This is a genomic window from Candidatus Limousia pullorum (assembly GCF_057405065.1).
Genome location: NZ_CM171614.1, coordinates 1 through 57671, shown reverse-complemented (window position 1 = coordinate 57671; position 57671 = coordinate 1). Strand labels below are relative to the sequence as shown.

Here is a 57671-nt window from a genome sequence, read left to right as displayed (position 1 = left end):
TGAACGATATGCACAGCGGCGAAAACCAGCTCCTTTACAGCATAAGCGGCGACGGCGAGGAAAGCTGGATAAACGCAGGAACTGTAACAGAAGTACAGCTTACAGAAGAACAGATTGCACAGGTAAATGATAATGACAACATACTTGTGAGATTGCAGGGTACAACAAATTATTACACAATAGATATCACACAGGGCGAATTGCCTAATACAGCATATCTCAACGATAACGAAAACAAGATTTATGGTGTTGACGAGCCTATGGAGTATCACACGGGCGACGGTATCTGGAAAGATTTGACCGAGGATATAAGATTTGACGGAGATATAACTGTAACAGTCAGAATAAAAGCCCACGATACAACCACTCAGAGTGCGGAAAAAACTTTTAGCTTCTCCGACAATACAAGCACAGACAGAAAATATATAACCGTTGACAGAATTACCGTTGAAGATGTTTCAAGCGAAGAAACATCACATGAGAATATGGCGCAAAATGCTATTGACGGCGATATAAATACTATATGGCATACTCTCTGGGACGGTTCTGACACAGAAAGATATATAACACTTAAATTTGATGAGGCTGTAAAGCTTTCGGCCTTTGAGTACACACCAAGACAGGATTCAGGAAACGGAAGAGTTTTGTCATATGAAGTATATACAAGCCTTGACGGAAAAGACTGGAAACTTTCCGCTTCCGGCGAGGGCTGGGAAAATAACGTTGCAAAGAAAACAATAGAGTTTGAAGCTCCGGTTGAAGCTCAGTATGTGAAATTTGTGGCAACAGAAGGCGTTGGAGGCTTTATGTCTGCGGCTATGCTGGAATTCTACGAGGACGCTTCCTCAGAAGAAACATTTGAAATGGGTGATGTAAACCACGACAGACTTTTGAACGTACAGGATGTTACATTGATACAGCAGTATATCACCAAGATGGATTTTACAGGCGAAATCTTTGATGAAAAGCTTGCCGATGTAGACGGAAACAATATAATTTCCATTGCAGATGCCACAGCAGTTCAAATAATGATTGCTTCTTCCAAAAACTGATACCCATTGAGCAAAACTCAATAATTAAAGAAAATAGACTGCGGTATTTTTGCCGCAGTCTTGTTTTTTATAAGGTAATAAACATATAGTTCCCTGAATATCAATTATTGATATATTTTGTATGGGAGTGAAAATCTATGAAAAAAATCCTTTCTCTGGTGTTGGCTTTTGTTTTTTTACTGCCACTTAATATAGTTTCGGTTTCAGCTTTGTCAGACGACGAGGTGACAGCGCCCAGCGCAGTTTTAATTGAACCTGAAACTATGAAGGTGCTTTATGAGAAAAACGCTCACGAACAGCGAGCCTGTGCCTCGGTTACAAAGGTTATGACACTTATTTTGGTAATGGAGGCAATAGATGCAGGTAAGCTTAACTGGGACCAAATGATAACCGCTTCAGCCCACGCCGCCTCAATGGGAGGTTCTGATATATGGCTGGAAGAGGGGGAACAGATGTCGGTAACTGACATGGTAAAAGCTACGGTTGTGGCTTCTGCTAATGATGCCGCTGTAGCTTTGGCGGAGGCGGTAAGCGGTACAGAGGATGAATTTGTAATACAGATGAACGAAAAGGCAAAGGCTTTGGGAATGGAAAACACGGTTTTCAAAAACTGCAACGGACTTGACGAAGAGGGACACCTTACAACCGCTTACGATGTTGCCCTTATGTCCTGCGAACTTATAAAGCACGAGGAAATCTTTGAGTTTACATCAATTTGGATGGACGAACTCCGTGGCGGAAAAACCCAGATAGTGAACACCAACAAGCTTTTAAAATCCTACAACGGCATAACCGGACTGAAAACCGGAACAACCTCCCAGGCTGGAAGCTGTATCAGCGCAACAGCGGAAAGGGACGGACTGTCTTTGGTGGCGGTGGTGCTGGGAAGCGAAACAGGTACTGACAGATTTAAGGCGGCGGCAACCCTTTTGGATTACGGATTTGCAAACTATAAAAAGACAAAATTGACCTTGCCTGAGGATGCGCCAATGGAAATCAAAGTGAAAAACGGAATGGAAAACAGCGTACAGCTTAAATATGAAATTCCAAAAGATATAATCACCGAAAGCGCAAAGTCACAGCTTGAAGCAAAGGTAGAGCTTCCGGAAGAGATAGAAGCGCCGGTTACAGAAAATCAGTCATTAGGAACTGTGAGCTTTTATTCCGGTGAAGAAAAAATAGCAGAATATCCCATTTTGTCCGGTGGGTCATCAAAAGAGGTGAATTTTCAAGACATATTCGCATTTATGATAAAAAATCTGTTTACTACATAAAACACTTACAATGAATATAATGTGACAGAATATGATGACAGCTTAAATATCTGATATAATATAAATGAAAACAACAAAAATTTCTTGCATTGCCGCCCGAAATATTGTATAATGTTTTCAATAAGAACTATCGGACAACGTTTGACCGATAAAATAAGGGAGGAAGTTACAATGGCAACTAAGCTTACTGACAAATATGTAAAAGGTTTTATTTCCGACAAAGAGTATGAGGCTATGGCTCCTTACGTGAAAACAGCTCATGAAATGCTGCACGCAGGAACAGGTCTGGGAAATGATTTTATAGGCTGGCTTCACCTTCCCACTGATTACGACAAGGAAGAGTTTGCACGCATTAAGGCTGCCGCTGAAAAAATCAAGAAGAATACCGATGTTTTTGTGGTAATCGGAATCGGAGGTTCTTACCTTGGCGCAAGAGCGGCTATAGAATTTCTTAAATCACCAAACTACAATGCGCTTGCAAAGGATGTTCCTCAGGTTTATTTCACAGGAAACAGCATCAGCTCCAATGCTCTCTCAGAGCTTATAGAGATTTGCGAGGGCAAAGATGTTTCTATAAATATGATTTCTAAATCAGGTACAACAACAGAGCCTGCTATCGCTTTCAGAGTATTCAGAGAGCTTTTGGAAAAGAAATACGGCAAAGAGGGCGCAAGAGAGAGAATTTTCTGCACAACAGATAAGGCAAGAGGCACACTCAAAGAGCTTGCAACAAAAGAGGGCTATGAAACATTTGTAGTTCCGGACGATGTAGGCGGAAGATTTTCAGTTCTTACAGCTGTAGGTTTGCTTCCGATAGCAGTTGCAGGCGCAGATATTGACGCTCTTATGGCAGGTGCTGCAAAGGCTGAAAGTGATTTTGACAACAGCGACCTGATGACAAACGATTGCTATAAATATGCAGCTTTGAGAAATATCCTTTACAGAAAGGGTAAGTCAACTGAAATTCTCGTTTCCTACGAGCCTGCTTTTGCACTTATGAACGAGTGGTTCAAGCAGCTTTACGGAGAGAGCGAAGGCAAGGATAACAAGGGTCTTTTCCCGGCAAGCGTAATCTTTTCAACAGACCTTCACTCAATGGGACAGTACATCCAGGACGGCAGAAGAAATCTCTTTGAAACAGTTGTACTTTTCGATAAGTGCAAGAGAGAGATAACACTTGGCACAGATCCTGAAAATGTTGACGGACTTAACTTCCTTTCCGGCAAAACAATGGATTTTGTAAACAAGAAAGCATTTGAGGGAACAGTTCTCGCTCATACAGACGGCGGCGTTCCTAATATCGTGCTCAATGTTGAGGAAATGACAGAAACAGAGCTTGGATATCTTATTTACTTCTTTGAGAAGGCATGTGCAATTTCCGGCTATCTCCTGGGCGTTAACCCATTTGACCAGCCTGGCGTTGAAAGCTACAAGAAGAACATGTTTGCACTTCTCGGAAAGCCGGGATATGAAGCTCAGAAAGCAGAGCTTGAGGCTCGTCTCAAATAATAAAATAATTCAGAATTTAGAATTTATAAATATCTAAGGAGGACTATCAAAATGGTTACTTTATTGATTGGAAAAAAAGGTTCCGGTAAGACAAAAAAATTGATTTCTCTTGCTAACGAGGCTGTTGCGGCATCTTCAGGAAACGTAGTTGTTATCGAGAAGGGCGCAAAGCTTACATACGACGTTACACATAAGGCAAGACTTATAGATACAGATCAATACAGCGTAGCAGGATATGACGTTCTTTTCGGATTTTTGAGCGGTATCTGCGCAGGCAACTATGATGTTACAGATATTCTTATCGACTCAACATTCAAAATTTGCCCGGAAGGCTTGAGCGGTCTTACAGCTTTCATCGACAAGATTGACGCACTTGCAAAGGCATCCGACGTTAAATTCACAGTTCTTATTTCTGCTGATGCAAACGATATTCCGGACGATGTTAAGGCAACCTGCGAGGTTCTTTGATAAATAATCAGACATAATGGAATAAATTAAAGTTTTGGGATCGCAAAGCGGTCCCAAAATTTTTCTCTTTAAGGGATTGGATTTAGTTTCTTTTTGTGCAAAAACATGAGGTTTTCGCTTTTTTTCGGGGTAAAAATCAAAAAAACAGGTTAAAATGATGAAGCCTTTTAAATATGCTCTTATATTCTGAAAAAGACCGAGAAAATTTAAATATTTTATTGACAAAGTGTCCCTGTTTGGTTATAATAATTCAAGGCGTTTAAAAAAATTTGCCTGTCTTGAGGTGTTGTTATGCTTCTGGAACTGAAGAAGGTCTTTCAAAATGACGGGGAGAGCATCTCTGTTGACTATGATTTGCCAATGAACGACGTTGAATTTTACGGGGTTTGTCCATTCAAAACTCCTGTAAAGGTGCGTGCCCAGGCGAAAAACAGAGCAAGTCTTGTTGATTTAAAGATAATTGTGGACTTTATCTATACAAGACAGTGCGACAGATGTCTTAAATTGCTCGAAAAACCCATGCATTATGAGTTTGACCATAAACTGGCGGTAAGCCTTATGTCAGAAAGCGATGAAGACTATATTGAAACACCGGACTATAAACTTGAGCTTGACGAGGTAGTAAAAACAGATATTATCTTGGAGTTGCCGGCAAAATTTCTTTGCAGTGAGGACTGCAAGGGATTGTGCATGAAGTGCGGAAAAAACCTCAATGAGGGTGACTGCGGCTGTGATAAGGGTTCTGTGGATCCGAGGCTCGAGATTCTAAAGCAGTTAATTGATTGATATAAAAAGAAGGAGGTCTTTGAGATGGCAGTACCTAAGAGAAAACTTTCAAAAGCAAGAAGAGATAAAAGACGTTCTAACGTATGGAAGCTTCAGGCTCCGGCACTCTGTGTATGCCCAAACTGCGGCGAGTTCAAGGCTCCGCATAAGGTTTGCGGAAACTGCGGTATGTATAGAGGCAGACAGGTTATCGTAAAAGAGGCTTAATTCAGGCTTTACAAAAGAATTAAGGCGGCGGAGGCGTGCGACAAAAAACACGCTGCCGCCCTTTTGTTTGTCTTGAAAAGTTTATTATTTTTGGTTATAATAAATTTACAGATAAAATCTCGGGAGGAATTGCGGTGGCTGTACTAATTAAAGCTGTGACAAAAAACAGTCACGGCGAAAAACACGGGATACTTTCAGGCGAGTACCTTGTTTCCATAAACGGAAACGAAATTATGGATGTTCTGGATTACAGGTTCTATCAAATAAACCGTGAGCTTAATCTGGAAATCAGAAGCCAAAGCGGCGAAACAAGAAATGTAACAATAAAAAAGCCTGAATACGATGAAATAGGTTTTGAGTTTGAAACCTATCTTATGGACAAGCAGAGAAGCTGTAGAAATAAGTGTATTTTCTGCTTTATAGACCAGCTTCCGAAGGGAATGAGGGAGAGCCTTTATTTTAAGGATGATGACAGCAGACTTTCCTTTCTTTTCGGAAACTATGTTACCCTTACAAACCTTACCGAGCATGAGATAAGCCGTATTATCAAGATGCATATAAGCCCTATAAATGTTTCCGTCCATACAACTAATCCGGAGCTTAGGGTGAAGATGATGGGAAACCGCTTTGCAGGGGAGTCCCTTTCAATTTTAAAGCGTCTTGCCGATGCGGGAATACAGCTTAATTGTCAGATAGTGGCTTGCCCGGGAATAAACGACGGGGAAGAGCTTGTGAGAACCCTCACAGATTTGGAAAAGCTCAATGTAAACATGACGGCAGTTGTTCCCGTTGGTCTTACAGACTACAGAGAGGGACTTTTTGAGCTTACTCCGTATAATCCCAAAACCGCCGGGGAAACTCTTGATATAATAGAGAGCTTCGGGGACAGGTGTGTGGAAAAATACGGCAGAAGAATTTTTTATGCCGCCGATGAGCTTTATATAAAGGCGGGAAGAGAAATTCCGCCTGCGGAGTATTACGAGGATTTTCCGGCTCTCGACAACGGTGTTGGACTTATAGCCCTGTTAAAGGACGAGCTTTCCTATGCGGTGGAGGAATACACAGAAACCGCAGAAAACTATAAGGAAGAAGCGGCAAAGGTAAAGGGAAAAGTTACCATTGCCTGCGGAGAAAGCGTTAGACCATTTCTTGACGATATGTTAAATGTTGTGAGAGATGTTTTTGAAAATATACAGATAAACGTGGTGGCTGTTAAAAATAAGTTTTTCGGAGGCGGAGTAAACGTTTCCGGACTTGTGGTTGGAAGAGATTTGATAGACACACTTAAAAATGTGGATATCGGCGACAGACTTTTAATTCCATCGGTAATGCTTCGCTTTGACGGCGAGGTGTTCCTTGACGACACCACATTGGAGGATGTTGAACGGGAGCTTTGCGTTCCTGTTTTTCCGGTCAATAACGGCGGACAAGATTTGCTGGACGCTGTTATTTCTTCAGGAAGGAGTGATTAAATGGCAAAAGCCATAGTTGCTATTGTGGGCAGACCTAACGTGGGAAAATCCACTCTTTTTAATAAGCTTGTGGGACAAAGACTTTCCATTGTTGACGATAAGCCCGGCGTTACAAGAGACCGTATTTTCGGCGAGTGCGAATGGCGTGACAGAAAGTTCACCGTAATCGATACAGGCGGAATTGAGCCTCATTCTGATGATATTATACTTTCTCAGATGAGAAGACAGGCAGAGCTTGCCATAGATACCGCAGATGTTACAGTGCTTGTTACCGACATACGCACAGGAATGGTTGCCACCGACATGGAGGTTGCCTCCATGCTTTTGAAAAGCGGCAAGCCTGTTGTACTCTGCGTAAATAAGTGCGACAAAATAGGCGAGCCTGAGCCTGAATTTTACGAGTTTTACAATTTGGGTATAGGCGACCCAATACAGGTTTCATCTGTTCACGGTCACGGAACAGGTGATTTGCTGGACGCTGTGTACGACCTTTTGCCTCCTGAAGCTGACGAGGAAGAGGAAAGCGAAGTTATAAGCGTTGCGGTAATCGGAAAGCCTAATGCGGGAAAATCCTCCCTTATAAATAAAATTACCGGTGAGGAACGCTGCATTGTTTCAAATATCGCTGGAACAACCAGAGACAGTATCGACACAAGAGTTGTAAATAAATTCGGCGAGTTTAACTTTATAGATACAGCCGGACTTAGAAGAAAAAGCAAGGTTGACGACGATATTGAAAAATACAGCATAATCAGAGCTAAAATGGCTATAGAGAGATGCGACGTCTGCGTTATAATGATAGACGGCGAGGTTGGCTACACCGACCAGGACAGCAAAATCGCAGGCCTTGCCCATGAAGCCGGAAAGGGCTGTATTATAGCTGTAAATAAATGGGACGCAGTTGAGAAAAACGATAAGACAATGAACGAGTTCAGAAAGCGTCTTGGCATAGAGTTTGCCTTTATGTCATATGCTCCTATGGTTTTCATTTCAGCAAAAACAGGTCAAAGACTTGACAGACTCTTCGAGCTTATCAAGCACGTTGCAAACCAGAACTCCATGAGAATAAAGACAGGTATGCTCAACGAGCTTTTGGCTCAGGCTACCACAAGGGTTCAGCCTCCTACAGACAAGGGAAGAAGACTGAAAATATTCTACATGACTCAGGCAAGCACAAAGCCGCCTACATTCGTATGCTTCTGCAACGATGCGGAGCTGTTCCATTTTTCCTATCAGCGTTATCTTGAAAACAGAATAAGAGAAACATTCGGTCTTGAGGGCACACCTATAAGATTCGTTATCAGAGAAAGAGGCGATAAGTAATGTTGGACTTTTTTACATCAAACATTGTACTGCTTATTATCATTGCTGTTATTGGTTATCTTTTGGGAAGCGTTAACTCTGCGGTTCTTATTACAAGAGCGGTTATGAAAAATGCCGACATAAGAACAATGGGAAGCGGAAACGCAGGATTTACAAATGTTCTGCGTTCTGTAGGCAAGGGCCCTGCTATTTTTACAATCACCTTTGACTTTATCAAAGGCGTTTTGTCAGCAGTGGCAGGAAGCATTTTGGTTTACTCTTTCGTAACAGCTTCAAATCCCCAGCTCTTGGCAGAGTACGCAAGATACGGAGCTTATATAGGCGGACTTTTCTGTATTCTCGGCCACATGTTCCCTGTATACTTCGGTTTTAAGGGAGGAAAAGGCGTTGTAACTTCAGCGGCTTTGATGGCTGTTGTTGATATAAGAGTTTTTGCCCTTGTGCTTTTGACATTTTTGATTGTTTTCCTTATAAAGAAAATAATCTCTTTGGCTTCACTTGTCTGCGCAGTCCTTTTCCCTGTATATACATACTATTTTGCTTACATGTTCGACTACATGGGAAGCTTGAATACTGAATATCCAATCAGTATGGACTATGTTATGATAACAACAGGCTTTGCAGTACTTATCGGATTGCTGGTAATTATAATGCACAGAAAGAACATAGGACGTCTTATCAGAGGCGAAGAAAAGAAAATTACAAGTAAAAAGAAACAAAGCTCTTAACTTGCATATTGACTAAATAATTCAAAAGCTATAAAATATACCACAGAGGTGCTCTGTGGTATTTGTTTTTGTATGGTTTAAACAGAGCAGAATAAAGAATTTTAACAAAGGAGATAATGAAAATGGATTGTATTTTCTGTAAAATTGCAAACGGTGAAATTCCCTCAAATAAAGTCTACGAAGACGATAAAATTCTTGCTTTTTATGACCTTGAGCCTCAGGCTCCTGTACATGTTCTGGTAATTCCAAAGGAACATATCTGCTGTGCAGACGCTCTTAACAGCGAGAATTCCGCTGTTGTTGGCTATATTTTCTCAAAGATTCCTGAAATCACAGCTAAGCTGGGACTTACAAACGGCTACAGAATAGTTAACAACTGTAAAGAGGACGGCGGACAGACTGTTTTCCATCTCCACTTCCATATTCTCGGCGGAAAGAAACTCAATGTAAATATGGCATAAGACCAAGAGGAATGGATTAAAGTAATTGTTGAAAGGATTTATGATTTTATGAATAATATCTATACACTTAATGTTGCCGGCTGTGTAAGAGAGCTGCCCCTTTGTGAAGTCAGCGACCATATTGACGTTGCCGCATTTATCATGTTCGGAGATGTAGAGCTTACAGAGAAGGTTGCACAGGAGCTTATGAAAAAGTGCCCTGAGCATGACATTTTGCTTTCAGCAGAGGCAAAAGGAATCCCTCTTGTTTATGAAATGGCAAGAATAGGATGCCGTGACTATGTTGTGGCACGTAAGGGCATTAAAACATATATGAAGGATTATATAGGGGTTGAGGTTAAATCCATAACAACAGCCCAGGTACAGAGACTCTATCTCAGCGGTGACAGAGTGGAAAAATTAAGAGGAAAAAGAGTTTTGATTATTGATGACGTTATCTCAACAGGAGAAAGCCTGAAAGCCCTTGAGGAGCTGGCAGAAAAAGCCGGAGCCAATGTAGTGGGCAAGGCGGCGGTTTTGGCAGAGGGCGAAGCTGCTGACAGAGACGATATTATCTTCCTTGAGAAGCTTCCTCTTTTCTATAAATAAAAATAATAAATCGGGCAGGCGGCGGTTTGCTGTCTGCCCTTTGTTAATTGAGCGGATAAGATTATTATATACAGGCGGTGATTTTTTGATAGCCAATGAAACAGAATTAAAAAAGCAGCTTACTTCCGGAGATTTTAAGAGAATTTATTTTTTGTACGGTGAGGAAAAGGCTCTTGTAAAAAAATACTCACAAATGGCGGTGGAAAAAATAATGGGAAAAGAACCGCCGGAATTTAATATGCATGTTTTCGACGGAGAAGCTTCTCCCGACGATATATACGCCGCCTTGGGCATGGTTCCTTTTTTAAGCGACCTGAATATGGTTGTGGTAAAAAATATGGACTTTGACAGTTTGAAAGCCGACTATACCTCAAAGATGATGGAGATATTAAAGTCAGTTCCCGATACATCGGTTTTGCTCTTTGAAATGTCCTCGGTTGATATAAATCTGAAAAAATCCCAGAAATTTAAAAAGGTGCATGATTTTATTTCTAAATCTGCCGACGGGGTTGTTACGGAATTTGATTACAGGTCACCTGCGGTGCTTTCAAAGCAGCTTGCCGCCCGTGCAGGAAAGCTTGGCTGCAATCTTTCTGTAGCTTTGGCAGGGAAAATAGTTGACATCTGCGGAACTGATTTAAACAGACTTAACAACGAGCTTTTAAAGCTTACAGCCTATGCAGACGGCAAGGAAATAACACTGGAAATGGTGGAGCTTTTAGTGGCTCCAAGCATTGAAACAAACATTTACAATTTGGCTGACAGTATTGTTCAGAGAAACAGCGACAAGGCTTTAAAGCTTTTAAACGGACTTTTTTATCAAAGAGTTGAGGCAAGCTCTGTTGTGGCAACTCTCGCCACCGCCTATACGGATTTTTACAGGGCGAGGGTATGCGCCGAAAGCGGAGAGCCAACAACCACAGCCGCAGAAATATTTAACTACAGAAACAGAGCTTTTGTGCTGGGAAAGGCTCAGACAAAGACCTCAAAGCTTTCAACAGACGCACTGCGTGACAGTTTGGAAGAGATAATGAAAACCTCCTCAGCTATGAGAACAGTTACAATAGACGAAAAAATCCTTACGGAAAAGCTTGTGGTCAAGCTGCTTTCCATAGCTTCTGCAAAGTACGAATAAGGAGGCTGTAAGATGATAAAACTTAATGAAGCGGTTATTGTTGAGGGGAGATACGATAAAATTCTTCTCCGTGGTTTTATAGATGCGCCAATAATCGAAACAGGCGGTTTTCGTGTCTTTAAAGACAAAGAAAAACAGAAGCTTATCAGAAAGCTTTCAGAAACCCGTGGTATAATAATAATGACAGACAGCGATTCCGCAGGTTTTGTAATAAGAAACTTTTTAAGGGGAATTGTGCCTGCCGGAAAAATAAAGCACTGCTATATCCCGCAGATAAGAGGCAAGGAAAAACGAAAGGCTGAAGTGTCAAAAGAGGGATATCTGGGCGTTGAGGGGCTGGACGAAAAAACAATTATTGAAGCTTTGGAGAGAAGCGGAGTGAATATTTGTTCAAAATCTGCCGAAACTGAATTTGAAGAGATTACCAAGGCGGATTTTTACGAGCTGGGACTCAGCGGAAAAGAGAACTCCGCAAAGCTCAGAGAAAAGCTTTTAAAGAAGCTTGGTATGCCCACTTATCTTTCCGCAAACGCTTTTCTTGCAGTGTTAAATTGTTTCTATTCCAAAAAAGATTTGCTTGACATTTTAAGGGAAATATAGTATTATATTAACAGAAACAAGAATGATTATCATTTTTCTTACGGATAACCGTTTTTGTCAGACTTTTAGGAACCAATTTATCAGATATTTAAAGATTACAACCAATGTTAAGGAGGAATTTCACATGAACTTAAAGGGAACAAAAACAGAAGCTAACTTGATGGCTGCATTCGCAGGCGAATCACAGGCAAGAAACAAGTACACATACTATGCATCAAAGGCTAAGAAAGAGGGCTACAACCAGATCGCAGAGCTTTTCCTTGCAACAGCAGACAACGAGAAAGAGCATGCAAAGCTTTGGTTTAAGCTTCTCCACGGAATCGGCACAACAGAAGCAAACCTCGAGGACGCAGCAGCCGGCGAGAACTACGAGTGGACAGACATGTATGCAACATTCGCTAAAGAGGCAAGAGAAGAAGGCTTCATCGAGATTGCAGAGCAGTTCGAAGGCGTTGCTAAGATTGAGAAAGAGCACGAAGAGCGTTACAGAGCATTGCTCAGCAATGTAAAGAAGGGCGAAGTATTCAAGAAAGGCAGCATCGTTATTTGGGAGTGCGGCAACTGCGGTCACATCCACGTTGGCGAAGAAGCTCCGGAGGTATGCCCAGTATGTTTCCATCCAAAGGCATATTTCAGAATTAAGGCTACCAACTATTGATTTGACCTGACTGCGTATTTTAATACAAAACAGAAAACGACCGTTATCCCCAAAAGGGAAACGGTCGTTTTTCTTATGTGAGTTTTTGTAGAAGATACAGAGATTTCATCAGGTTTTAAGCTCTGTGCGTCTTAAAATAAGATAAGTAATTCCTCCGAATATTCCAGCTCCTATTATCAATGAAGCTATTGGGTAGAGATAGTTTATTGTTCCGTCGGCGGTAAATCCTGCTATTCTTGAAAGAAAAGTAAAAATATTTTGGATTACATTTTCCGGAATAACATAGACAAAAAGCAAAGGAACTATAAAACCAAGAATTATACCAAGTGCAACCATAAAAGCGATAAAGAAATACTTTCCTATTTTGTTAAAGAGCACTACGAAAAAGTAGGTTACGCTTGAAACAAAGGTGTAGGTTAAAAACAGCAGAAGCCAGTTCAAAAGATACTGATTTTTAATGCCGTAAATTAAACCGAAAAAATTTTTATATTCAGTCATCACAAGAGGGGCTACCGAACCGATGATTGTATCAAAAAAAGCCAGCACCGCAGCTATAAACATGAACATGGAAATTGTTGAAATAAAAATATATTTTCTGGTAAATCCGTTTTGTATGAGCATTTTAAAGTCTTCTGTAAAGCCCATAACTCCCAGTATGCCTATATATATAATACTGCTGTTTTCCAGTGCACTCATACTTATATTTTCATTGTTTCCAAGGCACAGCTTCAGAGTAATAAAAACAGCCGCTACAATGGAAAGCATTATGGTGTAAAAAATCCATATGTATTTTACCGAGGTTAAACATTCATAGCGTATAGCGGTTTGAAGTTTCTTCATGTCAGATACCACCTTTCTCAGTAAGCTTTACAAAGAGCTTTTGCAAATTCATATTTGTAATCTGGAGATTGCTGTTCTGCGGCAGTTCTTCTCTTTCGCCTAAAATATAGGCAAGCTTCATACCGCCCAGTATATCCTCACCGATAACCTTTTTATCTGCGCAGAATTTGTCAACCTCTGCTGTAACGCCGGAAACACAGTAGCCGGTTTCCAAAAGATTTTCGGCTGAATCCTGTAAAAGAACTTTTCCCTTGTCGATTATAACAACATCCTCAATGATGTTTGCAACCTCTTCGATAAGATGTGTGGCAAAAATTATTGTCCTTGGATTTTCCTCGTAATCGTTTAAAAGAATGTTGTAGAACAATTCTCTGTGGTTGGCATCAAGTCCCAGTACAGGCTCGTCAAAGATGAGATAGGGAACGTTTAAGGCAATAGCCACAGTGAGTTTAAATATGGACTGATATCCCTTTGAAAGCTGTTTGAATTTTTTGTTTGTGTTGAGATTGAATTTCTCAGCTATTGCGTAAGCCTTTTCAATATCAAAGCATGAGTAAAAACGGTTCATCCACATAAAATGCTCTTTTACTTTAAGACTTGTGTTGTATAAATCCTGTTCGCTCATGCAGTGGATTTTCTCGTGTACCGCCATATTTTCCCTTGTGGGAATACCGTCGATGAGGACTTCGCCGCTGTCGGGGAAAATTCTGTTGGCTATTATGTTTATCAAGGTGGACTTGCCGGCGCCGTTTCTTCCCAGCAAGCCGTATATTTTTCCGTATTCAAAGGAAAAAGAGATATTATCAAGAGCTGTGACATCCTTGTATCTCTTGGTGATGTTTTTAATCTGAATTGAGCCCATCCTCGTAACCCCTTTCTATAAGCTTTATGACGTCCTCCTTTGTCATCTGAAGCTTTGAAGCCTCTTCGATGAGGGCGGCGACGTACTGATTGTAAAATTGACTTTGTCTTTTCTGTCTGATTTTTTTAACTGCCCCGTCCTTTACGTACATACCCAGACCTCGCTTTTTGTAAATAATTTCTTCGTCAACCAGCATATTCATTCCCTTTAAAACCGTGTGGGGATTTATGTTCAGCAGAGCGGAGATTTCGTTGGTGGAGGGGATTTTTGTTTCCTCAGGAAAAATTCCTGTAAATATTGAGTCCTCCAGCTGTTCTGCAATCTGTATGAATATGGGTTTATCTGTATTTGTATTTATCTTCAACCACATCACTCCTTGTTAGTTAGTTACTTGAGTAACTAACTATCTTGCCTATAGTATAATCAGATTGTTTTCTGTTGTCAATAGGTTTTAAAAATTTTTCTGTGCAAAAAATAAACCCACAGCGGCAATGATAAATCGCTGTGGGTTTTGAAAGATTTTAAGAAAATAAATGAAATAAATAATCTGACAGTGGCAATAATAACATGGCGGGGTGATTTCCTATGGTTATTGTTAAAAAAACACTGAAAAGAATTTTGCTTATGACATCGGGGGGAAGTGCCTATGTGGGAATAGAACTGCTTTGGCGCCATTATTCCCACTGGTCAATGTTTTTTGTAAGCGGTATCTGTTTTGTAATTCTCTTTGAACTGTATACCGGAAAAAATAAGGATTTGACAATTCCTGAAAAATGCGTAATAGGAAGCGCAATTATTACAGCCATTGAGTTTGCGGCGGGCTGTATAGTTAACATTTGGCTGGGAATGGAGGTTTGGAACTATTCAAACCTGCCCTTTAACCTTTTGGGTCAGGTGTGCGTGATGTACAGCACCCTTTGGGGACTTTTGTGCCTGCCTATTGATTTCTTTTGCAGGAATGTTTTGAAAATCAAAGAAAAGTACAGTAAAAAGCTTTTGGATGGATGACTTTTAAGTCCTTAAAAGCCTGATTGAATTAAATATGCAAAGTATGCTTACTCCTGTGTCTGCAAGAACCGCAAGCCATATTGGAGCAAATCCCGCAACGCCCAAGGAAACAACTATAACTTTAACAGCTATAGCGAAGATAATATTTGCTTTTGCTGTGTTCATAACCTTTCGGCAAAGCTTTATTGTCTTAGGAAGAGGGGAGAGGTTGCCGCCTGAAAGAACTGCGTCGGCTGTTTCGATTGCGGCTTCACTTCCAAGACCCATTGCAAAGGAGCAGTCGGCAGCCGCCATAACAGGAGCGTCGTTTATTCCGTCGCCTACATAACAGCAGACACGATTATTTTTGATTTTAGAAAATTCCTCGACCTTTTCCTGGGGGAGCAGGTCGCTTTTCAGAAGATTTATTCCAACAGCCTCTGCGATAGGCTTTGCCGAGCTTTGAAAATCTCCTGTGAGCATTGCGGCGGTTTTTATTCCTAAGCTTTTAAGCTCGCCGATAACGGATTTTGCTTCCTCTCTTATTTCATCGGACAAACTGATTTCACCCAGCAGCTTTCCGTTTTCAATGAGAAAAACTTTTGAATTTTTATCGGCAGGTGTATTGTGATTTCCAAGTATACGTTTTCCTCCGCAGATGAGGACATTTCCATCTTTTTCTGCGTATACGCCGAATCCCGGTTTCTCCTTGTAATTTTCCAGGTCAGGCAGAACAAGACCTTTGTTTTTTGCGGACTCTAAAATAGCCTTTGCCATTGGGTGAGAGGAGTTGACCTCACATGCGGCGCACAAAGCAAGAATATCATCCTCCGTAATTTCCGGTACATGGGAGATAACCTTTGAAACAGACAGTTTGCCTGTGGTTATTGTTCCTGTTTTGTCAAAAGCAAAGCAATCTGCTTTTGAAATAGCTTCAACATATTTTCCGCCTTTGATTAAAACGCCTTCCTTAGTGGCTCTTCCTATTCCGGCATAGAAAGCCAAGGGAACCGAAATAACAATAGCACATGGGCAGGAAGCCACAAGACAGGTGAGAGAACGGTATATCCATACGGAGGGTTCGCCGCCTAAAATAATTGGGATAACAGCTATCAAAAGTGAAACAACAAGAACAATAGGTGTGTAGACAGCGGCAAAGCGTGTTATGAACTTTTCCTCATTGCTTTTTGATTTCTCCGCATCCTCAACAAGCTTTAAAATTCTTGAAGCGGTGCTTTGTGAAAGCTCCTTTGTGGTTTTAACCTTTATAAGGCCGTCACCGTTTAACATACCGCTGAGAACCTCAGTTCCTTTTTCACCGGAAACAGGTATGCTTTCTCCGGTAATTGCAGAGGAATCCAGTGTTGTAAAGCCCTCGGTGATTATTCCGTCAAGAGGTATTCTGTTGTGTGGCTTTACAATTATTTCAGTTCCAGTGAGAACTTCCTCTGCGGCTACAGTTGTTTCCTTTCCGTTTTTAATTACAACAGCCGTGTCAGGTCTGATATTTGAAAGCTTGGCAATATTTTTTCTTGAACGTGCAACAGCTTTGGCTTCAAGTATCTCGCCTATTTCAAAAAGAATTGTTACAATAGCCGCTTCGGGGTATTCACCTATACAGAAAGCGGCGATAACAGCGATGGTTAAAAGTGTTGTTTCATCAATTTTTAATTTTACTATTGTTTTTACGCCCTCAAGAAAAATTTCGTGTCCTGCCGCCAATGCACTTAATGCGTAAATCGGTATCAAAACATATATAGGGGCATTAAAAATACTTGAAACAATTCCTGCCGCAAAAAGCAGAAGAGATAAAATCAGCCATTTATAATTCTGTTTTTCTTCTCCATGGCTGTGGTCATGGCTGTGACTGTGATGATGTTTTTCTTCCGAATCGCTTTCGTGTTCGTGGCTGTGAGAACAGCAGGGTTCCTCATGGCTTGTAAAAACCGAACCCTGTGATGCTGAACATGCTTTGCAGCCGCAGCTGTGGTGATGATGATTGTGGTTTGTTCCGCTCATAATTGTCACTCCTTAATGTGTTCAAGACCTAAACTGAATATTTTGTGTATATGGTCGTCTGCAAGGCTGTAGAAGCTCTGCTTTCCGTCCTTTCTCACCTTAACAAGCTTGTTGTGTCTGAGTATTCTAAGCTGGTGGGAAATAGTTGACTGCTCAAGACCTAAAATTTCGGAAATACAGCAGACGGACTGTTCGCCTTGGAATAAAACGCACATAATTCTGATTCTCGTGGTATCTCCGAATATTTTAAATAAATCCGCAAGCTCGAAAAGAGTGTCGGTGTCCGGCATATTTTTTATGGTTTCCATAACCTTGTTTTTGTGTTCTTCATGGTTAGCCACAATACAGCCTCCTTTTCGTAAATGAATTATATTTGAACATATGAATAACTGTTCATATGTTAGTTTGATAATACACCCGATTTCCCTTTTTGTCAATAATAAATTTTTGTTTTTTTACTGCAAAAATATAAAACTCCGGCAAATGATGTTTACCGGAGTTTTAGTTTAATGAAAAAACTATTTTTGATTAGAATGTAATGTTTATTTCGCCAGACTCGGTGACTGTATCCCAGTTATCGTCGATTATGTGGAATGACAATGTCACATCCTTGATAGATGAAATGTCGTTGCTGGCAAGTTCTTCTTTGTCAAAATCAACTGTTGCCAAAGCGTGAGAATTTGGAAGCATATCATAGTAGAAGAATGGGTCAATCATAAATCCGTTTACAGAAACATCGTCTGTAGACATTGTGATGTTAAAGTCATTATTGTTTTCAATGTAAAGTAAAATGGACTGAGTGTCATATTTTGCGTTTTCAAAAAGACCCTTTGCAACAATCTTTATGTTGCTTCCGTCAAAGATAGCTTCACCGTTGTCATCGTATTTATAATCATAGGTTTCAGCGGCAGAAGTCTTTAACTGAACCGGAGCTGATTTAAGATATTCATCGTATTCTTCTGTGCTGACAGAAAATGTCATAGTCATATCTGCTGCGGTTTTAATATCCAAGAAATCCAATTCATCTTTAGGAATATCTATTGTTTCGTTGGATTTTTTACCTGCTGAAACAGTAGCGTACAAGAAAGCGTATTCAGTCATATATCCGTTTATGGCAAATTGATCTATGCTGAAATTTAAAGTTTGATCTGTGTTGTTTTCAATAAGAACATCGAGAATTAAATCGCCGTAATAATCGTATTCGAGGCTCTTAGCTGTAATTTTAACATTGTCCTGATCCAGCAAAACAGTTTCATCTATTGAGAAATCAGATGAAGCATTGCTGTTGTCTTTTTCTGTTTCCTGCTCTTCTGCATTGTCTTTTGTGTTGTCTTCAGAATCGCCGTCGGTTGATACTTGCTCAGGTTCCTTCATTGCATTTTCTAATTCTTTCTGTAAATCAGAAAACGAACAAGCTGTTGCAGAGAATGCCATTGCAAGCACAAGAAATAATGTCAATACCCTTTTCATTTTTATATGTCCCCTTTAAAAATAATGATGATATAAAAATATAATATATTCATATAAATGCGTTGTTAAAATATAAAAATATATCACACTATACCATATGTCTGATTATACAGTAGTATAAAATTTATGTCAATATAAAAATTAAACTGCGATACGGTTTATATTTGATTGTATTTATGCTATAATCCTCTTGGTGATTTTTATGATATGTAATTTATGTCCGAGAAATTGTAATGCCGAAAGGGAAGAATACAGCGGAAAAGGATTCTGCAAAATGGGAACTACCCCGAAAATAGCTTTGGCGGCTCCTCACTATTGGGAGGAGCCCTGTATCAGCGGCAAAAACGGCAGCGGTACAGTGTTTTTCAGCGGCTGCACCATGAAATGCGTATTTTGCCAGAACTACGAGATTTCTTCAATGGGTCAGGGCAAATATGTGACCGCCTATGAGCTTTCGGAGATTTACCGCAGTCTTGAGGATAAAGGGGTTCACAATATAAACCTTGTGACGGCAACCCATTTTATAGATGAGATTATAAAAAGCTTTGAAATATACATGCCTAAGATTCCCATAGTTTACAACTGCGGAGGCTATGAAAAGGTAGAAACCCTTAAAAGGCTTGAGGGAATAGTATCTGTTTATCTTCCTGATTTTAAATACGGATTTAACGAGCTGGGAGAGAAATATTCAAAAGCCGTCAATTATGTTGAAACAGCCGAAAACGCCATAGGGGAAATGGTTCGTCAAAGGGGAAAAGTACAGTTTGATGAAAACGGCATGATAACAAGCGGCGTAATCGTAAGACATTTGATACTTCCAAACCATACAAAAAGCAGTATAAAGGTTCTTGAAATTATCAAGGAAAAATTCGGCGATAATGTGCTTGTAAGCCTTATGGGACAGTACATCCCTATGGGAAAAGCCGAAGACTTTGAAAAGCTCAACAGAAAGATAACACCGAGAGAGTATAACAAGGTTTTGGATGTTTTATATGATTTGGAAATAGATGGTTTTGCTCAGGAGCTTAAATCGGCGGATAAAAAATTTGTTCCTAAATGGGATATTTAGATAAACCTTGTTAATTTTTCGTTTAATTTGGTGAACGGAAATGACCGTTGCTTTGATTTTGAGATAAATTTTTAAAAAATTTTTAAAAAAACTTGCAATACAAGGAAAAACATGGTATAATTCACCTGTATTCTAAAGTGCTTACTGAACTCGCATGCTTTTGTAAGTCATTTGCGGCACATGATTTACAAGAGTATGCGATTTTTTATCAGAAGGGAAAGTAGAGTATAATTATTTTTATTACATATTGGAGGATCTACTCATGAACAACGGAACAGTTAAGTGGTTCAACGAAGCAAAGGGCTACGGATTTATTTCTAACGACGACGGCGGCGACGATGTATTCGTACATTTCTCAGCTATCGAGGTTGAGGGTTTCAAAACACTCAAAGAGGGTCAGAAGGTTACTTTTGAAACAGAATCAGATACAAAAAATCCAGGCAGACTCAGAGCAGCACACGTTCGTCCTGTTTGATTTTTCATCTGAAAATAACAGACTACAAAAATCCGGCCTTTGCCGGATTTTTTTATTTTTTATGAACATAATAAAAAACAGGAAAATAGTTCATAGTTTCTTGTAGAATTTTCATCTTTTGAAAAAATAACGTAAAATTTCGATGATTTCAATATGAAAGCAATAAAAACTATTGACATTTAGCTAAATAAAATGTAAAATTATTACAACGTTCAGCGTATGAACGTTATCTGTTATTAGGCTTTATGTTTGTGTTTACATGGAGGTATGCATTTTTTACATTTTAAATCAACTTGTAACTTTGTTAAAATATTAACAAGGTTAAAGAGAGATTTATTGTGTCTGATTTTCATGAGTTTCTCAAAGACTACTCCCGTGTAAATATAATCGGGTAACATCATATGACTAATAAAAAGGAAGGCGATTTGATGGCTAATAATCAGTATCTTACGGTTGACAGCATTGAAACACTTGAAGAGGCTCTTGCCAGAGTTAGAGAAGCCCAGAAGAAATTTGCTACCTACACTCAGGAGCAGGTAGACGAGATCTTTAAGGCTGCTGCTCTTGCAGCTAACCAGCAGAGAATTCCTCTTGCAAAGATGGCTGTTGCAGAAACAGGCATGGGAATTGTAGAAGATAAGGTTATCAAGAACCACTATGCTGCTGAGTATATCTATAATGCATACAAGAACACAAAGACTTGCGGTATTATAGAGGAAGACAAGGCATTCGGCATCAGAAGAGTTGCAGAGCCTATCGGTGTTGTTGCTGCTGTTATCCCTACAACTAACCCAACATCAACAGCAATTTTTAAAACACTTATTTCTCTTAAAACAAGAAACGGTATCATCATCAGCCCACACCCAAGAGCAAAGAAGTGCACAATCGAAGCTGCAAAGGTTGTTCTTGAGGCTGCAGTTGCTGCAGGTGCACCGGAAGGCATCATCAGCTGGATCGATGTTCCATCCCTCGAGCTTACAAACATGGTAATGAAAGAGGCTGACATCATCCTCGCAACAGGTGGTCCTGGAATGGTTAAGGCTGCTTATTCTTCAGGTAAGCCGGCATTGGGCGTTGGTGCAGGTAACACTCCTGCTATCATTGATGATACAGCAGATATACTTCTTGCTGTTAACTCAATCATTCACTCCAAGACATTTGATAACGGTATGATCTGCGCATCTGAGCAGTCAGTTATCGTTTTGGATAGCATTTATGATCAGGTTAAGAGAGAGTTTGCTAAGAGAGGCTGCTATTTCCTCACAGCAGACGAGACAGAAAAAGTTAGAAAGACAATCATCATCAACGGCGCTCTTAACGCTAAGATTGTTGGCCAGAAGGCACACACAATCGCAGCTTTGGCAAACGTTGAGGTTCCTGAGGATACAAAGATCCTTATCGGTGAGGTAACAAGCGTTGACCTCAGCGAAGAGTTTGCTCACGAGAAGCTTTCTCCTGTACTTGCTATGTACAAGGCAGCTAACTTTGACGAAGCACTTGACAAGGCAGAAAGACTTGTTGCAGACGGCGGTTACGGCCATACTTCTTCTGTATACCTTGATAAGGTAACAGAGGTTGCTAAGATCGAGAAGTTTGCTGCAAGAATGAAGACCTGCCGTATCCTTGTTAACACACCTTCTTCACAGGGTGGTATCGGCGATCTTTACAACTTCAAACTTGCTCCATCCCTTACATTGGGCTGCGGCTCTTGGGGCGGAAACTCTGTTTCAGAGAACGTTGGAGTTAAGCATCTTATCAATATTAAGACTGTTGCCGAGAGGAGAGAAAATATGCTTTGGTTCAGAGCACCTGAGAAGGTTTATATCAAGAAGGGCTGCCTCCCTGTTGCACTTGACGAGCTCAAGGCAGTAATGGGCAAGAAGAAGGCATTTATCGTTACAGACTCATTCCTTTACAACAACGGTTATACAAAACCAATCACAGACAAGCTCGATGAAATGGGCATTACACATACAACATTCTTTAACGTAGCTCCAGACCCATCACTTGCAAGTGCAAAAGAGGGTGCTGCTGCTATGACAGCATTCCAGCCTGACGTAATTATCGCATTGGGCGGCGGTTCCGCAATGGATGCTGGTAAGATCATGTGGGTAATGTATGAGCATCCGGAAGTTGACTTTATGGATATGGCTATGAGATTCATGGATATCCGTAAGAGAGTATATACATTCCCGAAGATGGGTGAGAAGGCATACTTCATCGCAGTTCCAACATCTGCTGGTACAGGTTCCGAGGTTACACCTTTCGCTGTTATCACAGACGAGAAGACAGGCGTTAAGTATCCGCTTGCTGACTACGAGCTTCTTCCAAAGATGGCTATTATCGATGCTGACGTTATGATGAATGCTCCTAAGGGACTTACATCTGCTTCCGGTATCGACGCATTGACACATGACCTTGAGGCATATGCATCAATGATGGCTACAGATTACACAGACGGTCTTGCTCTCAGATCTATGAAGATGATCTTTGATTATCTCCCAAGATGCTATGACAACGGTCCAAACGATCCTGTTGCAAGAGAGAAGATGGCTAACGCAGCTACTATGGCTGGTATGGCATTTGCTAACGCATTCCTTGGTGTTTGCCACTCCATGGCTCATAAGCTCGGTGCTTTCCATCACTTGCCACACGGTATTGCAAACGCATTGATGATCGACCACGTTCTTAGATTCAATGCTGCCGAGACTCCCAGAAAGATGGGTACATTCCCACAGTACGATCATCCGCATACACTTGCTCGTTATGCTGAGGTTGCAGATTATCTCGGAATTAAGGGTAAGAACGATGCTGAGAAGCTTGATAACCTTATCAAGGCAATCGACGAACTCAAGGAGAAGGTTGGTATTAAGAAGACAATTAAGGAGTACGGCGTTGACGAGAAGTACTTCCTTGATACTCTTGATAATATGGTTGAGCAGGCATTTGATGATCAGTGCACAGGTGCTAACCCAAGATATCCGCTCATGAGCGAAATCAAGGAGATGTACCTTAAGGCTTATTACGGCGAGTAATCAATCGGTTTAAGCCCGATAAAATAAGCCCTATAAAAAGTTTATTTAAGGGAGGATTTATAATGGAATTCGAGAAAGTTATTGGCGTTCGCACCAACAAAACTGTCTATAAGGATGGAGACAAAGCTATAAAAGTTTTCGACGAGAACTTTTCTAAGGCAAACATCCTCAACGAGGCTCTTAACCAGGCTCGTGTAGAGGAAACAGGACTTAACATTCCTAAGGTTCAGGAAGTTAGCAAAATCGACGGCAAGTGGGCAATCACTTCCGACTTTATCGAGGGCAAAACTCTTGCAACTCTTATGGAGAAAAATCCTGATAAGCTCGAGGAATACATGAACATGTTCGTTGACCTTCAGCTTGAAATGCATTCAAAGAGATGTCCTTTGCTCAACAAGCTTAAGGATAAGATGCAGAGAAAGATCTCCGAGACAGACTTTGATGCAACAACAAGATATGAACTTCATACACGTCTTGAGTCCATGCCTAAGCACAATAAGGTTTGCCACGGTGACTTCAACCCAAGCAACATTATTGTAAAAGACGACGGAACAATGTACATCCTTGACTGGTCACATGCTACTCAGGGTAACGCTTCCGCAGACGCAGCCAGAACATATCTCCTGTTCTATCTCGAGGGCAAATTTGCCGAGGGCGATATGTATCTTGATCTCTTCTGCAAGAAGAGCGATACAGCTAAGCAGTATGTACAGCAGTGGCTTCCAATCGTAGCAGCTTCTCAGTCCGTAAAGGGTAATGAGAAGGAGAGAGAATTCCTTCTCAGCTGGGTAAATGTTTGCGATTACGAATAATCGGAGGAAAACATTGTGAAAATTACGGCTTGTATTGGCAGTTCATGCCACGTAAAGGGTTCCAGAGCAGTTGTAGAAGGTCTTAAGCGTCTCATCAATGACAACGACCTGGTTGATAAAGTTGAATTGGCAGGAGCTTTCTGCCTTGGAAACTGCCAGAACGGTGTCAGCGTTAAAATTGACGACGAGATTTTTTCAGTATCCCCTGATACTGTAGAAGATTTCTTCAAAAATGAAGTTATCACAAGACTTTAATTAACTGTATAAAATAAATTTCGACGGCGGTGACTAATCTCACCGCCGTTTCTTTTTTATATCCGATTTTTTTTATATCCGACCTGCATGGGTTTATTTTGGAAATAAACGTCGTTTCAGGTCGGGCGAGACCTTTGGTTAAGTAAATTGGAATGGCTCGCTCTCATTTGGATTTTATTTTTTATATCTGTCGTACATTGGGCAGCATAAGGAGATGAACTTTTATTATAGGTTGGGATAGACGTTTTGATTTATAAATGAGATTGGTTATGATGCGTTTAGCATTGATATAAAATAATATATAAAACGTCAATGCACAATGAATTTATTTTTCAAGAAAAACCTGTATGTTAGCAGACATGGGATTACCAAGGCACTGCTGTCACTTTGGCAGGAGGCTTGAAGAATGGAGTCACTCAATGCTTGTTATATAATCTTAATAATAGTGTCCATTTGTTTTTGGATATCAGTCGTCTTGATTTTTAATGGCGTATATGCTAAAATTTAATATGTATTTGTATGACTGAAAAATCAGACGAAATTTAAGAAAAGAGGTTAAAAAATGGCATTAAAGGTAACATTGCTGGCATATACTCCCGACCCTCAAAAGACGGTAGCAATGGCGGCAAAACTTTGTTACTCACCCTCAAAGATTTCCGACATCGGAGAGGGACTGACCGATGAAAAGGTTTCATCTTTTGTTGACATGCTTTCTGAAATAGGACACGAAAGCCCTATAGAACACGCATCCTTTACCTTTGGAATAGAGGGAGTTTCCCGTGCTTTGCTGGCACAGATAACAAGACACAGAATAGCTTCCTACAGCGTTCAGAGCCAGAGGTATGTGGCAGAAAAGCAGTTTGAATATGTTCTGCCTCCTGAGATAGAGAAAAATCCTGAGGCAAAGGAAATCTTTCTTGATGCAATGAAAAGAGACCAAGAGCAATACGACAAGCTTACAGAAATCCTTAAAAAGCAGGCTTACGATGAGTTTATTGCTTCCGGTATGGACGAAAAAGCTGCGGCTAAGGCGGCGGAAAAGAAGGCTATAGAGGACGCTAGATTTGTGCTTCCAAACGCCTGTTGCACAAAGATGATTTGCACATTTAATGCACGCAGTCTCAAAAACTTCTTTGCCCACAGATGCTGCAACAGAGCTCAGTGGGAGATAAGAAGTCTTGCTGAGCAGATGCTTATGCAGTGCCTTGAGGTTGCTCCCGAGCTGTTTAAACACTGCGGACCGCCATGTCTTTTCGGCAAATGTCCGGAGGGCAAAATGAGCTGCGGAAAAATGCAGGAAGTGAGAAAAAAATATGGCAGGTAAGCTTATTGTTATAGAGGGCTTGGACGGAAGCGGAAAAGCTACTCAGGCACAGTTGGTTTATGATAATCTTTTAAAATCAGGAATAAATGTCAGAAAAATTTCCTTTCCCGACTATGAACAGCCAAGCTCTGTACTTGTTCAAATGTATTTAAAGGGAGAGTTCGGAGATAAACCCACTGATGTAAACGCCTATACTGCGTCATCCTTTTACGCTGTAGACCGTGCGGCAAGCTTTTTGAAATTTTGGAAAGAGGATTATGAAAACGGTACGGTGTTTGTTGCTGACAGATATGCCACTTCAAATGCGATTTACCAGCTTTCAAAGCTTTCCGACGAAGAAAAAGACGAGTATCTTTATTGGCTTGAGGATTTTGAATATAAAAAGCTGAAGCTTCCGGCTCCTGACGCCGTTATATATCTGGATGTACTGCCTGAGGTTTCTCAGAAGCTTCTCAGTGAAAGATATAAAGGTGACGAATCTAAAAAAGATATTCACGAAAAGAATATGAATTATCTTTTAAACTGTAGAAAATCCGCTATGTATTCAGCAGAAAAGCTTGACTGGAGAATAGTTAACTGCTGTGCAGACGGTGAAATCAGAGGAATTTCAGAAATAAACGAAGATATAATGAAAATTATAAAAGACTCGGTTTTATGATTGATAAAATAATCAATTATTTTTCCTGAAAATGTTAATAATAAAAAGAGATTGATGAAAACAGATATATTTTCATCAAGAGAGCGAACGATTATCGTTCAAGAGAGGATTTTTAAATTTATGACAGAATTAAAAAAAGGTTTGCTTGAGTTTAAAGAGATAGAACTGGAAGATGTAGAAGCCTTTACAAAAATTTTTGAAAGCTCTGGCCATATGGGTTCCGACGCTTCATTTGCCACAATGTATTTGTGGGGTAAAAGATACGGAATAAAAGCCGCTGTAAAGGACGGTTTCGTTATTAAGATTTTCGGAGAAGAAAACGACAAGAAATACAGCTACCCCTGCGGAAAAGGCGATATAAAATCCGTAATCGAAACCATAAAACAGGATAGCATTGAGAGATACGGAAAATTTATCGGACTTGCTATGCTCACAGATGAGAATAAAGAAGAGCTTGAGCAGCTTTATCCGGGTGAATTTACCTATGAAGAGATGGATGGTTCCGCTGATTATATCTATTTGAGAACTAATTTGGCTGACCTGCCCGGAAAGAAGTACCACGCAAAGAGAAACCATATCTCAAAGTTTAAAAGACTTTATCCGGAATATCGCTTTGAAAAGCTCGGCAAGGAAACCTTTGACGACGCACTGACAGTTGCGGCTAAGTGGTGTGCGGTAAACGGTTGTACCGGTTCAGGTGGAGAAAGTCTCGGCGCCGAATACTGCGCAATCAACAGAGCTTTTTATAATTTTGATACCCTGGGAATGTTCGGCGGGGTTCTTTATGTAAACGACGAGCCTGTTGCCATGACTGCGGCGTCCAGAATAAACGATAAGGTTTGCGACGTAAACTTTGAAAAAGCTCTCAATTTTGACGGAGCTTATGCAATGATTAACAACTGCTTTGCCCAGACCTATACGGATTATGAACTTTTGAACCGTGAAGAGGATATGGGAATTGAGGGACTTAGAAAAGCAAAGCTTTCCTATTACCCTGAAAGAGTTTTGACAAGATATGCCGCAATTCCAAAGGAATGATTGTTATGGAAAGGCAGTACAGAAAAGTACCTGACTGTGAAAAACAAGCTTTAAGACCTCAGCTTGAAAATATCTGGAAAAAGTGCTTTTTCGATACGGATGAGGGCACAAAATTTGTTTTTGAAAATATTTATCCCGACAGCAGATGCTATTGTTGTTTTACAGACGATATCTGCTGTGCCTCTCTTTATCTTATTGACGGTGAAATAGAGGATAAAAAGGGAGTTTTGCAAAGGGTTCATTATCTTTTCGGAGCGGCAACATTGCCCGAATACCGAAAAGGAGGAATAATGTCTTCCCTTATAGAATACGCTCTTATGGATAGCTTTAAAGAGGGCCACAAGGCTTCGGTTTTGCTTCCGGCAAACGAGGGTCTTTATTCCTATTACGGCAAGCTGGGATATGTTCCTTTGTACGGAACTGAGATTAGAGATTATGAGCTTTTAAAAAATCATAAATCGGAAAAAATCCCTTTAATTTATGATGAAAAAGAAAAAACAGATAATATAATTAAACTGAGGAAAACTGCAAAACAGCCTGTTCAGGTTATGCAGTTTCCCGATAAAACAGTTAAAAATGCTTTGGGATACAACAGCATTTACAATGGTTTTTCCCTTTCCGGTGAAGATTTTTACATGACGGTTCAGAGCAGTTCAAAAGAGGCTGTGGTAACCGAATTTATATCGGAAAAACCTGTGGAAGAAGTGCTGAACAGCGTGTTTTCTGAATTTGATGATATAAAGAAAATCACAGTAAGGGTTCCCTGCTGTTCTGAAAATAAATTCGGAATGATAAATGTCCTTGATAAGTCTGTGGAGTTTTCCAATAAGATTTATATAGGACTTACAAAAGATTAAAATAAAGGAGGAAACGACAATGATTTATTGTTTCTTGGCAAACGGATTTGAGGAAATCGAGGCTTTAGCTCCGGTTGATATATTGAGAAGAGCTGAACTTGAAGTTGTAACCGTAGGTGTGGGCGGAAAAGAAATCAGAGGTTCTCACGGAATAAAGGTCATTGCTGATATTGAGGAAAGTGAAGTTATCACAGACAATATGGACATGGTGATTCTTCCGGGAGGTATGCCCGGCACACTTAATCTGGACAATTCTCCTATTGTTGCGGCAAGTGTAAATTACTGCGTGCAGAACGACCTGCCGGTTGCTGCAATCTGCGCCGCTCCTTCTGTTTTGGGACATCTTGGAGTGTTAAAGGGCAAAAAAGCCACATGTTTCCCGGGCTTTGAAAGTGAACTTGACTGCGCCCAGCATACAGGCGAGCCTGTAACAAGGGACGGAAAAATAATAACATCAAGAGGAGCGGGCTGTGCTGTAGATTTCGGTCTTGAGATAGTTTCTCTTCTTTTGGGAGAGGACAGAGCCGAAAAGCTCAAAGGTGCTATGCAATGCCCGTAAACGATATCAGAATTGTAAAACGGGAGCTTAGAAAAAAATACAGAGAAATACGTGAAAATATGAGTCCTCAGAAGAAAAGCAGATATGACGAACTTCTGAAAAAAGGATTTTTGGCTTCAAGGGAGTACAAAAACAACGACATAGTTTTTGCTTTTGTATCAAAACCCATTGAGATAGACACAATATCTATTATTGAAGCCGTTTTGAAAGACGGCAAAAGGGTTGCTGTTCCCAGATGTGTCACAGATAAAAGGGAGATGGATTTCTTTTTTATCGAATCTTTTGACCAGCTGGAGAAAAGTACCTACGGACTTATGGAGCCTATACCGGATAAATGCGAAAAGGTCACTGATTTTTCCAAGGGAGTTTGCATTGTTCCAGGACTTGCCTTTGATTCTGAGGGATTCAGGCTTGGATTTGGAATGGGCTATTATGACCGTTTTTTATCCCTGTTTCAGGGTGATAAAATCGGACTTTGCTACAGCAGCTGCGTAAAATGGAAGCTCCCCCACGGTTTTTTTGACAGACCTGTAGATTTAATAATTACAGAAAGGTTTGTCCGCAACATAAGAAAAAGAAAAGCAAACAGGAGACAATAGGAAAGGCTGTGTAGAAATGTCAGAGGACAAAAACTTAAACAACAATTCCGAAGAGATGTTCATGGAGAACAGAAGGAAAAAAGTTGAAAATTTTAAAATGAATATAAACCCTTCATCTTCCTTGGATTTGGTTGAAGAGAACAGTCATTTCCCGGAAAGAGGAGAACACTTTTCAGATAACGGTGTTAACTCGAATAGTTACGACCTTAATAGTTTTTCAGAAAAACCTAATAATGAAAGATATGACAGCGGAGATTATCTTTACAGCAACAGCGGAAATCATGGCGAATATGCCGAAAACTATGGCCAGAATTATGACTCATACAATAACAGCAGCTACAGCGCAGAATACGGTGAGCAATTATCTAATTCCGGAGAAAGACCTGTAGATGTTGTGTCTGATATTCGTAACGAAAACGATTATATGAATTTCAGCAACGACCCTGTTTCTTATGAGGAAGGCTATACAAAAAAACAGCAGAAGCGTATGCAAAAGCTGGAAAAGAAACGAATGAAAAAGAATAAAAAGACCTTTAAATATATTTGGTTGCTTTCAACTTTGGTTATGGGTATAATTTTAGGTCAGTTTTTAGTTCTTGGATTCAACGATATGCTGGCGGTTAACAGACAGGACGACACAACAGTTCATGTTGAAATCGGAGCTAATCCAACATTGGATGAAGTGGCTTCAATATTGCAGGAAAATCATGTAATTGACAGCGAACTGTTTTTCAAGCTCTATGTCAGCGTTACAGGTTCTGCCGACGGATTCAGACAGGGCTCTTTTGATATGAGCCAAAACATGGATTACGAGCAGATAGTAAACTACATGCAGAGCAACCTGAACAGAACAGATATTGTTACAGTTCAGCTTTACGAGGGCATGAATGCCCTTGAAATAGCGGACAAACTTGAGGAAGAGGGAGTTTTAACAGACAGAGAAAAGTTCTTCGAGCTTTTAAACAGCGATATATATGACGAGGACTATCCTTTCTTACAAAATGTTTCTTCCGAGGGTAAATATTATCGCCTTGAGGGATATCTGTTCCCGGATACCTACGATTTCTACAAAAATGAGGACCCGGAAACAACTATAGAACGCTTTTTAAGCAACTATGAAAAGCGAATTTGTTACACAAAATACGAAAATGAAAATTACGAAAAAGATGTCACCATAGAAGATATGATAAATGACAGTCAGTATTCTATGGATGAAATAATGATAATAGCTTCTATCATTCAGGCTGAGGCGGCTGATGTTGAGGATATGTACAATGTTTCCTCTGTTCTTCATAACCGCCTTGAATCCCACATTGACGAGGGTCTTTCAAGACTTGACTGCGATTCCACGGTTTATTATCCTTACCGTTCAAAAAGCGCAGTACCTGAGGATATGGGCGACTATATGAGCAACTATAATACCTATGAAATTTATGGTTTGCCGGCAGGCGCAATCTGTAACCCAAGTCTTGATGCAATTATGGCGGCTCTTTATCCTAATGATACAAACTATTATTATTTCTGCCATTCAGCTCCTACTGAGGACAGCCCATCTGTGGCTTACTATGCTACTAATGCATACGACCACAATAGAAACCTTGTTGAGGCAGGTTTGGTAGAAGAGTAACCCTATAATAAAGAAAGGTTAAGATAAACTATGATTAGACCCGAGGTACTTTCACCTGCAGGGGATATGGAATGCCTTGAATCCGCTCTGAAATTCGGAGCGGATGCGGTTTTTCTTGCAGGAAATATGTTTGGAATGAGAACTGCTTCCAAAAACTTTACAGAAGAAGAGCTTCAAAGAGCGGTGAAACTTGCCCATGAAAAAGGCGCAAAGATTTATGTTACCTGCAATACTCTTCCGAGAAATAATGAAATAGAAGAGCTTCCCCATTTTCTTAGCTACTGCGGAGAAATAGGAGTTGACGCTTTTATAATAGCTGATATAGGCGTTTTGAATATGGCTGCAAAGTATGCACCAAAGGTTCACCGCCATATCTCTACACAGGCAGGAATTGTCAATTACGAAACAGCAAGAGCTTTCCATGAGCTTGGAGCTTCCAGAGTAGTTTTGGCAAGAGAGCTTCCTTTGGATGAGATTGCCCAGATTAGAGCCAAAATTCCAAATGATTTGGAAATAGAGTGTTTTGTACACGGAGCAATGTGCGTTTCTTTTTCCGGAAGATGTCTTATTTCTGCCTATCTCACCGGAAGAGATGCAAACCGTGGCGACTGCGCACAGCCTTGCCGCTGGAAATATCATCTCTATGAGGAAAACAGAGAAGGTCAGTTTTTCCCGGTAGAGCAGGAGGACGGCGGAACTTATCTTTATAATTCCAGAGATATGTGTATGATTGAGCATATTCCGGAGCTGGTAAAAGCCGGAGTTTCCAGCCTTAAAATCGAGGGAAGAGCAAAATCCGCTTATTATGCCGCAGTTACAACAAACGCCTACCGTCATGCGGTGGACGATTTCATGGCAATGGGCGAAAATTATCATTTACAGCCATGGATTAAAGAGGAACTGGAAAAAATCAGCCACAGAGAATACAGCACAGGTTTTTATTTCGGAAACGAGCCGGGACAGGTAACAAACAACGGCGGATATATAAGAAAATACGACTTCGTTGGAGTATGCAACGATTCCATTGAAAATGTGGCTCATATTACCCAGAGAAACAGATTTTTTGTAGGCGATACGCTTGATATTTTGCCACCTGACGGTTTTTCCTTTAACACAAAGGCTATTAAGCTTATAAATAAAAACGGCGAAGAGGTGGAAGCTGCAAACCACGCAATGGAACAGCTGGAAATGGTTACAGACAAGCCTGTTCCGGCAGGTTCACTTATGAGATTAAAAAGAGAATAAAAAATTGTAGTAGGAGGCGATAAAAATGACTGAGAAGGAAAGAATGCTCGGCGGTAAGCTTTACAGAGCCTTTGGCGAGGAGCTTAGAGGTGACTTTAAGAAAGCTAAAAGGCTTATTGCCGAATACAATGTAACAACAGAGGACGAAAAAGAAAAAAGAAATAAAATCCTCAAAGAGCTTCTGGGAGGAACAGGAGAGAATTTCCACATTGAACCTCCGTTTTTCTGTGATTACGGCTGTAATATTTATGTTGGCGAGAACTTTTACTGCAATTATGAGTGCATCGTGCTGGATGTGTGCAAGGTTACAATAGGCGATAACGTGCTTATAGGCCCGAGAGTAAGCCTGTACGCCGCAGGACACCCCATTGACCCGGTTATAAGAACCGACGGCCTTGAGTTCGGAAAGCCAATCAACGTGGGAAACAACGTGTGGATAGGCGGAGACACAACCATAAATCCGGGAGTTACCATAGGTGATAATTCCGTAATAGGTTCCGGCTCGGTTGTTACAAAGGATATCCCGGCAAACGTAGTAGCCGCCGGAAATCCGTGCAAAGTAATCAGAGAGATTACCGAGGATGATATAAAGTATTGGGAAAAGCTCCGTGATGAGTACAATGCAAGCCTTGATGATTAAAAAAATTTCATATACATAAATCCCGTTATTGGAGATTGTGTTACATATGAGTGTTTAGAAAACGAAAAGACAGCGCAGAATAAGCTTTGTCTTTTCGTTTTTTGTTTTTAATGTGAAAATGATGTTATAAAGAAATTTTGGCAATAAGAAATACGACAGATATTACCTAATTGTCTATTGAATACAATACAAAAAACTGATATAATTAACTTAAAGAATGTTAAAATATAACAAATATTTTGCAGAAAAGAGGCGAATACCTTGCAGAATTTATTTTTATGCTATCCAAAATGCAGTACCTGCAAAAAGGCTGAAAAATGGCTTTTGGATAAGGGAATTGAGTTTGAAAAAAGGGATATTAAAACACAAAATCCCAGTGAAGATGAAATAAAAGAATGGCACAAAAAATCAAATCTGCCTTTGAAAAAGTTTTTCAACACAAGCGGACAGCTCTACAAGTCCATGAATCTTAAAGAAAAGCTTCCCGAAATGACAGAGGAGGAAATGTACAGCCTTTTGGCAACTGACGGTATGCTTGTTAAACGTCCGATTTTTGTAAAGGGCGATAAGGTGCTTGTAGGTTTTAAAGAAATAACATGGGAGGAAAGTCTGGCGGAGTAATGCCGGATAAGAAAAAATATGAAACTTATATCATGGAACGTAAACGGTCTTAGAGCCTGTGTGGGCAAAGGCTTTATGGATTTTTTCAAAGAGGCTGACGCAGATATTTTCTGTGTACAGGAAACCAAGCTTCAGGCGGGACAGATTGATTTAAAGACAGAGGGCTACTATCAGTTTTGGAATTATGCGGAGAAAAAAGGCTATTCGGGAACTGCAATATTTACAAAGGAACAGCCCTTGTCCCAAAACTACGGTATAAACATTCCCGAACATGACAGCGAGGGAAGAGTTATCACCTTGGAATATCCGAAATTTTATATAGTGACCGTTTATACCCCTAATTCGCAAAACGAACTTTTAAGACTTCCTTACCGAATGGAGTGGGAGGACGCTTTCCTTGATTATCTTAAAAAGCTTGAAAGTAAGAAGCCTGTTATTTTCTGCGGAGATTTAAATGTGGCTCATAAGGAAATAGACTTGAAAAACCCGAAAACCAACAGAAAAAACGCAGGATTTACAGATGAAGAAAGAGAAAAGTTTTCAAAGCTTCTTGACAGCGGATTTATAGACACATTCAGATATTTTTATCCCGATTTGGAGGGAGTTTATTCCTGGTGGTCATATAGATTCAGCGCAAGGGCTAAAAACGCAGGTTGGAGAATAGACTATTTCTGTGTATCAAAATCTCTGGAACCGAATTTAAAAGACGCAAAAATTCACACTCAGGTTATGGGTTCCGACCATTGTCCGGTTGAACTTACCATAGATTTATAAGAACAGGAGGACAACAATGTCCAGTTTTGTAGAACTTAAAAATGTTTATAAAAGATACAAAATGGGAGAGGTTACAATAACGGCGTCAAACGGTGTGTCGTTTACAATAGAGAAGGGAGAATTTGCGGTTATTGTGGGAAGCAGCGGCGCAGGAAAAACCACAATACTTAATATTTTAGGTGGAATGGACAGCTGCGATGAGGGAGAGGTTATTGTTGACGGAAAGGACGTTGCAAAGCTTAGCCCAAAAGAGCTTATTGAGTACCGCAGATACGATATAGGCTTTGTCTTTCAGTTTTATAACCTTGTGCAGAATCTTACAGCCAAGGAGAACATCGAGCTTGCCACACAGATAACAAAGGACGCCTACGACCCTATAGAGGTTTTAAAGGAAGTAGGCCTTGAGGATAGAATAAACAATTTCCCGTCACAGCTTTCAGGCGGCGAACAGCAGAGAGTTTCAATAGCAAGAGCTCTTGCAAAAAAGCCTAAGCTTTTGCTTTGTGATGAACCTACCGGAGCTTTGGATTACAATACCGGTAAAAATATTTTGAAGCTTCTCCACGATACCTGCCGCAACAACAATATGACGGTTATACTTATAACCCACAACCAAGCTATAACCCCTATGGCTGACAGAATAATAAAAATGAAAAACAGCAAGGTGGAAAGCATTACACTCAATGAAAATCCCATGCCTGTAGAAAATATCGAATGGTGATTTTTTTCTTTGAAAGGGTGTGATATATATGAAAAAGGCGTTGGTCAAGGACTTGTTCCGTGAAATATGGCGGACAAAAAGCAGGTTCCTTGCAATACTTGCCATTGTCGCAATAGGCTGCGGATTTTTTGCCGGAGTTAAGTCAAGCTGTCCAGATATGAAGCTGACGGCGGCGGCCTATTACGAAGAATATAATCTGGCGGATTTCCATATTATGTCCAATTATGGTTTGGACGACACGGATATTGAGGCAATAAAAAAAACCGTAAACGTCCGAGGAATCAGCGGAGGATATTCCGCCGATGTTATGGTTAAAAGCGACGATAAAAACAATCTTGTTTTAAAGGCTATTTCCTATGACCTTGAAAATCCTGATACTGCCGACAACATGAACAGACCTTTGTTAATAGAAGGCAGACTGCCGGAAAAATCCGGAGAATGTGTTGTTGAGCAGAGCAAGCTTGCAAACGGAAAGCTCGCAATAGGCAGTAAAATCCAGCTTTATCTGGAAAAGGATGATATATCAGAAAGCCTTAAAGTAACTGAATATGAAATTGTGGGAACAATAAACACACCAAGTTATGTGGGTTTTCAGTACGGAACCACCACAGTGGGCGACGGTGAAATAGATACCTACATCCTTATTCCTGAAGAGGATTTTGCCTTTGACGTGTACACTGACGTGTATCTCACTTTGCAGGAAACAGAGGGTCTTGACCCATTTGAGGATGAGTACGGTCAGATTATAGAGGAAAACACAGCTTTCCTTGAAAACAATGATGAGCTTACCTACAACAGGTATAACGACATTGTAGCAGAAGCCCAGCAAGAGCTTGATGACGCAAAGCAGGAGCTTGCAGACGGTGAAGCCGAGGCAGAGGAAAAGCTCAATGATGGCTGGCAGGAGCTTGAAGATGCAAGAATTCAGCTTGAAGATGCGAAAATCCAGATTGACGATGCAAGACAGGAGCTTGACGACGGCTGGAGCCAGTATTACAGCGGAATTGAGACACTGAATACCGAGATTGCAAATGGCAGACAGCAGATTGAAGACGCAAAAGCTCAGCTTTACTCTGCGGAAGCCGAATACAACAGCGGCCTTGAGCAGTATAATCAGGGACTTGCAGAGTTTCAGGAAAAAGAGGCTGCGGCGCTGGAAGAGCTTTCAGGATATGAATCCCAGCTTGCAGAGCTTGAGCCTGTTGTAACTGCCGGAAGACAGGAGCTTGACTCATTTAAAAGTCTTTTGGCAAACTACAATTCAATTATAGAAAAGTATTCTGCAATTACGGTTACAGAAGAGGAGATACTTCCGGAAGAAATCGCCGTTATGGAGCAAATAGACGCTTTTATAGCTGAAATGATGCCGGGAGTTCCTATAAGCATTAAAAATTTCTTTGTTTCCTATGCTACAGCGCCAGCTGAGGGAAAACAGCAGTACAGCGCAATTCTTTCCATAGTGTCCTCAGAGGGTCAAAAGCAGATAGATGAGAAAGAACCTCAGGTAATTGAGGGAGAAGAAGCGGTTGCACAGCTTAAAGCCGGAATCGAAGCAGGTTACAGCCAGCTTGAAGCCGGAAGACAGGAGCTTCAAAACTCTAAAAATCAGCTGGATAGTGCAAAACAGCAGATTGATGACGGCTACAACGAAATTTATTACAATGAAAGTCTTTTAAATCAAAAAGAAGCCGAGGGCAAGCAGGAGCTTGAAAATGCACTTGCTAAGCTGTATTCCGGCGAGGCTGATTATGATGCAGGCGTTGTGGAGTACGAGGACGGACTTGCCGAATATCAGGACGGAGTTGAAGAATACGAACAGTCAAAAATAGACGTAGAAGAAGAGCTTCAGGAGGGCAGAGATAAGATTGCCGACGCCGAAAAGGAATTAAAAGACCTTGAAACACCGGAGTGGTACGTATTTGACAGAAACGACAACCCGGGATATTCCACATATGAAGAGGATGCGGAAAAGGTTGACGCTATAGCCGCAGTATTCCCGTTCTTCTTTGTACTTGTTGCGGCTCTTGTATGTTCCACCACAATGACAAGAATGGTTGAAGAGCAGAGAACTCAGATGGGAACATTAAAGGCTCTCGGCTACAACAACCGCAGCATAGTTTCAAAATATTTGATTTATGCAATTTCTGCCAGCATAGTGGGAAGCATAATCGGACTTTGCATAGGATTTAAGCTATTCCCGTGGGTAATTATAAACGCCTACAAGATAATGTACAGTATGCCTGATCCTATGATGCCGTTCAGATGGGATTATGCAGGCTGGTGTACTTTGGTGGGAATACTCTGTACAGGACTTTCAGCATATTTTGTATGCAGAAAAGAGCTGAAAACCGTACCTGCACAGCTTATGCGACCAAAAGCTCCAAAGGTGGGCAAAAAAATTATGCTGGAGCGTGTAGGCTTTGTATGGAACAGACTTTCATTCCTCCACAAGGTTACCGCAAGAAATATTTTCCGCTACAAAGCAAGAAGCCTTATGACTACCATCGGCATTGCGGGATGCTGTGCTCTTATTCTTACAGGCTTTGGACTAAACTACGCCATAAGCTCGATAGTTGACCGACAGTTTGGCGATATATTCAAATACGATGTTACAATAGCTATCAGTGAAAATTCAGAAAGTCTTGAGGAGCTTCAGGACTATATAAACTCCAACCAATATATAAACAGCTCGGAAACCCTTATGGTTAAAACTGTTGACGCAGAGAAAAACGGGGAAACAATAGCTTCCGTTTCAATGTCTGTTTTTCAAAATCCGGAAGTGGTTGACGATTATATAACACTGAGAACAATGGATGACCATACACCTCTTGAGCTTACCGACGACGGAGTTATAATAAGCCAGAAGATGAGCAATGTTCTTAAAGCAAAAGCCGGAGACAGCTTCTCCGTGGTAAATTCTGACGGAAGCAAAACAGAACTTAAAGTAACTGGAGTTACAGAGAACTATGCAATGAACTACATCTATATGACACCGACTCTGTACAGAAATGTTTACGGTGAAGAACCATCATACAACATGATTTACGCCAACATTCCTGACGGAGTTGAAACCAGCGACCTGTCAACAGAACTTCTTGATGACAGCGATATACTTGGAATTGCCTATTCAAGCGACACAATGGGAAGATTTGTTGACACAATAGGAAGTCTCAAGAGTATAGTTATTGTGCTCATAGTTTCAGCGGGACTTTTGGCATTCATAGTTATGTACAATCTTGTAAACATCAATGTAAACGAGAGAAAGAGAGAGCTTGCCACAATCAAAGTTCTTGGTTTTTACGACAGAGAGGTTTCCTCATACATTTACCGTGAAAACAACGTGGCGGTTTTATTCGGAATTATCTTAGGTTTAATACTGGGAATTTTTCTTGAAAAATTTGTTGTATCGGTTGCGGAGGTTGACGCAGTTATGTTTATTTCCGACATGGCGTGGTGGTGTTACGTTGTTTCAGCTCTCATAACAGCCATTTTCGCACTGATAGTAACAATAGTTGTCCACTTCTCCCTGAAAAAAATCGACATGGTAGAATCCCTAAAAGCCATCGAATAATTTCTGGTTCCAACCTGCCAAAGTTTAATATGGGAGTTAACGACAGCACAGGTTGGGCGAGACGTTTTGTTAAGAGATTTGGAGTGGTTCGCTCACATATAAGTTTATTTTATATCTGTAATCTTTTGGAGAGTTTTTTAATTCCGACCTGTATAGGTTTAGCCTTGTGAATTTACACCTGCACAGGTCTGGCGAGACGTTTTATTAAGAGACTTGGAGTGGTTCGCTTACATTTACATTTAACTTTATTTTATATTTGTAATCTCTTATTAGGTTATAATAAAAAACACTACAAAAAATAAACCGTGGTTTTGAAGAAATTTCAGAACCACGGTTTTAGTATTCTTATATTTATTTTTAATCCTTACTGTCCATTTCAACAGCATGGTCGCAGTAGTCGCAGAAAAGGTGAGAGCCTTGCTTTATAAAGCTTTTTGGAAGATAAGCTTCACGGTGTGTTACACATCTCTCATTTGGACATGTTACATCGTCTGCGATAACTTTCTTTTTGTTGTCATGGAAGAAATAGTCGCTGTCCTCAAGAAGAAGTATAATGAGAGCCATTCTTCCGTACATTCCGTAAACTGCTTGCTTAAAGTAGCAGGCACGAGGGTCGTCGTCAACCTCTACGGTGATTTCATCAACTCTTGGAAGAGGATGCAAAACTATCATATCCTCCTTAGCCAAAGCCATTTTTTCAGCATCAAGAATATAAACGCCCTTTTGAGCTTCGTATTCTTCTTTAGAGCTGAATCTCTCCTGCTGAATTCTTGTCATGTAAAGCACGTCCAAATCTGAGATAGACTCTTTCAGATTCTGGCTTTCTGTAAATTCGCAGCCTGAGTTAATCATAATTTCCTTGATATAATCAGGAACAGTAAGTTCCGGAGTGGATATAAGAACAAAACTGTTGCCCTCAAAGTGGGACATGGTTTTAATAAGGGAGTGTACGGTTCTTCCGTTTTTCAGGTCGCCGCACAGACCGATTTTAAGATGGTTAAGTCTGCCTTTTTCGTTATGCAGTGTCACAATATCGGTGAGCGTCTGGGTGGGGTGGAGATGTCCGCCGTCGCCGGCATTTATAACAGGAACGCTGCTGTATAGAGAAGCGGCTTTTGCTGCGCCCTCAACAGGGTTTCTCATGGCGATTATGTCCGCATAGCCGCTTACAATGGTGATTGTGTCTTTAAGGCTTTCACCTTTTGCAACGGAAGAGTTCATTGGATTGTCAAAACCTATTGTTTTTCCGCCCAGTCGAAGCATAGCTGTTTGGAAAGACATCTGAGTTCTGGTTGACGGTTCATAAAAAAGTGTTGCAAGGATTTTTCCGTCGCATACGTGACTGTATTTGGCGGGATCTGCCTTGATTTTTCCGGCAAGATCAATAACCTGCTGGAGCTGTGCGAAAGTTAAATCTTCAAGATCAATTACATGACGATGTTTCATGTGAATCCTCCCCTTAAAAACCTTTTAAAATCCGCAGAATATTATATCAAATAAATTACTTAAAAGCAAGTATAAGGCATTTATGAACGTAAAAAGGGCTAATTGTCAGATTGTAACTCTCATAAACAGTAATATATGGGAATTTCTGACAATTATATGTGACGGAGTATAAAATGTAATATTTATGTTTTTTATATCCTTGACAGACAGGATGATTTGACATAAAATAGTATAGAACAATCATTATGTGCATCTTTCCTATTTAATTGAAAGATGCAAATTTTTAAATGATGAAAAATATCGGACAAGGTTATCTTTTCCGATGATTTTAGAAAAGGAGTCGATTATGAAAGTAAAATTGTCCTGGATACCTTTTATTCTCTTCACTCCTGTGCTTGTGGGATTGGCGCTTTATACATCGATTTTCCCTGATGCAGAGCAGCTTTTCATGGGCTTTGGAGTGTCCATACTTCCATACGCTATTGCGGGGGTAACACTTGTAATGTTCTTGTTCTGTCTTTTGTTCAAGGCGATCGACAGAAAAACGGCTGATTACTATGTGATTAAAAGAAACATTCCTGCCGGTCTTTTCGGACTTATAACAGCTGCCACAATTGCGGCAGAGGGCGGAATATCGCTTTTGGAAGCCAAGTCATCCGGAGATATATCTGCTTACGCTGTTGTCTATGTAGTTTTTACTTTGCTTTCGGCTTTGGCAATAGTTATAATGTCGCTTATGCACCTGACAAAGACTACAAGTTCAAAGGGACTTTCAGTTTATCTGCTTATGCCGGCAATTTGGAGCGCAATTAAGCTTGTAAATGTTTTTGTAAACAATGCGGAGATTTCTCTTGCAAATACAGACGTTCTTCAGCTTTTGACACTTATTGCCGTTACTCTTTACTTTTTCTTTTACGCTCAGCTTATTTCAGCAATCAGAAGCAAAGGTACATTAAAGAATACAATAGTAATGGGACTTATTTCCGTTTCACTTCTTATTGCAAGCTGTGCAGTGCCTGTATATGATATAGTTGTATCAGGTGTAATTCCTGAGATATTCTCACTTATTCCTACTATTCAGAACATAGCTTTGTTCTTCTATATTTTCTCTTTTGTTGCAGAGCTGTCAAGCCAGGCCTTGAGAAAAGACGAAATGAAAGTTGTAATCGCAGGCGGTGAAGCTTACGACTATGATTATGACGATAAGCAGCAGAGAAAAGAAGAAAAGCGTGCAAAGAAAGAAGAAAAGAGAAATAAGAAGAAAAACAAAAACGAAGAAGAACTTCAGGATTTTGAGGATAACAAGCCTATCAAATCTTACGGTGATGAAAATTCAAGTGCAGATACAGTGAGAGAACAGGTTGTTCCATCAGATTATGATGACATATACTCAGAGGATGATATTATATCATTCAGTACAGAACCAGAAATTCCTCAAGCAGGCGAAGCAGAGGCTGTTTCTTATGAAACTTCCGATGAAGTAAGTGGTAAGGATAAGCTCAGACTTACAGAGGCTGTTATTTCTGAAATTGAAAAGGAAAATGACGAAAACGGTGAAGTCGTTTCTGATGAAACAGAAGTTGATACAGACGAATCAACAGAGGATAAAATAATGAGGAGAATCGACCAGCTGATTTTCCAGCTTGAAACAGATGACAGTAATGTCTGAGTATTAAAAAGATTATTTATAAACTTTATTGCGGAAAAAGACATTAGCCTTTTTCCGCATTTTTGTAGGAGATGATTTCCATGATTAAAAAGACAAAAGCTACCCTGCTGATTTTTGCTTTGCTGTTTGTGCTGACTGTTCCTTTTGTGACTGTTTCGGCTGAAAGCGAATTTGTTATTGATAACGGAATATTGCTTTCCTATACAGGCTCCCAAAAGGAAATAACAATTCCATCCGAGGTTGTGTATATAGGGGACAATGCATTCAGAAATAATACTTCTGTGGAAAAAGTTGTGCTGGGTAAATCGGTTATGGGTATAGGAAACTGTGCTTTTTACGGCTGTACTTCCTTGTCTTCCCTAGAGCAGACCGAAAGCGTCGGAGCAATAGGCGCATATGCTTTTTACAATACGCCATATCTTAACAATCAGAAAGGCGAGTTTGTAACCCTTAACGATATACTTATCAAGTACAACGGCGGTTCACAAACTGTTGCAATACCGTCAAATGTCAGAGTTATATCCCCTTATACCTTTGCATATAACAGAAATATAAATTCCGTAATTGCGGGAAGCAATGTGGAAGAAATAGGCGAGGGCGCATTTTACATGTGCGGCAACCTTTCAAATGTGGATATTTCTGAAAACACAGCGGTTATCGGCGGATATGCCTTTTATGATACGCCGTGGCTTAAAAATGACCAAAGAGATTTTCTTATTGAGGGCAGAAACATTCTGATTGACTGCAAATCTGATGATAAAAATATTACAATTCCCGATGATGTGGCTACAGTTGGAACAGGCGCATTTTATATGAACGGATTGGAGTCGGTGACTTTTTCTGAAAATACAAAGGTGATCGGCATGAGAAGCTTTATGGGATGTGAAAACCTGAAATCAGTGAATATAAACGACGGAATTTTACTTGTTGATACACAGGCGTTTTATAATTGTCCGTCTTTGGAAAAAGCAGAAATAGCCTCTTCCGTACAGGTGATAAATGACAAGGCGTTTGTAAAGGGTAATCTTACCATTTACGGAGAAAAGGGAAGCGTTGCGGAAAGCTTTGCAAATGCAAACGATATCCCCTTTAACGGAGGCGGTATCCTTGGAGATTTAGACGGCGACGGAGTATTAACAATTTCAGATGCAACATATCTTCAGGGCTATATTGCAGGAATTAAGAGTGAGGAACCGGACATGTCCATTGCGGATGTAAACGGCGACGGAAGTATATCTATCACAGACGTTTCAAAATTGCAGATGATAATAGCCGGAGAACAGTAAAGTTTTAAATATCGGGGTTGACAAGAAAATGTTTTAGTGATAATATAATTCCTGTACAAAATAAATACTTGAACGCAGAAAAGGACACGATGCTTTTTGTATCCGCAAAAGAGAGCCGTATGTTTGGTGAGATTACGGCGGCGTGAAGAAAAGTGTTACCACCTTTGAGTTGGCGCAGGAAATGGCGTCACGGTAAGCACCGTTATCGCTTTAGAGGACAGATTTTATCTGTCGAATACGGGTGGAACCACGGAGAATATTCGTCCCGGTGACTTGCTTTGTGCAGGTCATCGGGTTTTTTGTTTTCTAAAAAAATTAAAAAGGAGAGATAACAATGATTAACGTAGAGTTAAAAGGCGGAGTTGTAAAGGAGTTTGAAAACAACACAACAGCCGCAGAAGTTGCAAAATCATTGGGCGGCGGTCTTTATAAGGCTGTATGCGCCTGTAAAATAAACGGACAGGTGATGGATTTAAGAACCGAGCTTACAGAGGACTGCAAGCTTGAGCTTTTGACATTCGACGATCCTGACGGTAAAAAAGCATTCTGGCACAGCGCATCACACGTTTTGGCACAGGCTGTAAAAAGACTTTACCCTGAGGCAAAATGCGCAATAGGCCCTGCTGTTGACAACGGTTTTTACTATGACTTTGATGTTGAGAAGCCTTTCTCACCGGAAGACCTTCAGAAAATCAAGGCAGAAATGAAAGCTATTGTTAAATCCGGCGAAGTTATTGAAAGATTTGAACTTCCACCTGAGAAGGCTGAAAAGCTTCTTTCAGACATGGGAGAAACATACAAGGTTGAGCTTGTAAAGGAACACGCAGGCAAGGGCGAAAACATCAGCTTCTACAAGCAGGGAGATTTCACAGACCTTTGCGCAGGCCCTCACCTTCTCAGCGTTGCACCTCTTAAAGCTATTGAGCTTACAAACTGCACAGGTGCATACTGGAGAGGCGATGCAAACAATGCACAGCTTTGCAGAGTTTACGGAACTGCATTCCCAAAAGCAAGTATGCTTGAAGAGTATTTGAAGCAGGTTGAAGAGGCAAAGAGCCGTGACCACAACAAACTGGGCAGAGAGCTTGAGCTCTTCACAACTTCCGACGTTATCGGACAGGGACTTCCAATCCTTCTTCCTAAGGGTGCAAGAATTATTCAGCTTCTCCAGAGATTTGTTGAGGACGAGGAGCAGAAGAGAGGATGGCTTCTCACAAAAACACCTTACATGGCAAAGAGCGACCTTTACAAAATAAGCGGTCACTGGGATCACTACAAGGACGGCATGTTTGTTTTGGGCGACGAGGAAAAGGACAAGGAAGTTTTCGCACTTCGTCCTATGACATGTCCGTTCCAGTATCAGGCATACCTCAACCGTGGCCGTTCATACCGTGACCTGCCTTTGAGATACAACGAAACATCCACACTTTTCAGAAATGAAGCCAGCGGCGAGATGCACGGACTTATCAGAGTTAGACAGTTTACAATTTCCGAGGGTCACCTTATGTGTACTCCTGAACAGCTTGAGCAGGAGTTCAAGGGCTGTCTTGAGCTTGCAATCTATATGCTGAAAACTCTCGGTCTTTACGAGGATGTTTCCTACAGATTCTCACAGTGGGATCCTAACGACAAGGAAAAATATATCGGAACAACCGAGCAGTGGGAAGAAGCTCAGGGAATTATGGAGAAAATCCTCAATCACCTTGAGATTCCATATGCAGTGGGCGTTGGCGAAGCTGCTTTCTACGGTCCAAAGCTTGACATCCAGATTAAAAACGTACACGGCAAGGAAGACACACTTATCACAATTCAGATTGACCAGCTTCTTGCTGAGAAATTCGGCATGGAATATGTTGACAAGGACGGCGTAAAGAAAAATCCTTACATCATCCACAGAACATCAATCGGATGCTATGAGAGAACATTGGCTCTCCTTATTGAAAAGTACGCCGGAGCATTCCCAATGTGGCTTGCACCTGTTCAGGTTAAGCTTCTTCCAATCGCTGACAGACACCTTGACTACGTTTATGAAGTTAAGAAAGCTTTGGAAGCTAAGGGCATGAGAGTTGAGATTGACGACAGATCCGAGAAAATCGGTTACAAGATCAGAGAAGCACAGCTCGAGAAAGTTCCTTACATGCTTTTGGTAGGCGACAAGGATATCGAAAACAACACTGTTTCCGTAAGAGACAGAAGAGAGGGCGATATCGGTGCAATGAGCCTTGAAGATTTCATTGCAAAAGCAGTTGAAGAAATCGAAAGCAAGGTTATCAGATAATTTTTTAAAATATATCAATTAACAGATGAAAAAAGACTTTTGAAAAAATTGAAGAAAAAATAAAAAAGTTCTTGCTTTTTCTGAATGTCTATGCTATACTAAGTCTGTTATTTACGGTTTCAGCGAAAGAGGTGAATGAAGATGAAAGAGAATATCCATCCAAAGTATGAGCAGACAACAATTACTTGTGCTTGCGGTAATGTTATTGAGACAGGTTCAACAAAGAAGAATATCCGTGTTGAAATTTGCTCAAAGTGCCACCCATTCTTTACAGGAAAGCAAAAGCTCGTTGATACCGGCGGACGTGTTGATAGATTTAAGAAGCGTTTCGGTATGGATAAATAATTAAACAGAACGTAATTGTTGAGGCGGTACGCAAGTGCCGCCTTTTTATTTTACATCCGACCTGCATGGGTTTAGCTTGTTAATTAGATTCAGCGCAGGTCGGGCGAAACCTTCTTTTAAGCGACGGAGAATGGTTCGCTCTAATTTAGGTTTATTTTTATAATATAAATAAAACCAAACGGGAAGCGTTAAAATATTTGCTATCCACATACAGTTAAAAAGATGTTGATAAAAAATTGATATGAGATGCAATTAAAAAGTTTGTTTAATAATATGAATTTAATTGCCTGATAAATCAAATCCATATTATTAAATAATAAAAGTCAAATGTAAGCGAGCTATTCTAAAAATTAAGGAAAAGGTTTCGTCCGCCTTGAAACGATTGGTTATTTTTAGGAGAAAGTTTGGCAAGGCGGAAATAAAATAAACGGAAATAAAAGAGAAAGGTGGGGGAGATATGAGCAGTAGTTATAAGACGGTAAAGGAGTATGGAGAGGCTGAGTTTGTGGAGAAGCGTTCTCGTTTTATCGGTTATTGTAAGCCTGTAAAAACCGAGGAAGATGCCATAGCCTTTATAAACGAAAAAAAGTCAAAGCACTGGGATGCAACCCATAACGTATACGCCTACTGCATAAGAGAGGGCAACATAAAACGCTACAGCGACGACGGAGAGCCTCAGGGAACAGCAGGCATACCAACACTCGACGTACTTCAAAAAAGCGGCGTAACGGACGCTGTAGTGGTCGTAACGAGGTATTTCGGAGGAATACTGCTGGGCGGCGGAGGACTTGTAAGAGCCTATTCCCACGGAGCCAAAATCGGCATGGAAGCCGCAAAGGTTGTCACTATGGAGGAAAGCCTTATTTGTTCCGTAGTGTGCGATTATACAAGGTACGGAAAACTCCAGTCCCTTATACCCGAGTGCGGAGGAATAATAGACGACACCCAGTTTACAGACTGCGTGGAGATAAAGTTCCATATAAGGGAAGAAATGCTGGGAGGACTCAATAAAAAGATTGCTGACGCCACCTGCGGACAGGTTGAAGTGGAAGTTACGGACAGTAAATTTTTTATGAATGAATGTTAATTTGCCTTGTATTTGGCTAAAATTCTTGATTTTTTATCGGTTTTTTGTCAATACTTATGCAAAAAGACTTTTTTAAAAAATAAAAGAAAAAAATAAAGGGTTTTTTAAAAAATTCATGTATATATAAAAAGAGATAAAGTAAAGAGGGTGGTTTCGTGTCTTTGCCTGAGGAGTTTTTGCAGGAATTGAAGTACAGAAACGACATTACCGAGGTGGTGTCATCTTACGTCAATCTCAAAAGGCGTGGACGCAATATGGTGGGGCTTTGTCCTTTTCACAGCGAAAAAACCCCGTCTTTTAATATTTACTCTGAAAACGGTTCGTTTTATTGCTTCGGCTGCGGAGCCGGCGGCGACGTTATAACATTTGTGATGAAGATAGAAAATCTTGATTACATGGAAGCCGTAAGATTTCTGGCTCAAAGAGCAGGAATGACAATGCCGGATACCGGTTACGACGACAGCATGAATCGTCTTAGAACAAGAATTTATGAAGCAAACAGAGAGGCGGCACGTTTTTTTTATGGCTGCCTCAATTCACCGGAGGGAGCAGAGGCGAGAAATTATCTTGCGGGCAGACAGCTTTCACCGAAAACAATAGTGCGTTTCGGTTTGGGCTATTCTCCTAAATCAAGATACAGCCTGTGCAACCATCTGAAATCAAAAGGTTTTAAAGAAAGCGAGATTGTTGCGGCAAACTTGGCTTTTCAAAGTAAAAGCGGAAAAGGTATTTACGACCGTTTTTCCGACAGGGTTATGTTTCCAATAATAGATTTAAGGGGAAACGTCATAGCCTTCGGCGGACGCCTTATGGGCGACGGCAAACCCAAATACCTAAACACCTCCGATACGCCGGTGTTTAAAAAGAGCAATAACCTGTTTTCTCTCAATAATGCGAAAAACAGCGGAGAAAGAACATTGATACTCTGTGAGGGCTATATGGATGTTATAGCCGTAAATCAGGCGGGATTTCAAAACGCAGTGGCAACATTGGGAACTGCGCTCACCTCGGAACAGGCGATACTTATGAAAAGATACGCTGATGAGGTTGTAATATGCTACGACGCCGATGAAGCCGGTCAAAAGGCGACGGCAAGAGCTATTGAAATTCTGCGAAATGCAGGTATTCAGGTTAGAGTTCTGACAGTTCCGGACGGAAAAGACCCGGACGAGTTTATAAAAAAACACGGGGAGAACGGCTCAGCGGCTTTTAAAAACCTTTTGGAAAAAAGCAAAAACGATATGGATTACAGACTTGCAAAGCTGAAATCCTCCTTTAACCTTGAAACAACTCAGGGAAGAGTGTCATACTTAAACGGCGCAATAAAAATGATTGCCGCCCTTGATAATCCGGTTGAAAAGGATATCTATCTTTCGGGACTCAGCGAAGAAATGGGCGTTGAGAAAAATGCTCTTTTGGAACAGATAAAAAGGGTGTCAAGGTCAAAAGCCGGAGAGATACGCAGGGAGGAAATGAAAAAACTCCGAAGTGAAATGAGCGGTATGGGCGATAAAATAAACCCGGAACACGCAAAATATCCACGAGGGGTAAAAGCTGAGGAATCTCTGATTGCATATCTTGTACATAATCCGGATAAACTGGACTTTGTTCTGAAAAGAATAACTCCGGATGATTTTGTAACAACATTCAACAAAAAGCTTTTTGAATATTTCAGGGATAAAATCAAGGGAGGTTACGGAATACTTACCGGAATTTCCGCAGATTTTACACCGGAGGAAAGCGGAAAGATTTTTGGAATAATATCAAAATACAACAGCATGGCGGCGACTACGGAAGCTGCGGCTGAGTATATAAATGCGATTATTGAGGAGAAGCTTAAAACTAAGATGAATGATTTGTCCACAGCGGAGGATACCGATATTATGGACTATCTGAAAAATCTCAGGGAAAAGAAAAACTGAAATAATCCAAAACAAGGAAGAAAAAAATCGCCTTTAACAGGGCAATGGGCAATTGAAAGGAACAAAAAATATGACAGAGCAAATTCGGGATAAAAAAGCAGTTGTCAGAGAATTGATGGAGTTAGGAAAAAGCAAAGGACAGCTTACCAATCAGGAGATTCTCGATGCGATAGGAGAAATCGACATTGATCCTGAGCAAATTGAAAAGCTGTATGACGGATTGGAAAGCCTTGGCGTTGAAATCGTCGAAGAGATGGACGATGTTATCAAACTGGACGATATAACAATAAGACTTTCACCTGATGATTCTGATACTGAAACTTACGAGGGCATGGAAGCAGTTTCTCTTGACGACCCTGTAAAAGTGTATCTGAAAGAAATCGGACGTGTCCCGCTGCTGACTCCGGAAGAGGAAATCGACCTGGCAATCAGAATTAAAGACGGCGACCCTGCTGCAAAGAAAAGATTGTCAGAAGCAAACCTCAGACTTGTTGTAAGTATTGCAAAGAGATATCTGGGCAGAGGAATGCAGTTTTTGGACCTTATTCAGGAAGGAAACCTGGGTCTTATCAAGGCTGTTGAAAAGTTTGATTACACAAAGGGCTTTAAGTTCTCCACTTATGCCACATGGTGGATAAGACAGGCTATAACAAGAGCTATTGCAGACCAGGCAAGAACAATAAGAATTCCTGTTCATATGGTTGAAACCATAAACAAGGTTAAGAAAGTTTCAAGCCAGCTTCTTCACCAGAACGGTCACGAGCCTTCCGCCGATGAAATTGCGGCTGTTATTGATATGCCTGTTGATAAGGTAAGAGAAATCATGCGTGTTGCACAGGAGCCTGTTTCCCTTGAAACACCTATAGGTGAAGAGGAAGACAGCCATCTTGGTGACTTTATACCTGACGACGATGCTCCTGCACCTGTTGATGCGGCGTCACATACATTGCTTAGAGAGCAGCTTTCAGAAGTGCTCTCAACTCTCACACCAAGGGAGGAAAAGGTTCTTTGTCTCAGATTCGGACTTGTTGACGGCAGAAGCCGTACACTTGAAGAGGTAGGCAAGGAGTTTAAGGTTACAAGAGAAAGAATAAGACAGATTGAGGCAAAGGCTCTCAGAAAGCTCAGACATCCATCAAGAAGCAAAAAGCTCAAGGATTTTCTTGACTGAGCCTTTGATTCTACATACTTTTTCTCAGTTGTAAGTTCATAAACTTTTTTTAATTGAATAACAATGACACCTCCGTCAATAATAATGGCGGAGGTGCTTTTTTATGAACAATAAAAGAAACAGAAAAGAAAAACCGTCGTCAAAAAGAGAAAAAGCAGGATTTTATATAGCTTTCTCCCTGTGTCTTGCGGCGGTGGGAATGTCGGTTTGGTCTGCATATTCGGGAGTTACAAACTACTTTAAGGATAACGGAGATACTTCATCCTCAATACATCAACAGGACAGCACTGAAAATGTGGATAAAAACTTAACCGATATCACCGAAGAGGACACAACGGCTTCAGAGGAAACCACGGAAGAAACAACAGCCGAAGAAACTGAGCCTCAGACAGAAGAACCCTCGGAAGATGCGGCGGAATACGTCACAGAACCTGAAGAAACAAAGGAAACCGAAACAGAAGAGGTTCTTGAAGAGGATATTGTTCAGACAATCCTCAGGGTAAATAAAAATTTAGGATATCCCACAGAAACCAAGATAATCGGCAAAGAATATTCCGAAGATATGGTTTACGACAACACAATGAAGGATTACCGAGCCCACATGGGAATAGATTTCACCTGCGAGGACGGGGAAAGTGTTATAGCCATGTGCGATGCAACGGTGGAGGAAACCTATTACAGCGAAATGATGGGAAATGTTGTAAAGGTAACCAGCGGCGAGTTTAGTATTTTGTACTGCGGACTGAATGAAGATATTTCCGTAAACAGCGGAGATACAATAACAAAAGGCCAGGAAATAGGAACAGCCCTGGGAGTTCCCTGCGAATCCGCCGACGGTACACATATCCATGTGGAGATAATAGTCAGAAACCGTCATATAGACCCATTATCAGTGATTGAAAACGAAAGTTAAAAGCAAAACGGCAGCCACATATGTGACCGCCGTTTTACTTTTAGAGGAAAATTATTATCTAATGCAGAAAGATTCTGCTGTATTATCTCACTAAAGAGTGACAGACATTATCTGTCACTTTCATGCCAATCTTCATCGTTGGCAAAGATGAAATCGTCCAAGTCACCCTGTACAACTTCACTTGTGCTGTAGATAACCATTAAAGTCACCACCTTCTGTGAATAATAATATATATTATATTTATCCACGGGTGATTTTATGATTGCCTTTATCAGGAATTTTCTCTGTAAGAAAGCATTTGCTTAATCAGATCAACTGCCTGCTGCTGACTTATCTTACTAGCATCGATACAAAGGTCATAATTGGAAGCAACGCCCCACTTATTGCCGGAGTAGAAGCTGTAATAATTAGCTCTTACTTTATCGGTTCTGTTGATAATCTGAACAGCACGGTCAGGGTCAAGCTTATGTATTCTTATAGCTCTTTCTTTGCGGAAGTCCATTGAACCGTGGATATATACGTTAAGCACATTTTTTCTGTCTCTTAAAATATAGTCACCACAGCGGCCAACCACAACAAATGGACCTTGATCAGCTTTTTGTTTTATAATTTTATGCTGAAGAAGGTAGAGTTTGTCGTTTACAGGCAAGTCACCCATGGCGGAAAAGCCATTTCCAAAGCTGTATAAACCCATAGACAAAGAATAAAGCAAGCTGTTTGCAGCTCTTTCGTCAACCTTGCTGAATACGTCGGGATCCATTCCGCTTTCTTTTGCAGCTAATGAGATGAGTTCTTTGTCATAGAAAGGAATTTCAAGCTGCTCAGCAAGCATCTGACCGATGTCGTGTCCGCCGCTGGCAAATTGGCGTGCAATAGTAATAATATAGTTTGTTTTCATAGAAAAACCTTCCCTTCGTTTGGATTTTAGTACATTATAACACATCTGATTTAAAAAATCACTACTTTTTTGAAATTTTTTTTGTAAATTTTTTGTATATATAGAGAAAATTCCAAGAAAAGGAGTATATTTAGGCTGGAAAAGGATAAAAAGACCTTTAAGCTTTTATAAATAGGAGGTTATAATGCAAACTAATAATTTTTTTCTTTGATTTTTCTTTTCATGTATAATTAAATGTATTATATACAAAATATATGATACAAAGATTTCCTGAATAAATTGAATTTTTCTGATTTCAAATATTTATATTCAAAGTGTAATTGAATATGGTGAAAGATGTAAGATGAGATTTTAAAGGATTAAAAAACATTCTTTAATGAAATAAAAAGAGGATTTTTTCAAAAAAGAAAAAATATTTTTTAAAAAAATTCAAAATTTTTTTTGAAGAGAGAAAAGATTTTTTTGACGGAAGGCGTCGAAAAGCAGTGAGAGGTGGAAATATCTTGTGTTTGTAATATTGATAAACCACAATATATAGGGCGAAAAATAAAAATGAAAAAAAATCAAAAAAAATTCAAAAAAAGTGTTGACAAAAGGGGTGTAATGCTATATAATAGCAACTGTTCCGCTCGGGACGACACGAAAACAGCGAAACGCTGAGAGGCGAAAAAGCTGATAAGAATGGGAAAAACGAGCGAAACAGGACCTTGAAAATTAAACAACGAAATATAGTAAGAACCCGTAATGACTTTGAGTAAATACTCAAACAATTACAAGTGAGAAAACACTAAAAATCACGGATACGTTAGTGTATCGAAAATGAGCATCAAGCTCTGAAATTGATTTGAACATCGAAAGATGTTGAGATACAAATTTTAGAGAGTTTGATCCTGGCTCAGGACGAACGCTGGCGGCGTGCCTAACACATGCAAGTCGAACGGAACTTATTAAATGAAGCCTTCGGGTGGATTTTGGTAAGTTTAGTGGCGGACGGGTGAGTAACGCGTGAGTAACCTGCCTTCAAGAGGGGAATAACGTTCTGAAAAGAACGCTAATACCGCATAACATACGGATGTCGCATGGCAACCGTATCAAAGATTTTATCGCTTGAAGATGGACTCGCGTCCGATTAGCCAGTTGGCGGGGTAACGGCCCACCAAAGCGACGATCGGTAGCCGGACTGAGAGGTTGAACGGCCACATTGGGACTGAGACACGGCCCAGACTCCTACGGGAGGCAGCAGTGGGGGATATTGCGCAATGGGGGCAACCCTGACGCAGCAACGCCGCGTGAACGATGAAGGTCTTCGGATTGTAAAGTTCTTTTATTAAGGACGAAGAAGTGACGGTACTTAATGAATAAGCTCCGGCTAACTACGTGCCAGCAGCCGCGGTAATACGTAGGGAGCAAGCGTTGTCCGGATTTACTGGGTGTAAAGGGTGCGTAGGCGGCAGAGCAAGTCAGATGTGAAATCCGTGGGCTTAACCCACGAACTGCATTTGAAACTGTTCTGCTTGAGTGAAGTAGAGGCAGGCGGAATTCCCTGTGTAGCGGTGAAATGCGTAGAGATAGGGAGGAACACCAGTGGCGAAGGCGGCCTGCTGGGCTTTAACTGACGCTGAGGCACGAAAGCGTGGGTAGCAAACAGGATTAGATACCCTGGTAGTCCACGCCGTAAACGATGATTACTAGGTGTGGGGGGTCTGACCCCCTCCGTGCCGCAGTTAACACAATAAGTAATCCACCTGGGGAGTACGGCCGCAAGGTTGAAACTCAAAGGAATTGACGGGGGCCCGCACAAGCAGTGGAGTATGTGGTTTAATTCGAAGCAACGCGAAGAACCTTACCAGGTCTTGACATCCAACTAACGAGGTAGAGATACATCAGGTGCCCTTCGGGGAAAGTTGAGACAGGTGGTGCATGGTTGTCGTCAGCTCGTGTCGTGAGATGTTGGGTTAAGTCCCGCAACGAGCGCAACCCTTGCTATTAGTTGCTACGCAAGAGCACTCTAATAGGACTGCCGTTGACAAAACGGAGGAAGGTGGGGACGACGTCAAATCATCATGCCCCTTATGACCTGGGCTACACACGTACTACAATGGCCATCAACAGAGGGAAGCAAAGCAGCGATGCAGAGCAAACCCCTAAAAATGGTCCCAGTTCAGATTGCAGGCTGCAACTCGCCTGTATGAAGTCGGAATTGCTAGTAATCGCGGATCAGCATGCCGCGGTGAATACGTTCCCGGGCCTTGTACACACCGCCCGTCACACCATGGGAGCCGGTAATACCCGAAGTCAGTAGTCTAACCGCAAGGAGGACGCTGCCGAAGGTAGGATTGGCGACTGGGGTGAAGTCGTAACAAGGTAGCCGTATCGGAAGGTGCGGCTGGATCACCTCCTTTCTATGGAGACTTGAGCTTTTGAAAGATAAAGTTCTAACATCCAAGGTCAGGCATTACGAAAGTTCGACTTATTCGTTGTTTAATTTTCAGGGTCTCAAAAAGGAATAACCCTGAAAGAGATATGGGGGTATAGCTCAGCTGGGAGAGCACCTGCTTTGCAAGCAGGGGGTCAGCGGTTCGATCCCGCTTATCTCCACCAAAGGCTTGAGTGAAAGAGAACAAGCCGTGACATGGGCTTATAGCTCAGCCGGTTAGAGCGCACGCCTGATAAGCGTGAGGTCGGTGGTTCGAGTCCACTTAAGCCCACCAAAAGCACCTTGAAAACTGAATAAAGATAAGCAGATAAAGCGAGAAAAGTTTAAATATCAAACAGGTTTAACAAGAGTTAAGCGTAAGGTATATAAACTACAATAAAGCTGGAAGCGAGAGGGTAAGTAAGCAAAAGAGCTTATTTACTGCAAGCGAGAAAAAACAAACCAAAGAGAACACATATGGTCAAGCTACAAAGAGCACAAGGGGAATGCCTTGGCACCAAGAGCCGATGAAGGACGTGACAAACTGCGATAAGCCACGGTGAGCCGTAAGTAGGCGCTATACCCGTGGATTTCCGAATGGAGCAATCCGGCCGAAGGAGTTCGGTCATCGTATGTTGAATAAAATAGGCATACGAAGGGAACCGCCTGAACTGAAACATCTAAGTAGGGCGAGGAAGAGAAATCAACAGAGATTCCGTAAGTAGTGGCGAGCGAACGCGGAAGAGGCCAAACCAGATGTAGAAATACATTTGGGGTTCGGACAGCAACGTGTACTCTAAGACTTAGCAGAATGGCATGGGAAGGTCAATCAGAGAAGGTGAGAATCCTGTATGCGAAAAGTCAAGGAGGCTAGCTGAATCCAGAGTACCGCCGGACACGTGAAACCCGGTGGGAAGACGGGGGGACCATCCTCCAAGCCTAAATACTACTTGGTGACCGATAGCGAATAGTACTGTGAAGGAAAGGTGAAAAGAACCCCGGGAGGGGAGTGAAAAAGAACCTGAAACCTTGTGTTTACAAGCACCGAAAGCACATCAACGTGCGATCGGGTACCTTTTGTAGAATGGTCCGGCGAGTGTGTGTAACTGGCGAGGTTAATCACTTAAGGTGAGGAGCCGTAGCGAGAGCGAGTCTGAAAAGGGCGCATGAAGTCAGTTGTACACGACCCGAAACCGGGTGACCTACCCATGTCCAGGTTGAAGTGGAGGTAAAACTCCATGGAGGACCGAACCGACTCCCGTTGAAATGGTAGCGGATGAGGTGTGGGTAGCGGAGAAATTCCAATCGAACCCGGAGATAGCTGGTTCTCTCCGAAATAGCTTTAGGGCTAGCCTTGAAATAGATTATCGGAGGTAAAGCACTGTATTGGCTAGGGGCCGAGAGGTTACTGAACCTTAACAAACTAAGAATGCCGAATAATCGTTTTTCAGGAGTCAGACAGTGGGAGATAAGTTTCATTGTCAAAAGGGAAACAGCCCAGACCCACAGCTAAGGTCCCAAAGAGTAGTTAAGTGGAAAAGGATGTGGAGTTGCATAGACAACCAGGATGTTGGCTTAGAAGCAGCCACTCATTAAAAGAGTGCGTAATAGCTCACTGGTCGAGTGACTCTGCGCCGAAAATTTAACGGGGCTAAACTACACACCGAAGCTTGGGAAGTCGTTAAGACTTGGTAGGAGAGCGTTCTGTAAGGGGTGAAGTCGCAGCGAAAGCGGCGGTGGACTTTACAGAAGTGAGAATGCCGGAATGAGTAGCGAGAAATATGTGAGAATCATATTGGCCGAAAGTCTGAGGTTTTTGGAGGAAGGTTCGTCCGCTCCAAGTAAGTCGGGAGCTAAGGCGAGGCCGAAAGGCGTAGTCGATGCACATACGGTTGATATTCCGTAACCACCTGCAATTTAAGCAAAGGGACACCTTGAAAGCGTATATCCCCGGAGTTGGTATTCCGAGGCGTAAGGGAGGACAATAGTCCGAAGTATATGTGGACGAGGGCGAGAAAAGCTTTGTGTATAGAGCCGGTGCCCGTACCGCAAACCGACACAGGTAGACAGGAAGAGAATTCTAAGGCCAACGGGAGAAGGGTAGTTAAGGAACTCGGCAAATTGACTCCGTAACTTAGGGAAAAGGAGTGCTCAGTGAAAGCTGAGCCGCAGTGAATAGGCCCAGGCGACTGTTTAGCAAAAACACAGGTCTCTGCCAAATCGAAAGATGAAGTATAGGGGCTGACACCTGCCCGGTGCCGGAAGGTTAAGAGGAGGAGTGCAAGCTCTGAATTGAAGCCCCGGTAAACGGCGGCCGTAACTATAACGGTCCTAAGGTAGCGAAATTCCTTGTCGGGTAAGTTCCGACCCGCACGAATGGTGTAACGATCTGGGCACTGTCTCAACTACCCGCCCGGCGAAATTGTAGTACCGGTGAAGATGCCGGTTACCTGCGACAAGACGGAAAGACCCCATGGAGCTTTACTGCAGCTTGATATTGGGTTTCGGTAATCTATGTACAGGATAGGTGGGAGACTAGGAAACAGAGGCGCCAGCCTTTGCGGAGTCGCCGTTGGGATACCACTCTTAGATTGCTGGAATTCTAACCTGCGGCCGTGAAACCGGTCGGGGGACATTGTCAGGCGGGCAGTTTGACTGGGGCGGTCGCCTCCGAAAAGGTAACGGAGGCGCTCAAAGGTTAGCTCAGCACGGACGGAAACCGTGCCCTAGAGTGTAAACGCGTAAGCTAGCCTAACTGCGAGGATGACGGTCCGAGCAGTAACGAAAGTTGGAGTTAGTGATCCGGCGGTATGTGAATGGAAATGCCGTCGCTCAACGGATAAAAGCTACCCTGGGGATAACAGGCTGATCTCCCCCAAGAGTCCACATCGACGGGGAGGTTTGGCACCTCGATGTCGGCTCATCACATCCTGGGGCTGAATTCGGTCCCAAGGGTTCGGCTGTTCGCCGATTAAAGTGGTACGCGAGCTGGGTTCAGAACGTCGCGAGACAGTTCGGTCCCTATCTGTCGTGGGCGCAGGATATTTGAGGAGCTCTGTCCTTAGTACGAGAGGACCGGGATGGACGTACCTCTGGTGCACCAGTTGTCACGCCAGTGGCACAGCTGGGCAGCTATGTACGGAACGGATAAACGCTGAAAGCATCTAAGCGTGAAGCCGGCTCCAAGATTAGATATCCCACCGAGAAATCGGGTAAGACCCCTTGTAGACTACGAGGTTGATAGGCTGCGTGTGTAAGTGCCGTGAGGCATTCAGCTTGGCAGTACTAATAGGTCGAGGGCTTGACCATAAGTCCTTTGGATTTGTCTGTATACTCTTTATTCAGTTTTCAGGGTGTTAACTCTGAAAGATGCACCATTAGCTCAGTTGGTAGAGCACCTGACTCTTAATCAGGGTGTCCCGGGTTCGAGCCCCTGATGGTGCACCAGTATAAATAGGGGCTAATGAGCAAAGAAAGACCGTTAGCCTCGAGAAATGGCTCGTTGGTCAAGCGGTTAAGACACCGGCCTCTCACGCCGGTAACGGGGGTTCGATTCCCCCACGAGTCACCAAAGTTGGTGTTGATGACGCTGAGGGTCCACCCGTTCCCATACCGAACACGGAAGTTAAGCTCAGTGGTGCCGAAGATACTTGGCTGGAGACGGCCTGGGAAAATAGGGAGATGCCAACACGAAGAGATTACATCCGAGAAATCGGGTGTAATTTATATATTCCTCCTTAGCTCAGTCGGTAGAGCATGCGGCTGTTAACCGCAGGGTCGTTGGTTCGAGCCCGACAGGGGGAGCCAAAAGAAGCAGTTTCGAAAGAGACTGCTTTTTTTATTTCCGCCTTGCAAAGGTTTGACTGAGAAATCAACGTCGTTTCAAGGCGGGCGAAACCTTCTGTTTAGTCTTTGGAATGG

49 protein-coding genes, 5 tRNA genes, 3 rRNA genes and 1 other annotated feature (1 of these 58 running past the window's edge) are annotated in these 57671 nt (G+C 41.4%); of the genes, 49 read left to right on the top strand and 8 right to left on the bottom strand.

What is annotated here, in order from left to right; genetic code table 11:
* From CGICJO_RS00285 to rbr, 14 genes are all read left to right on the top strand, one after another.
* Nucleotides 1-1052, top strand: partial view of a discoidin domain-containing protein gene (locus tag CGICJO_RS00285; protein WP_486499211.1) — the final stretch only. Its footprint begins 2221 nt before the window's first position; the window shows 1052 of its 3273 coding nt (coding positions 2222-3273); its start codon lies beyond the left edge, outside the window; its stop codon occupies nucleotides 1050-1052.
* Between the two features lie 137 nt (nucleotides 1053-1189).
* Complete coding sequence (locus CGICJO_RS00280; protein WP_486499210.1) at nucleotides 1190-2326, top strand: D-alanyl-D-alanine carboxypeptidase family protein; 1137 nt, start codon at nucleotides 1190-1192, stop codon at nucleotides 2324-2326.
* 171 nt (nucleotides 2327-2497) lie between these two features.
* Nucleotides 2498-3835, top strand: a complete 1338-nt coding sequence (locus CGICJO_RS00275) for a glucose-6-phosphate isomerase (protein ID WP_486499209.1) — start codon at nucleotides 2498-2500, stop codon at nucleotides 3833-3835.
* Between the two features lie 51 nt (nucleotides 3836-3886).
* Entirely contained in the window at nucleotides 3887-4303 is a 417-nt protein-coding gene (locus CGICJO_RS00270) for a hypothetical protein (protein ID WP_486499208.1), read from the top strand.
* A 291-nt stretch (nucleotides 4304-4594) separates the two neighbouring features.
* Nucleotides 4595-5089, top strand: coding sequence for a YceD family protein (locus CGICJO_RS00265; protein WP_486499207.1), 495 nt, complete (start codon nucleotides 4595-4597; stop codon nucleotides 5087-5089).
* A gap of 24 nt (nucleotides 5090-5113) precedes the next feature.
* Nucleotides 5114-5296: a 50S ribosomal protein L32 gene (gene rpmF / locus CGICJO_RS00260; protein WP_087377801.1), complete on the top strand. Its 183-nt coding sequence runs from the start codon at nucleotides 5114-5116 to the stop codon at nucleotides 5294-5296.
* Between the two features lie 134 nt (nucleotides 5297-5430).
* On the top strand, nucleotides 5431-6768 hold the full coding sequence (locus tag CGICJO_RS00255; protein ID WP_087377882.1) for a DUF512 domain-containing protein: 1338 nt from the start codon (nucleotides 5431-5433) through the stop codon (nucleotides 6766-6768).
* Nucleotides 6769-8091 (top strand): ribosome biogenesis GTPase Der, encoded by a 1323-nt coding sequence (gene der / locus CGICJO_RS00250; protein ID WP_486499206.1) that lies wholly within the window; start codon nucleotides 6769-6771, stop codon nucleotides 8089-8091. It abuts the gene before it with no gap.
* Nucleotides 8091-8819: a glycerol-3-phosphate 1-O-acyltransferase PlsY gene (gene plsY, locus CGICJO_RS00245; protein ID WP_486499205.1), complete on the top strand. Its 729-nt coding sequence runs from the start codon at nucleotides 8091-8093 to the stop codon at nucleotides 8817-8819. The genes der and plsY overlap by 1 nt, the downstream gene beginning before the upstream one ends.
* A 122-nt stretch (nucleotides 8820-8941) precedes the next feature.
* Nucleotides 8942-9280, top strand: coding sequence for a histidine triad nucleotide-binding protein (locus CGICJO_RS00240; RefSeq protein WP_087377807.1), 339 nt, complete (start codon nucleotides 8942-8944; stop codon nucleotides 9278-9280).
* Between the two features lie 48 nt (nucleotides 9281-9328).
* Nucleotides 9329-9868 carry a phosphoribosyltransferase family protein gene (locus tag CGICJO_RS00235; protein ID WP_087377809.1) on the top strand — a complete coding sequence of 180 codons (540 nt, stop codon included), beginning with the start codon at nucleotides 9329-9331 and terminating at the stop codon, nucleotides 9866-9868.
* Nucleotides 9869-9953: 85 nt separating this feature from the next.
* Complete coding sequence (gene holA, locus CGICJO_RS00230; protein ID WP_087377811.1) at nucleotides 9954-11003, top strand: DNA polymerase III subunit delta; 1050 nt, start codon at nucleotides 9954-9956, stop codon at nucleotides 11001-11003.
* 12 nt (nucleotides 11004-11015) lie between these two features.
* Nucleotides 11016-11603: a ribonuclease M5 gene (locus CGICJO_RS00225; RefSeq protein ID WP_087377813.1), complete on the top strand. Its 588-nt coding sequence runs from the start codon at nucleotides 11016-11018 to the stop codon at nucleotides 11601-11603.
* Between the two features lie 124 nt (nucleotides 11604-11727).
* Nucleotides 11728-12261, top strand: coding sequence for a rubrerythrin (gene rbr, locus CGICJO_RS00220; protein ID WP_486499204.1), 534 nt, complete (start codon nucleotides 11728-11730; stop codon nucleotides 12259-12261).
* Between the two features lie 108 nt (nucleotides 12262-12369).
* On the opposite strand, the gene CGICJO_RS00215 is transcribed toward rbr, so the two are convergent.
* From CGICJO_RS00215 to CGICJO_RS00205, 3 genes are read right to left on the bottom strand one after another with little or no spacing between them, the layout of a single operon-like run.
* A complete protein-coding gene (locus CGICJO_RS00215) occupies nucleotides 12370-13101 on the bottom strand; it encodes a hypothetical protein (protein WP_486499203.1) in 732 nt (243 codons plus the stop codon).
* A 1-nt stretch (nucleotide 13102) separates the two neighbouring features.
* Nucleotides 13103-13963: an ABC transporter ATP-binding protein gene (locus CGICJO_RS00210; protein ID WP_486499202.1), complete on the bottom strand. Its 861-nt coding sequence runs from the start codon at nucleotides 13961-13963 to the stop codon at nucleotides 13103-13105.
* Entirely contained in the window at nucleotides 13944-14327 is a 384-nt protein-coding gene (locus CGICJO_RS00205; protein ID WP_486499201.1) for a GntR family transcriptional regulator, read from the bottom strand. The genes CGICJO_RS00210 and CGICJO_RS00205 overlap by 20 nt, the downstream gene beginning before the upstream one ends.
* A gap of 221 nt (nucleotides 14328-14548) precedes the next feature.
* On the opposite strand from CGICJO_RS00205, the gene CGICJO_RS00200 reads away from it, so the two are divergent.
* Nucleotides 14549-14971, top strand: a complete 423-nt coding sequence (locus CGICJO_RS00200) for a putative ABC transporter permease (RefSeq protein WP_087377823.1) — start codon at nucleotides 14549-14551, stop codon at nucleotides 14969-14971.
* Nucleotides 14972-14974: 3 nt separating this feature from the next.
* On the opposite strand, the gene CGICJO_RS00195 is transcribed toward CGICJO_RS00200, so the two are convergent.
* From CGICJO_RS00195 to CGICJO_RS00185, 3 genes are all read right to left on the bottom strand, one after another.
* Entirely contained in the window at nucleotides 14975-16969 is a 1995-nt protein-coding gene (locus CGICJO_RS00195) for a heavy metal translocating P-type ATPase (RefSeq protein ID WP_486499200.1), read from the bottom strand.
* Between the two features lie 5 nt (nucleotides 16970-16974).
* Nucleotides 16975-17310: an ArsR/SmtB family transcription factor gene (locus CGICJO_RS00190; RefSeq protein ID WP_330395808.1), complete on the bottom strand. Its 336-nt coding sequence runs from the start codon at nucleotides 17308-17310 to the stop codon at nucleotides 16975-16977.
* A 187-nt stretch (nucleotides 17311-17497) separates the two neighbouring features.
* Nucleotides 17498-18439, bottom strand: coding sequence for a hypothetical protein (locus CGICJO_RS00185; protein WP_486499199.1), 942 nt, complete (start codon nucleotides 18437-18439; stop codon nucleotides 17498-17500).
* 202 nt (nucleotides 18440-18641) lie between these two features.
* Here CGICJO_RS00185 and CGICJO_RS00180 point away from each other — a divergent pair, with 202 nt between their 5' ends.
* The 18 genes from CGICJO_RS00180 (at nucleotide 18642) to CGICJO_RS00095 (ending at nucleotide 38319) form a co-directional block, all read left to right on the top strand.
* Nucleotides 18642-19508 carry a radical SAM protein gene (locus tag CGICJO_RS00180; RefSeq protein WP_486499198.1) on the top strand — a complete coding sequence of 289 codons (867 nt, stop codon included), beginning with the start codon at nucleotides 18642-18644 and terminating at the stop codon, nucleotides 19506-19508.
* A gap of 262 nt (nucleotides 19509-19770) precedes the next feature.
* Nucleotides 19771-19983, top strand: coding sequence for a cold-shock protein (locus CGICJO_RS00175; protein ID WP_087377830.1), 213 nt, complete (start codon nucleotides 19771-19773; stop codon nucleotides 19981-19983).
* A 428-nt stretch (nucleotides 19984-20411) separates the two neighbouring features.
* On the top strand, nucleotides 20412-23018 hold the full coding sequence (gene adhE / locus CGICJO_RS00170) for a bifunctional acetaldehyde-CoA/alcohol dehydrogenase (RefSeq protein WP_087377832.1): 2607 nt from the start codon (nucleotides 20412-20414) through the stop codon (nucleotides 23016-23018).
* Nucleotides 23019-23080: 62 nt separating this feature from the next.
* On the top strand, nucleotides 23081-23830 hold the full coding sequence (locus tag CGICJO_RS00165) for a phosphotransferase (RefSeq protein ID WP_087377834.1): 750 nt from the start codon (nucleotides 23081-23083) through the stop codon (nucleotides 23828-23830).
* Nucleotides 23831-23845: 15 nt separating this feature from the next.
* Nucleotides 23846-24085, top strand: coding sequence for a (2Fe-2S) ferredoxin domain-containing protein (locus CGICJO_RS00160; protein WP_087377836.1), 240 nt, complete (start codon nucleotides 23846-23848; stop codon nucleotides 24083-24085).
* 562 nt (nucleotides 24086-24647) lie between these two features.
* Entirely contained in the window at nucleotides 24648-25409 is a 762-nt protein-coding gene (gene thyX, locus CGICJO_RS00155; RefSeq protein ID WP_486499197.1) for an FAD-dependent thymidylate synthase, read from the top strand.
* Nucleotides 25399-26067: a dTMP kinase gene (locus CGICJO_RS00150; RefSeq protein WP_486499196.1), complete on the top strand. Its 669-nt coding sequence runs from the start codon at nucleotides 25399-25401 to the stop codon at nucleotides 26065-26067. The genes thyX and CGICJO_RS00150 overlap by 11 nt, the downstream gene beginning before the upstream one ends.
* Nucleotides 26068-26187: 120 nt before the next feature.
* Nucleotides 26188-27105: a DUF2156 domain-containing protein gene (locus CGICJO_RS00145; RefSeq protein WP_087377842.1), complete on the top strand. Its 918-nt coding sequence runs from the start codon at nucleotides 26188-26190 to the stop codon at nucleotides 27103-27105.
* Nucleotides 27106-27110: 5 nt separating this feature from the next.
* On the top strand, nucleotides 27111-27962 hold the full coding sequence (locus CGICJO_RS00140) for a GNAT family N-acetyltransferase (protein ID WP_486499195.1): 852 nt from the start codon (nucleotides 27111-27113) through the stop codon (nucleotides 27960-27962).
* A gap of 19 nt (nucleotides 27963-27981) precedes the next feature.
* Nucleotides 27982-28521: a DJ-1 family glyoxalase III gene (locus tag CGICJO_RS00135; protein WP_087377846.1), complete on the top strand. Its 540-nt coding sequence runs from the start codon at nucleotides 27982-27984 to the stop codon at nucleotides 28519-28521.
* Nucleotides 28512-29120: a 5-formyltetrahydrofolate cyclo-ligase gene (locus tag CGICJO_RS00130; RefSeq protein ID WP_087377848.1), complete on the top strand. Its 609-nt coding sequence runs from the start codon at nucleotides 28512-28514 to the stop codon at nucleotides 29118-29120. Before CGICJO_RS00135 ends, CGICJO_RS00130 begins: the two co-directional genes overlap by 10 nt.
* A gap of 16 nt (nucleotides 29121-29136) precedes the next feature.
* Entirely contained in the window at nucleotides 29137-30747 is a 1611-nt protein-coding gene (mltG, locus tag CGICJO_RS00125; protein WP_486499194.1) for an endolytic transglycosylase MltG, read from the top strand.
* A 30-nt stretch (nucleotides 30748-30777) separates the two neighbouring features.
* Entirely contained in the window at nucleotides 30778-31992 is a 1215-nt protein-coding gene (locus CGICJO_RS00120; RefSeq protein WP_486499193.1) for a peptidase U32 family protein, read from the top strand.
* Between the two features lie 25 nt (nucleotides 31993-32017).
* Nucleotides 32018-32632, top strand: coding sequence for a sugar O-acetyltransferase (locus CGICJO_RS00115; RefSeq protein WP_087377854.1), 615 nt, complete (start codon nucleotides 32018-32020; stop codon nucleotides 32630-32632).
* Nucleotides 32633-32893: 261 nt separating this feature from the next.
* Nucleotides 32894-33253 (top strand): arsenate reductase family protein, encoded by a 360-nt coding sequence (locus CGICJO_RS00110; protein ID WP_087377856.1) that lies wholly within the window; start codon nucleotides 32894-32896, stop codon nucleotides 33251-33253.
* 18 nt (nucleotides 33254-33271) lie between these two features.
* Nucleotides 33272-34027, top strand: a complete 756-nt coding sequence (locus tag CGICJO_RS00105; protein WP_486499192.1) for an exodeoxyribonuclease III — start codon at nucleotides 33272-33274, stop codon at nucleotides 34025-34027.
* Nucleotides 34028-34043: 16 nt separating this feature from the next.
* Complete coding sequence (locus tag CGICJO_RS00100; RefSeq protein WP_087377860.1) at nucleotides 34044-34748, top strand: ABC transporter ATP-binding protein; 705 nt, start codon at nucleotides 34044-34046, stop codon at nucleotides 34746-34748.
* Between the two features lie 28 nt (nucleotides 34749-34776).
* The gene (locus CGICJO_RS00095; protein ID WP_486499191.1) at nucleotides 34777-38319 is read left to right on the top strand and encodes an ABC transporter permease; all 3543 of its coding nucleotides are present in this window, start codon (nucleotides 34777-34779) and stop codon (nucleotides 38317-38319) included.
* Nucleotides 38320-38676: 357 nt separating this feature from the next.
* Here CGICJO_RS00095 and pyrB read toward each other — a convergent pair whose 3' ends face one another.
* Nucleotides 38677-39765 (bottom strand): aspartate carbamoyltransferase, encoded by a 1089-nt coding sequence (gene pyrB / locus CGICJO_RS00090; protein WP_486499190.1) that lies wholly within the window; start codon nucleotides 39763-39765, stop codon nucleotides 38677-38679.
* 346 nt (nucleotides 39766-40111) lie between these two features.
* On the opposite strand from pyrB, the gene CGICJO_RS00085 reads away from it, so the two are divergent.
* From CGICJO_RS00085 to CGICJO_RS00050, 8 genes are all read left to right on the top strand, one after another.
* Nucleotides 40112-41434, top strand: a complete 1323-nt coding sequence (locus CGICJO_RS00085) for a hypothetical protein (RefSeq protein WP_486499189.1) — start codon at nucleotides 40112-40114, stop codon at nucleotides 41432-41434.
* Between the two features lie 80 nt (nucleotides 41435-41514).
* Nucleotides 41515-42720 carry a leucine-rich repeat protein gene (locus CGICJO_RS00080; protein ID WP_486499188.1) on the top strand — a complete coding sequence of 402 codons (1206 nt, stop codon included), beginning with the start codon at nucleotides 41515-41517 and terminating at the stop codon, nucleotides 42718-42720.
* 66 nt (nucleotides 42721-42786) lie between these two features.
* Nucleotides 42787-42991 (top strand) — a binding site (T-box leader).
* Between the two features lie 63 nt (nucleotides 42992-43054).
* Nucleotides 43055-44998 (top strand): threonine--tRNA ligase, encoded by a 1944-nt coding sequence (gene thrS / locus CGICJO_RS00075; protein ID WP_486499187.1) that lies wholly within the window; start codon nucleotides 43055-43057, stop codon nucleotides 44996-44998.
* Between the two features lie 141 nt (nucleotides 44999-45139).
* Complete coding sequence (gene rpmE, locus CGICJO_RS00070) at nucleotides 45140-45343, top strand: 50S ribosomal protein L31 (RefSeq protein ID WP_087377872.1); 204 nt, start codon at nucleotides 45140-45142, stop codon at nucleotides 45341-45343.
* A gap of 457 nt (nucleotides 45344-45800) precedes the next feature.
* A complete protein-coding gene (locus tag CGICJO_RS00065) occupies nucleotides 45801-46430 on the top strand; it encodes a YigZ family protein (protein ID WP_486499186.1) in 630 nt (209 codons plus the stop codon).
* A 155-nt stretch (nucleotides 46431-46585) separates the two neighbouring features.
* On the top strand, nucleotides 46586-48352 hold the full coding sequence (dnaG, locus tag CGICJO_RS00060; protein ID WP_486499185.1) for a DNA primase: 1767 nt from the start codon (nucleotides 46586-46588) through the stop codon (nucleotides 48350-48352).
* Between the two features lie 70 nt (nucleotides 48353-48422).
* Nucleotides 48423-49523 (top strand): RNA polymerase sigma factor RpoD, encoded by a 1101-nt coding sequence (rpoD, locus tag CGICJO_RS00055; protein WP_087377886.1) that lies wholly within the window; start codon nucleotides 48423-48425, stop codon nucleotides 49521-49523.
* A gap of 103 nt (nucleotides 49524-49626) precedes the next feature.
* Nucleotides 49627-50436: a peptidoglycan DD-metalloendopeptidase family protein gene (locus tag CGICJO_RS00050; protein ID WP_486499184.1), complete on the top strand. Its 810-nt coding sequence runs from the start codon at nucleotides 49627-49629 to the stop codon at nucleotides 50434-50436.
* Nucleotides 50437-50707: 271 nt separating this feature from the next.
* On the opposite strand, the gene CGICJO_RS00045 is transcribed toward CGICJO_RS00050, so the two are convergent.
* Nucleotides 50708-51334, bottom strand: coding sequence for a cytidylate kinase-like family protein (locus CGICJO_RS00045; RefSeq protein WP_087377880.1), 627 nt, complete (start codon nucleotides 51332-51334; stop codon nucleotides 50708-50710).
* A gap of 872 nt (nucleotides 51335-52206) precedes the next feature.
* Between CGICJO_RS00045 and CGICJO_RS00040 the strand changes: the two genes are divergently transcribed.
* From CGICJO_RS00040 to CGICJO_RS00005, 8 genes are all read left to right on the top strand, one after another.
* Nucleotides 52207-53736: ribosomal RNA gene (locus CGICJO_RS00040) — 16S ribosomal RNA — on the top strand.
* A gap of 123 nt (nucleotides 53737-53859) precedes the next feature.
* Nucleotides 53860-53935 (top strand) — tRNA-Ala (locus tag CGICJO_RS00035).
* Nucleotides 53936-53968: 33 nt separating this feature from the next.
* A tRNA-Ile gene (locus CGICJO_RS00030) sits at nucleotides 53969-54045 on the top strand.
* Between the two features lie 184 nt (nucleotides 54046-54229).
* Nucleotides 54230-57059: ribosomal RNA gene (locus CGICJO_RS00025) — 23S ribosomal RNA — on the top strand.
* Nucleotides 57060-57121: 62 nt separating this feature from the next.
* Nucleotides 57122-57197, top strand: a tRNA-Lys gene (locus tag CGICJO_RS00020).
* Nucleotides 57198-57246: 49 nt separating this feature from the next.
* Nucleotides 57247-57321, top strand: a tRNA-Glu gene (locus CGICJO_RS00015).
* Between the two features lie 2 nt (nucleotides 57322-57323).
* Nucleotides 57324-57440: ribosomal RNA gene (gene rrf, locus CGICJO_RS00010) — 5S ribosomal RNA — on the top strand.
* Together the 16S, 23S and 5S rRNA genes with 5 tRNA genes alongside form the textbook arrangement of a ribosomal RNA operon.
* Nucleotides 57441-57481: 41 nt before the next feature.
* Nucleotides 57482-57557, top strand: a tRNA-Asn gene (locus CGICJO_RS00005).
* The last annotated feature ends 114 nt before the right edge of the window (nucleotides 57558-57671 follow it).

Bases quoted from the DNA above. Each gene is read 5' to 3' on its own strand.
- CGICJO_RS00105 (WP_486499192.1), top strand. From the start codon at position 33,272: ATGAAACTTATATCATGGAACGTAAACGGTCTTAGAGCCTGTGTGGGC.
- CGICJO_RS00115 (WP_087377854.1), top strand. From the start codon at position 32,018: ATGACTGAGAAGGAAAGAATGCTCGGCGGTAAGCTTTACAGAGCCTTT.
- CGICJO_RS00045 (WP_087377880.1), bottom strand. From the start codon at position 51,334: ATGAAAACAAACTATATTATTACTATTGCACGCCAATTTGCCAGCGGC.
- CGICJO_RS00095 (WP_486499191.1), top strand. From the start codon at position 34,777: ATGAAAAAGGCGTTGGTCAAGGACTTGTTCCGTGAAATATGGCGGACA.
- CGICJO_RS00145 (WP_087377842.1), top strand. From the start codon at position 26,188: ATGACAGAATTAAAAAAAGGTTTGCTTGAGTTTAAAGAGATAGAACTG.
- CGICJO_RS00140 (WP_486499195.1), top strand. From the start codon at position 27,111: ATGGAAAGGCAGTACAGAAAAGTACCTGACTGTGAAAAACAAGCTTTA.
- CGICJO_RS00130 (WP_087377848.1), top strand. From the start codon at position 28,512: ATGCCCGTAAACGATATCAGAATTGTAAAACGGGAGCTTAGAAAAAAA.
- rpoD (WP_087377886.1), top strand. From the start codon at position 48,423: ATGACAGAGCAAATTCGGGATAAAAAAGCAGTTGTCAGAGAATTGATG.
- CGICJO_RS00175 (WP_087377830.1), top strand. From the start codon at position 19,771: ATGAACAACGGAACAGTTAAGTGGTTCAACGAAGCAAAGGGCTACGGA.
- CGICJO_RS00280 (WP_486499210.1), top strand. From the start codon at position 1,190: ATGAAAAAAATCCTTTCTCTGGTGTTGGCTTTTGTTTTTTTACTGCCA.
- CGICJO_RS00165 (WP_087377834.1), top strand. From the start codon at position 23,081: ATGGAATTCGAGAAAGTTATTGGCGTTCGCACCAACAAAACTGTCTAT.
- mltG (WP_486499194.1), top strand. From the start codon at position 29,137: ATGTCAGAGGACAAAAACTTAAACAACAATTCCGAAGAGATGTTCATG.
- CGICJO_RS00275 (WP_486499209.1), top strand. From the start codon at position 2,498: ATGGCAACTAAGCTTACTGACAAATATGTAAAAGGTTTTATTTCCGAC.
- CGICJO_RS00225 (WP_087377813.1), top strand. From the start codon at position 11,016: ATGATAAAACTTAATGAAGCGGTTATTGTTGAGGGGAGATACGATAAA.
- CGICJO_RS00215 (WP_486499203.1), bottom strand. From the start codon at position 13,101: ATGAAGAAACTTCAAACCGCTATACGCTATGAATGTTTAACCTCGGTA.
- der (WP_486499206.1), top strand. From the start codon at position 6,769: ATGGCAAAAGCCATAGTTGCTATTGTGGGCAGACCTAACGTGGGAAAA.
- CGICJO_RS00270 (WP_486499208.1), top strand. From the start codon at position 3,887: ATGGTTACTTTATTGATTGGAAAAAAAGGTTCCGGTAAGACAAAAAAA.
- CGICJO_RS00200 (WP_087377823.1), top strand. From the start codon at position 14,549: ATGGTTATTGTTAAAAAAACACTGAAAAGAATTTTGCTTATGACATCG.
- CGICJO_RS00050 (WP_486499184.1), top strand. From the start codon at position 49,627: ATGAACAATAAAAGAAACAGAAAAGAAAAACCGTCGTCAAAAAGAGAA.
- CGICJO_RS00120 (WP_486499193.1), top strand. From the start codon at position 30,778: ATGATTAGACCCGAGGTACTTTCACCTGCAGGGGATATGGAATGCCTT.
- CGICJO_RS00210 (WP_486499202.1), bottom strand. From the start codon at position 13,963: ATGGGCTCAATTCAGATTAAAAACATCACCAAGAGATACAAGGATGTC.
- thyX (WP_486499197.1), top strand. From the start codon at position 24,648: ATGGCATTAAAGGTAACATTGCTGGCATATACTCCCGACCCTCAAAAG.
- plsY (WP_486499205.1), top strand. From the start codon at position 8,091: ATGTTGGACTTTTTTACATCAAACATTGTACTGCTTATTATCATTGCT.
- CGICJO_RS00100 (WP_087377860.1), top strand. From the start codon at position 34,044: ATGTCCAGTTTTGTAGAACTTAAAAATGTTTATAAAAGATACAAAATG.
- CGICJO_RS00240 (WP_087377807.1), top strand. From the start codon at position 8,942: ATGGATTGTATTTTCTGTAAAATTGCAAACGGTGAAATTCCCTCAAAT.
- CGICJO_RS00135 (WP_087377846.1), top strand. From the start codon at position 27,982: ATGATTTATTGTTTCTTGGCAAACGGATTTGAGGAAATCGAGGCTTTA.
- CGICJO_RS00235 (WP_087377809.1), top strand. From the start codon at position 9,329: ATGAATAATATCTATACACTTAATGTTGCCGGCTGTGTAAGAGAGCTG.
- CGICJO_RS00185 (WP_486499199.1), bottom strand. From the start codon at position 18,439: ATGAAAAGGGTATTGACATTATTTCTTGTGCTTGCAATGGCATTCTCT.
- CGICJO_RS00180 (WP_486499198.1), top strand. From the start codon at position 18,642: ATGATATGTAATTTATGTCCGAGAAATTGTAATGCCGAAAGGGAAGAA.
- rpmE (WP_087377872.1), top strand. From the start codon at position 45,140: ATGAAAGAGAATATCCATCCAAAGTATGAGCAGACAACAATTACTTGT.
- CGICJO_RS00085 (WP_486499189.1), top strand. From the start codon at position 40,112: ATGAAAGTAAAATTGTCCTGGATACCTTTTATTCTCTTCACTCCTGTG.
- pyrB (WP_486499190.1), bottom strand. From the start codon at position 39,765: ATGAAACATCGTCATGTAATTGATCTTGAAGATTTAACTTTCGCACAG.
- CGICJO_RS00150 (WP_486499196.1), top strand. From the start codon at position 25,399: ATGGCAGGTAAGCTTATTGTTATAGAGGGCTTGGACGGAAGCGGAAAA.
- thrS (WP_486499187.1), top strand. From the start codon at position 43,055: ATGATTAACGTAGAGTTAAAAGGCGGAGTTGTAAAGGAGTTTGAAAAC.
- rbr (WP_486499204.1), top strand. From the start codon at position 11,728: ATGAACTTAAAGGGAACAAAAACAGAAGCTAACTTGATGGCTGCATTC.
- CGICJO_RS00065 (WP_486499186.1), top strand. From the start codon at position 45,801: ATGAGCAGTAGTTATAAGACGGTAAAGGAGTATGGAGAGGCTGAGTTT.
- CGICJO_RS00080 (WP_486499188.1), top strand. From the start codon at position 41,515: ATGATTAAAAAGACAAAAGCTACCCTGCTGATTTTTGCTTTGCTGTTT.
- CGICJO_RS00265 (WP_486499207.1), top strand. From the start codon at position 4,595: ATGCTTCTGGAACTGAAGAAGGTCTTTCAAAATGACGGGGAGAGCATC.
- rpmF (WP_087377801.1), top strand. From the start codon at position 5,114: ATGGCAGTACCTAAGAGAAAACTTTCAAAAGCAAGAAGAGATAAAAGA.
- CGICJO_RS00195 (WP_486499200.1), bottom strand. From the start codon at position 16,969: ATGAGCGGAACAAACCACAATCATCATCACCACAGCTGCGGCTGCAAA.
- adhE (WP_087377832.1), top strand. From the start codon at position 20,412: ATGGCTAATAATCAGTATCTTACGGTTGACAGCATTGAAACACTTGAA.